Below are 57671 nucleotides of genomic sequence, written 5' to 3'. Positions count from 1 at the left end.
AAAGCATTAAATAGCAAATCAACTTCTTGACCAAGTAAGATGCTATCAATTAGATGAACTGGTACTTTCGCATCGACAATAAGAGTTTGGCCTTTAGGCATTATTTCCATTAATAATTGTGATTGGGATACTACATCACCAAACGCATTAAGGCCTACGACTTGCCCCGCTGCTGGTGCGCGAACTTCACTATTATCCAGGCTAAATTGAGACGTAATGATCTGCTGTTTGAAATGACTAATACTTGCTTGATTGGTAGCCATCTGTTGACTGAGATCTTGTTTGTAAGCTTTTATTGTCTGTAGTAATTGAGTGTCTTGCTCTAATAACCTGGCCTGTTGTGCTTTTAGTTCTGCTTGTGAATTTGCTGAATCAGCGCTGATCTCCGCAGCTTGTGCTTGTAATTGATAAAGTTTTTCTTGTGATTGATAGCCTTTATCAACTAAAGCTTGTGTGTCTCTAAGCCAGTTTTTATATACCGCCAATTGCTGTTGCTGACTGGCAACCACATTTTGTAGGCCTGAAATTCTCGATTGCGTAGTGTGTTTGTTATTTTCTAACAGTAAGAGTTTAGCATCCTGCGTTGCTTTTCTTTGTACAAACAATTGCTGATGCAAGCGCATAGCCTCTTCGGCTTGTGGTAATGCTATTTCGGTTAGCGCTGATGAATAGTGCAACTTCGGCGTTTGTGTAAACTCAGCAAATAAACGTTCTTTTTCTGCCAGTGCCATATAGTATTGAGTTGTTGCGGCCTCAAGCTGACTTTTAGCGACTCGGTTATCGAGGATCACTAAAGGCTGATTTTTCTCAACCCACTGACCATTTTGCACTAACAACTGGGCAAGCACCCCACTTTGTGGAGCTTGTATTTGTTTTTTTCTTCCAGATACAATAACTTGACCTTCAATCACAGCACCTTTATCCAGTGGTGCAAAGGCTCCCCAAAGTAAAAAAACACCCAAACTTAGTGCCGTCATAATCCAGCCCCAAAGAATGTATTTACGACCTGCTATGCCGTGTTGAGCATTCATGCTATTGCCACTCCCTGTTGACTTTGTTTGGCTCTTTGCATGGCGTTTAATACGTTTTCTTTAGCGCCAAATGCCTGAACATGGCCTTTGTTTAGTAACAAAATTTTATCGCTCATAGCTAAAATATTCGCTCTGTGAGTTATGAATATCACACTACTGCCAGCTTGCTTTAACGTTTTGATTGTTGCTGCTAATGCAGCCTCACCGCTATCATCTAAATTCGCATTTGCTTCATCTAAAATAACCACCTTAGGATCAGCATACACAGCTCTTGCAAGGCCTATGCGCTGTTTTTCGCCGCCCGATAAACCGGTTCCTGCTTCACCTAGTTGCGTTTCATAACCATTACTTAACTTGAGTATCATGTCATGGACCCCAGCCAACTTCGCGGCTTTAATCACCAAGTGATCTTCCACCTCGCCAAATCGCGCAATATTTTGCGCGATACTGCCTGCAAAAAGGCTCACATTCTGTGGTAAATAACCAATAAAAGGGCCTAAGCTTTGTTTATTCCACTGAAATACATCTGCGCCATCTAAACGCACTTTACCTATACGCGGCTCCCAAATACCGCATAGCATTCTCGCAATTGATGATTTACCAGCACCTGAGGGGCCTATAATGGCCAAAATTTCTGCGGGTTCAAGCTCAAAACTAATATTTTTAAGAACAGGATGCTGAGCCATTGGTGGGATTAAAGTGGCGTTCTCAATGGTTAATTTACCGCTTGGTTTAGGTAAACAAACCCCTTCCTTTACTGATGGATATTGACATAACAAGCCATTTAAACGTTGTTGTGATTGCTTAACTGATTGCCATTGTTTAAAAGCACCAACCAATTGCTCAACTGGCGAGAGCATGCGTCCTGCCAAAATAGAGCCCGCAATCATCATTCCAGCTGTTATTTCTCCCTCAACAGCTAACCATGCGCCTGCACCTAGCATCATTGACTGTAATGCGAGTCGTAAAACTTTACTGGTTGCAGTAAGAACAGAACTTAAATTACTCGCTTCACTTTGATGGCAAATTCCAGCCCAGTGCTCTGACTGCCATCGTTCTTGTAAATTTTGCTGCATACCCATGGCTTGAGCAACTTCGGCATTATTAATGATATCGCTGGCGAGTCTGTTAGCATTTGTAGTTGCTTGTGAGGCTAAAAGTAGAGACTGTTTAGCCCATAATTCATTTGCTAAAGCCAAAGCAAATAACACTAAACTACCAACCAATGCGAGCGTGCCCAATAAAGGGTGAAAAAAGAACAGAATGACTAAGAAAATAGGCGCCCAAGGCGCATCAAAAAAGGCAAACACGCTACTCCCTGTCATAAACTGACGAACTTGATTAAGATCGTTAATCAGTAGTCCTGAGTTAGCGTTACCAGTTTTAAGTTGATGCTGATATAACGCATTAAATACACGGTTGTGTAAAGTTTTATCAAATTGTTGACTAATGCTTATTAATACTCGGCTTCGGATCCACTCCAGCCCCCCCATTAATAAGAAAAATACCGCAACCATCGAAGAGATTAGCCATAAGGTGTCTAAATTTGCTGAGCTCAAAACGCGATCATAAACCTGCAACATGTAGATTGCAGGCAACAGCATTAATACATTAATGACCGCACTAAACCCTGCAACATGATAAAAACTGCGCATTTGCAGCTTTAAAGCATCTTTAAGTGGTTTACTAAGCGCTTGCGAAGCGTTCATTTAAACCTCGTTGTACGAACTGGTTTAAACAATGCTGCCGCAGTAAACAAAAACAGCCAACGCCAGTCTAAACTGCCGCCATTACCATAGCTAAGTGATTCACTGTCTTTTGCTTTGGCTTCTGCATCCACATACAAGGTTGCTAGGGCAGCAAAACGACTATTCACATCGCTATCCTTACAATTAACTGTCAATGTATAAACCCCTGTCTGTGGCGAAATAACCATACTGCCTTGCGGCTCTAGTGGCGAATCAGGTTGCCAGTCGCCAATCACTGTTTCCCCCGTTGCTTTACAGTCTGTTGCATTGAAACTAGACCAAGTCACTTCGGCTTGCTCTCCTTGCTTTATAGACCCTGGAGTTATGCTAATTGACACTGAGCCTGTCGGCTGTTGAGCACTTAAATCTACTTCAAATACAGTACCGAATTTATCATTGAGGTATTTATTACCAGAATTATCGGTGTACCCTCGGCCACCATATAAGGTGGTGCCGTATAAGTTACCGTTTGCAGCTAACATAATACCGGTTGGCACTTTGCCGTCGGCATCAACATCTATCCCCGCTTTAAAAGAGTGTACATGTTCAAAACCACTTTCAACGACCACGCCATTTTCAACTTTAATATCTGCGAGGCGAATGCGATAAATGGTGCCATTCCCTGTTACTTCCCCAAATTGTGAAGGATATGGGTTACCTTGCTTTACGTTTATAACTTCATCTTTATGGACACCGCCCCCCATCGTTGTACCATAAAGGTAGCCATTGTCCGTAATCGCCATTGGTCCGCGGGGCTGACTGCCATCTAGGTCACTAAATGTATGCACTAACACAAAATCAGAACCATCTTTTTTTACTCTAAATACAGAGCCAAAAGGGTTACTGCCATCATAATGAGGATATTCTGTATGGATGAGGTTTTCTTTATCGGTCACAGAATATAAGTCATAGCTACCACCACAAATGCCATTATCAAATTTTGCCTCTTGCTGATTGTGAACGATTATTCCTTTTGTTTTACACGTACCTACCGACGTGGTGCCGTATAAATAACCTTGTTGGTCTTCAACCAAATAGGTGGCTATACGCGCAGCTTCACCTCTTGTCCACGGAACTTCTCCCTCGGCTAAGGTAAACTCGTGTATAATTTCAGGGCTTTGTACTGGGTCGTTACTTAAGTCCATTGCGTAGAGGGCGCCGACAATAAAATCATCATCAATCGAGAGTGTATCTAAAAATGGTGTGCCTCTGGGGTAGGCCAAATAGCCAAATAATGTATTACCACTCAATAACATACCTCCCGCACCAGTATAATAGCCATGCGGGTTATTGTTAAAACTATGCAGTTCAATCAGGGTGTTATCGGCGTCTAAGCGCATTAACCGCGAGTAAGATTCGCCGTCTGTGTCTATAAACAGTAGCCTCCCCTGCTGATCAAAAATAGGCTGAACGTTAGGTTGACTGCTAAGCTCTTCCTCACTGTTATCAAAAACAATATTTTTATTACTGCCATCTGAGTGGACATAAAAAATGTTACCATCTAAATCAATACTATAAAGCCTATCGAGCTGTGGATGCTCAGCAAAACCCACGTATGATTTAATATCTTTAGCCAATGAAAAATAATGACCTTGCACCGGCGCCAGCCCCCACATATTTGCTGCCCTAGTGTCGTTACCAAAAATATCTACATGTCCTGTGGATGATATTCCCAGCAGTTGGTCTCGCTCAGCATTATAGATAGGGGGTGCATAGGGTTTCCCTGCCGTAGGCCAACCTTCAGGGCCACTATAATGAAGTGAAGTCAGGTAATTTACACTAACATAGTCAACCGCCGTGGTAGCAAAACAAGAAAGCGGCAAAGTGAATAAAAAAATGCAGAGTGTTTTCATAGCTAGCTCAATAAGTTTTAAGTAGCACTGCAGCAAAGCTACAGTGCAGTTAGATTATGCAACGAGTTCGTATTCGACAAAGCTTGAAACACCAATAGTGTCAAGTGATGCAAAGCTAGCAGCACCAGTGTCGTTTAGGGTTAAGTCAATTCCATTGTCAGATAGTAAAGTAGTGAAGTAATCAAACTCCGCATCTTTTAAGCCATCAACAATGTTATGGGTGGTATTGTCACCGGTTGTACGGTCAATCACATTGCCGCTTGCATCAATACCGGCATTTAAGCCTATGGTATCTAGACCATCGAAACTAACTAACTCATCAGTGAAGCTGTATTCACCGTTAGCATCTTGAGTGATGCCGTAACCAAAGGAAATTGAGGCAATTTCACCGTAAATTGTATGAGAGGGGCTAGAGAAGAAGGTGTAATCTAAGTAAGAACCATCAGCAGCCTGAATGATAAAGCCTAGGCTGCCATCGCTTGAAGTGCCTTCTTGCACAAATTGCGTGCCAGAGAATGTGCCAAAGCTCCCCCAAAAACCTAAATCAACAATAGGATCAGGGTTTTCAGTACCAGCGAAACTACCAATGCTTTCATCGTAAGTTGTATCGGTAAAAAACTCACTTGCGTAGGTGAAAAAGTCATTTAAACTGCCGTAGCTATAATTTGCACCATATGAAACTTGTATAGACATAATATTTCCTTTTCTGTTTTTGTAATGACCTAGAGGTCTGAAATAGTCATATCAATTGCGCGCCAGATTGATATGACTGGGTTAATTAGCAAAACTGGTTGCTAATTTAGCTTTTAATTTTGTTACGAAAGCGTCTACCAACTAATAAGCCAAGAGCCAAGATTACACCGCCAAATGCCCCACCACTGCTGCTATTATCTTCTGGTTCTGGTTCTGGTTCTGGTTCTGGTTCTGGTGCAGGATTAACTAAAATATCCAAAGTTTGAACATAGTCAGTTTGGTCGTTATCTTGGCAAGTTAGAATGTATGATTTGTTGCCATCAGTGCTTGGCTCGATAGTTTCGGTACCACTGGTTTCTTTTGCACCTTCCCAGTCACCACTAGCCGTACATTGGCTTAAGTTAGATGTTTGCCAATTTAACTCTACGCTTTCTCCTAAGGTGATTTCGGTAACTGAAGAAGTAAAGTTCAGCTCTGGTTTTGGATTTACAACCACATTAACTAACTGAACATGTGTTTTTTGGTCAGTGTCTTGGCAACTTAATAAATAAGATTTTTCACCCTCAGAGCTTGGCTCAATTGATTCAGTACCACTGGCTTCTTTTGCACCTTGCCAATCGCCACTGGCAGTACATTGGCTTAAGTTGGTTGACTGCCAGTTGACTTCAACACTCTCTCCTAAAGTTATTTCAGTGGTTTGAGTATTAAACTCCAAGGCATGCTCTTTTACAGTGAATTGATATACGCTTCCTGTGTCGTTTACCGCGTCGCCATTGGTGGCACCGTAAATAATTTGTTCGCCATTCACTAGCGCACCAGCAGTTAAACCTACTGGTAAAGGTGAGGCTTGATCTGCAAAGTGGAGTACAAGCTGAAAATTGTCTTGCTCTTTATCAAGGTCACGTGCATCTGTACTTAGGTTAATACGAAATAGCACACCTGAATTATCGTCACTGCCTCCGGCGGTTGTTGTACCGTAAATGTTTCCATCTGCTGCAACTACAAGTGGGCCCGCTGGCGTTTTACCATTTAGGTTTGTTTCTGCTTCATCTTGTTCTGAACCAAATGTATGTAACACGGTAAATGCGTCTAAATTGGTTTTGTGGGCACGCCATACTGTTTTAGCTGACGTTCCGTATAACCAATCACCGCTTTCTACTAACGAGTTGGTTGCTAAGGTATGGTCATCGATAAGACCATGTAGGTTATTAGAAAAGGTTTTTAAAATTTGTACTTCTGAGCTGCCATCCGTTTTAACATTGGTTAAATCTAGCTTAAACAGGGTGCCGCTTGGGAAGTCGCCATCTTCTAAGCCTTCGGTACTGCCTGCTCCATCAGACTTTGAAGATTTATGTGCAAGGCCATAAATCGCATTATCTTGTTCACTGTATATCAGTGAGGCAGGCGCTTCACCTTTAGTAAAAATATTGCCTTGTTTATATTCATCACGGCTAAAGTCAATCAGTACAGCGATTTCACCTTCACTATTAAGGCGCAGTAATGCACTATAATCACTACCTCGTTCATAAGCGGCAAAATAGATGTTGTCTTGTGCATCTATCGTCATCAAGCCTTGTACTCGGAAGTCTCCGCCATTAATACTAGAGAGATCCAAATGCGATAGTGCATCCTCTATTACTTCGCCTTCACTCCATTTGAATAATGCTCTGTTTGCGCCACCGTAAACAACTCCCTGACTATCAACCACGATATTCGTTACAAAGGCTAGCGTGTCGTTATTTACTTCGTTTATATATGTGGTGTAGTCGGTTAACTCGCCTTCAGTTAATTGGGGAGTGAAGCTATAAATACCCGACTGCGTTAGCGTGGCAAAGTCACTACCACCACCAGAAAGAAAAGTACCTATTAATTTACCATTATGGGTATTTAATGTCGGTGGTTTTGCAGGCATCATGCCTTTATCGCCGCCCATCATAATGGTCGGCGGTGTACCAAATGCATGTAATTGTTGTAGGTTAATTTCAGCTGCACTTGCAAGATTTGCGCTAAATAATGCACTGGTAATAAGGGCTAGCTTAAAGGTATGTCGCATTTTTATTCCTTTATTATTTAAAATGTTGCGGTTAATTGAGCAGTGGCGGTGCGCCCAGGCGCAATCCAATATGAAGTACCATTTGCTTCGGCATAATTGAGATCGGTCAGGTTGTCGACCGACATACGTAATTTAAACTGTGATGTAAATTGATATTCCAACCAAAAGTCATAAACTTGCCAGTCAACAACGTCTTCATAAGCGCTGCCACCACGACCGTCGTTATCTTCGTAACGCATTCGAGCGCCTAACTTTAAAGTGTCTTCAAATAACTTTAAGCCTAGGGTCAATGCACCACTGTGTTTTGGTGGAGGGATATAGTTCAAGCTTCCCGATCCAGCTTGACCCATACTTGTTTCTGGATAACCTACTTGGCTGCCTAGAGGAAATGGATCATAGCCTCCCTTGCCAAGGTCAACATTCATTTTGGTGTAATTAAGCTCAGCAAATAGCCTTTTTGATTCATAATCAGCTTGCAGTTCAAGGCCATCAAAACGGATTTCATCTTGTAAATTGACATAACTCAATGTCATTCCACTGTCATCAATAGAAGTAGGTCTCATCACGCGACCTTGGACAATAAAGTTATCGATGGTATTTTCGAACCATGCTGTTTTAATGAATAAATCGTGGCCTTTGGCTATATCAAGCAACTCAAAATTAAGACCAATTTCATTATTCCAAGCTTCTTCAGCTTCAAGTCCAGGGTTTGGGTAAAAAGGGAAAGAGTTACCAACATGAGCACCAAATAATAAGGTTTCTGTGATTTCAGGCGGCCTGACTGCCTGAGCTGAACTTAAGTAGCCTTGTATTTTATCGTTAAAGCGATAGGCTAAACGCATATTTGGTGAAAGGTAATTTTCATGCCGGTCAACGTCAAAGTCGGTATAGATCAAAGTGCGACTAGGCGAAACTCCGGGAGGGTTAAGAATGTAACCAGAGTATATTTCTCCACCTCCTTGCAGTGAAAATTGCTCATAGCGCAAACCTGATTCAAAAGAAAAATGCTCGCCGTATTGCCACTCAGTTTGAATATAAGCACTGCCTAGAGAGCGATCACCTTCAGGGGTTGCACCTGTAAACCAAGATGGGTCGCCAGTTCCTGGCGTTTGCTGTATTGCTTGAGGCTCTGTCCAGTCTTTAAAATACTCGCCGCCTAAAGTAACTAATAACAATGACTCATGTTGAGTTAACCAATCATGCTTGAGACTAAAAAAGGCAAGATTATCAACAACCATACCTAGGGTGTTGGTTTCATATTGCAATTTAAACTCGCCGTAGGGGTTGCTGCTTTCTCCCATTTCATAAACATGCTGACGCATTTGAGTGCGGTTGTAATAAACACTGGCATTAAGATTGAGGTAATTTGAGTTTGCAGCCCATGTGTAATCTAATTTAATCGTATCGTTATTAAGTGAACTGCTACTTTCGGGCTCTGCATCTACTGATGTCGTTGAGCCTTCTTCAAAGTTGCCATAAAAGCCGATATAGCTAAGTTTTACTGACTGCTCTTTATTTATTGTGTAATCAGCTTTGAGTAATGATGACCAGTTATCTTGCTCGGTAAAGTTACTCATTGCGCTAAAGTAATTACTAGAATCAGCATTACCACCATGTTGGCCTGGCTTAAAACGGCCAACATTCTTATGCCCTACTGCAGCAACAAGTTCTAGATCTTTTCCCACACGCACAGTAGACGCTAATAAGCCTTGCATGTGATAGGCATTGTTGCCAGATGAAATGGCTAGCTTAGTACCATGATCTTTACCGGGAGCCGCCAAATCATCAAATTCAAGCGTTTTAAAATTTACAACACCAGCAATCGCGCCAGCACCACCACTTTCGCCTACTGGTCCCTTTGCAATTTCGACACTCGACAGTAATTGAGGATCTAAATAAACCATCCCATTGGCACCATGACCACTTCGTTTGAAGTTCTGCCTAGCTCCGTCAATCATCACATTAACTCGACCAAAATCTTGTAAGCCACGAACATTTACTGCAACCCCAGGCTCCTGCCGAGTTTGGGAAGTGGTAACACCTGAAACGTTATAGAAAATATCTGATGTATCACGTGGGGCAATACGTTGAAGCTGAGCTTGATCAAGTTGAGTATTTGAAGAGGCTGATTGATAAATTTCTATACGTTTATTAGATGTAGCCTGAACTTCTAAGGTATCGAGTAAAATATCACCATTTGATTGGGCTAAGAGTACACGTATAACATAACTTCCATTAGCCGTTTTCTCGGCATACAAGCCAGTCCCTAAGAGAAGCTGTTGGAATCCTGTATCAAGTTCGAATTCCCCTTTTAGACCAGTTGATTGCAGATCGCCAACTTGCTTAGGATCAAACTGCAGCAAGATGCCTGTTTGGAGGGCAAATGTATTAAGTGCCTCAGCCAAACTACCTTGAGGTATATCAAGTTGGTGGGCTTGATCCGCTAACACCTTTGCAGAAAATGTAAATTGCAGGCATAGCAAGACTGTAAAAATTAAACGCGATAAGCGGCCTTTTAACATAAATAGTTCTCATTATTTTTTAGAGCTATTAATAGGACGCAGCAAAATCAAAAAGCAGTAATAAAATTTATTAATTAATGAAAATAATTTTATAACTTATTTTATTTCAATGAGATATATTCAAAATACTTAGCGACAGAGGTATGGGTCACCGCGGGTTCTGACGCTATCATCTGTAGCGCCATAGCAATATTGTCTGTTGGGTAAACACCTGAAACTCGGATATGTTCAAGTGCGGATTGGTTGTAAATAAACACGCCTTGATAATGAGGCTCAAGCAAACTTAATAACCTAGCTAAACTCATATTATTAGCAACTAACCTATTATTTAACCATGCTAATTCTATATCGGGGTTTGCAGCTGTTGGCCCAATGAGGTGACTATTAGCCACTGACATTGCTTGACCTTCCTTACCTACGACACATTTTTGAGCAGGTAAATAGCACAGCTCTACTTTTGATTCACTCACAACGACAAAGGTATCTTGTTCGTGGCGTTTAACAGTAAATTGTGTCCCCAAGGCTGTTGCCGTTGCTTTATCTGTCTCCACCACTAATGGCCAACTTGAATTAGTTTTTGCCACTAAATGTATCTCTCCCTGATTCAACTTAATCAATCGTTGCTTAGAACTAAATTCTATATCCACTTGGGTTTGCGCGTTGAGAGTCAGTATGGAGCCATCTTTAAGCTCAACAGTTTTTTGCTCCCCTTTTAGAGTGTAATAATCAGAACTGATTCCTGTTAGACCTACATGACTGGCTATGAGACCAAACCCGACAAAAAGTGCCGATAAAACGACCGATTTAGCAAAATGATTAGACTTAGGCTTATCTTTATCTAGTACCCTATTGAGGATTTTCGAATCAAAATGGCTGTTATCAGTGCTGTCAAATTCGCGCCACAGTGCTTGCAATTCTGAGTAAGCTTTTTGATTTTCAGGATCGGCTTTGAGCCACTGACTATGGGCTTGAATATCGGCATCGGTGAAGTTGTCAGAATTGAGTAAGACACACCAATTTGCGGCTTGTTCAAGCTTAGATTTGTAGTCTGGGTACTGTACGGACATTATGGCTTAATCGAGTAATTGACTGTGACAATGAAGCAATGTTTGAGCGATATATTTTTGCACCATACTCACCGATATATTCAGTTCCTGAGCAATTTCTTGATACTTCAGACCATCTAACCTTGCCATTAAGAATGCGCGCCTTGGTTTATCTGCTAACCCTTCAAGCAAGCGCGATAACGCCTCTAGTTTTTGAATCATTTCATGCACTTCTTCACACGAAGGGGCATATTCTTGTGAAGACTCTAACTGAGCTTCAAGGTAGGCTTGCTCAATGCGTTTACGTCTTGCTTTATCGATAATTAAACGATTTGCAATTGTAGCAAGGTAAGCACGGGGTTCTTTCACTTCAAATAAATCAATTGACGAAGTCAGAGCACGAATAAATGTGTCTTGTGAAAGGTCTTGTGCATCATGATGGCAATGAAGGTTAAGTTTCTTCTGTAAAAACCTTAATAACCAAAATTGATTGTCGCGAACAAATAGATCCATACCGGTGTAATTAAGCACTGCGGTTCCCTACCAACAACGGCAAATGATAACAATTATCATTACCGTATCATTGTTATTTATTCAAGGCAAGTTTGTTGTTTAAAATATGATAATTACTACTTTTGGCTAATCTCTTTTCAAAACATTCCATTCAATCAGAGAATTACAACGAATCGCTTAAGGCAAATGCCCGCCGTCGACAAAAAATTTTAATTTTTATTACGGGAAAATGATTTTGGTGCGTCTTATTAAATATGACGTTTATTTTTTTCGCCATTTTTGTCAGTTGGCTGGAGTAGGTTTAATGAAATTTGGAGTAGTGCTTTTTGTGGCTCTTGTTGGCTTTTTTTCCGGGCATAGTTATTCATCTGAGCAAGACCCAGTAAATGAAATAGTAAGCCAAGTAACTAAATTAGATAACCCACAATTAGCCGATAGCGCAGCTTTTGTTAGTCATGATCTGTCGCCTTGGGGTATGTATTTAGCGGCCGATGTGATTGTTAAAACCGTTATGATTGGCCTACTACTAGCTTCAATTGTGTGTTGGGGTATTTTTATCGCGAAGCTTATTTATCTTAATAAAAGTAAACGTGAAGGCAGGGCTTTATTAGTCAAACTATTAAATAGTCATAACTTAAAAATGGCAGAACAAGGTTTAACTCAAGAGCCAAGTACGGCAAAACTATTAATTCAAGCTTGCCTACATGAGCTTAACTTAAGTAGTAATAACGCAACGACAAGTGATGCATTAAAAGAGCGTGTTGCAGCTCGATTAGATAGGGTAAAAGCCGAGCTATCTGCAGATATGAACAAAGGAACGGGGGTTTTAGCAACCATTGGTTCTGTTGCTCCATTTGTTGGTTTGTTTGGTACTGTTTGGGGGATTATGAATAGCTTTATTAGCATCGCCAAAACACAAACAACCAACCTTGCTGTTGTCGCGCCAGGCATAGCTGAAGCATTACTTGCAACAGCTCTTGGTTTAGTTGCAGCAATACCCGCAGTTGTAATGTACAACTATTTTTCACGCTCTATAACAGCCTATAAATCGCAATTGTTAGACACGGTGACTGTCATAATGACAATCCTTAGCCGAGATTTATCAGCAAAAGATTCTCAAGCAAAACCACTAGAGCAGTTAATTGACTATCAGCAAATCAAAGCTGCAGGGAAATAAAGCCGTGTCTTTTAACTTACAACAAGATGATGAAGAACTAGTTGAACAACATGACATTAATGTCACGCCGTTTATTGATGTTATGTTGGTTTTACTGATTATTTTTATGGTTGCTGCACCATTAGCAACAGTTAGCGTGCCTGTTGAACTACCCAGTATTGATTCTGAAACGAAAGCCTCTGAACAAAAACCAACTTACCTTACATTACAAAAAGATTTGTCTTTGGTTATTGGTGAAAAGCAGTCTGTCGCGAAAACCGAACTAGTTGAAGCGTTATTGCAGCAAAAAATCACTCATGAGCACGCAATTTTGATCCGCGCAGATCGCAGTGTGGATTACGGGGACTTTGTTGATTTGCTGAATATTCTTTCTAAAGCAGGCTATAAGAACATTGCGTTAGTTGGGCTAGAAAAAACACAAGCGAGTCAGCAGTAATGAGCATGATAGCTGGCCAGCCAACGCTTAGAACAGGCTATCGTAAATTACAGTTACTCTGTATTTCAACAGTATTAGTTGTTCATCTATTGGTTGCAGCTTACTTTATTATGAGCCCAGCAGTTGCAATAACACAAACGGCAAATGCCGCAATGCCTGATGCCGTCGTCATTAGTATGGTAGCCGCACCTAAAGTACCCAAAAATGCACTACCTGAGGGGCCTGAACAACAGATGGCAAGTCAATCCTCAGCTGAGAGTAAGCCTAAACCCAAACCAAAAGAACAACCAAAAGTCGAGCAACCAGAGCTTATCGCCAAGCAGTCTGAAATTAAAATTACAAAGCCTAAAGTAACTAAAAAACCCAAAGTAGCTAAAGTTGAAAAAGTGCAAGAAACAGCTGTTGATGACGCTAAGCCTGTTAAAGAGAAAGTTGAACAGACAAAACAAAATTCCCAGAACGACAGCGCTGTTGCACAGACAACTGCACCAAAATCAATTGATGCAGCCCCAGCAGAACAGCGTACAGGCCCAGTAAGTAATGTATTTAGCAAGCAACAAGCTGAGGCTAAGCAGCGCTGGCAAATGCAATTATCAGCTCACCTTGAAAGACGTAAACGCTATCCTCGAATGGCAAAACTGAAACGTCAGCAAGGCGTACCTTGGGTCAAATTTACAATGGATCGAGAAGGCCAAGTAATTGCAGTCTCTTTATTTAGAGCAAGCGGTGTGTCATCCCTTGATGAAGAGGTACTTGCTCTGGTCAAACGCGCAGAACCATTACCCTTACCCCCAGACGAAATAACAGGTACTACATTAACGCTCACCTTACCTGTTGAATTTTTTATAAATTAAATATTAGCTACACGGAGTTAATCATGTCTTCATTGGATATGGAAACAATTAAAGAGAACACTTTAACAGCCCAGTTTAAAGCAGAAACAACTTCTATTCATGATGGTTTAGATAAAGCGATTATGACTAAAAGGCCTTTTTCAAACATTGAACGCTATGCATTGTTTTTACAAGTACAGCTAGCATTTCATATTACGGTCGCCCCTTTATATCATGATAAAAGGTTTCAAGATTGCATTGCAGGGCTTGCAGGTATGCAGCGCTTAGATGCTGTGTACGATGATTTATGCGATTTATCATTTAAGCAGCAGGCCGATGAAATTCGTAAGCAATACGCTGATAAGCACACATTCTCATTTGAACAAGGCTTAGCGTGGCTGTATGTAGTTGAAGGCTCAAACCTCGGTGCAGAATATTTATTAAAAGCCGCCAAACGTATTGATTTATCAGAGACATTTGGCGCTAGACATTTAGCACCAGCCGAGCAAGGCCGCGGTGCTGCATGGCAACAGTTTTCTAATTCAATCAATAAAATAGAGCTTGATGATTTACAAAGAAAAAATGCGCTTATTGCTGCTCAACAAGCATTTTCGTTTGTTCGTGAGCTAGTCGATAAAACATTTGCATAAGCCAAAAATAAAAATGAGCAGCAACAAAATAAAAAATACACACGGAATGACTGAAGGTTCCAAAGTACTCAAGGCACTATTCTTTCTCACAGGTTTAATTTTTACAGGGCTTGGAATTATAGGTGCGATTCTCCCCGTGATGCCTACGACTGTTTTTTTAATTGTTGCTGTTTATTGCTTTGGGCGCTCTTCATCGCGGTTCGAAGCCTGGCTTTTAAATCATCGCCATTACGGGCCAACATTAAGAAACTGGCAACAATATGGCGCGATTTCGCGTAAAGTTAAATGCATTGCCTGTGTGGGAATGGCAGTAGGCTTCATATTATTTTATCTTGGTGCGTCACCATCATGGCCGCTTACAACAGCAGTCGCTTTGTTCATGCTATTGTCAGCTTGGTATGTCTTATCAAGGCCGGTTGCAGCTGAGTAAGAAACTCACGTTAGCTGTTTAAAGTTACAGCTAATACTAATCTGCAATAATACTTAATCATTTTCAGGGATTAAACCCACGATCTGCGTTAAAAATTTCTGCTTTACGAGCGCATGGATGCAGAAGGTAGAGCAATCAAGAGGCAATTGCCGAGCACAACTGAATAAAGAAATTTTTGCCTTGTTATCAACGAGGTTTTATTGCCTCAAAATAGACCACTTTATTAAGCGAATTGGTATAATTCGATATCGTAAAATTGTGTTTATTTTTAAATTGCTCTTTGAATGAAATATAAACTAATTTTCTTCTAACCATTGAGTGATATCAGTAATAAGCTGGGTAAGTATTTGCTCTATTTCTATAATAGTTTTCTCAAGGTTTAAATTGCCTTCGCTCGCTTTTTTTTCAACGTCAGCGAATAAACTTCTCAAGTGACTGGCACTTATTTCTCCGCACATCCCCTTTAAGGCATGTGCAACCTGACGAACTTGCTCACTATCTTTAGCATTAATTTGGCTTTGCAATTCTTTAAGCCTTAGCGGCGCTTTAGTAATGAACATCTCGCATATTTTGATTAATAAGGCTTCTTTATTTAAAAGTCTAACCAATGCTTGCTCACGATCCCAAAGAGGCTCTAAATTACTTTGTTCAGTACTAAGCGAATCTCCCTCGTAATTCGATAAAGACCACTTAACAACTTTTGACTGAACTTCGTGAGCTTGGATAGGTTTACTAACATAATCACTCATACCAACTGCAATACACTTTTCCTTCTCACCAGCCATAGCACTTGCCGTCATTGCTATGATGGGAATTTGTGCATAGTACTGACCAGCCTCTGCGGCTCGGATTTTTTCACACACTTCATAACCATTGAGAACCGGCATTTGGCAGTCCATTAAAATACAATGAATAACTTCGTTACTCGCTTTAGAATTTAATAAAATTTCCAGCGCTTCTTGACCATTTTGAGCAGTAATAACCTCTATAGGCAATCCATCTAAGGCGCCAAGTGCAACTTCAATATTTATATCATTGTCATCCACAATTAATATTCGGCAGCCTTTAAGTTGGGTTAAAACATCTGCTGTTATGTCATTTTCTGTCGTTCTGTTTTCACTCAGCAAATAAAGTGGCTCATTTTCTGATACTTCAAAACCTGCAACTCTCAATAAATTAGTTTGTGTAATTGGTTTATTAAGGGATGTAACTTTTGTATCGAGCGCCTTTGGAAGGGGGTTAGTTGGTAGATGCAGTAAAATTATACGGCCTTGTTCGAATGTATTCGCGAGGCTATTTACCAGTGATTGAGGGTTTATCGCTTGAATACTTTCATAATCAATAAAAACATAATCAACATTGCTTGTATGTTCATCAGCAAGTGTGTTTATGTCGCTAACTTTAACATCAGCCCCATATACTTTTAGTAACTTTTGCATCACATCATGGCATTGCGAGTTGTTACTAATCAATAAAATACGTTTATGATTATAATAGTCTGAAACATCTGGTTTAGGGGCTTGGCTACTCCCAACCTTAATGTAAAAGCTAAATGCGCTCCCTTCATTAATTGCAGAATTAACTGCAATATCACCATTCATTATATTACACAGCTGTTTGCATATTGATAAACCAAGCCCTGTTCCGCCATAGTTGTCGGCTATAGAACTATTAGCTTGTTGAAATGCATCAAATAAATGACGTTGAGTATTTAACTCTATTCCTATCCCCGTATCTTGCACGGTAATTTTTAAGGTATGCTCCGTATTAGAAACCTGCTCAGATGATGCCGTTACTTTGATAAAGCCTTGCTCTGTAAACTTAATCGCATTACTAATCAAATTATTAATGATCTGAGTAAGCCTAAGTGGATCAGTCTTAACTTCGTAACAAGCCAGCCCGCTCGTATCTAAATAAACATCAAGACCTTTATCAAAAGCCCTCACAGAGCATGACTCGACTAAACTTTCGATCAGTAATTGAGGTTTGATTTTTTGAATGTTTAAATCGAGTTTACCCGACTCAATTTTAGATAAATCTAAAATATCATTTATTAATAGCCTTAAATTTGAAGCACTTAACTCCATCATATCTACAAGCTTACGGGCATTATCGGGCAATGTTTGACGTTTTAAAATATTCAACGTGCCAATCACTCCATTTAATGGCGTGCGTAGTTCATGACTGATATTAGATATAAATGCGCTTTTGATATCGCTGTGCTTTATTGCTTCATCTTTAGCTTCAGCAAGTGCTTGAGTTCTTTGCCTTACTTTTGCCTCAAGCTCCGAATTTAAACGTTTAACTTTATTCGCAGCTTCTTGTTCTTTGCTAATATCTCTAATAATCAATGCAACCCCGATTAAAACGCGCTGATCCGAAAAAACAGGGCTGACCGAAATGGCGAAATAATTCACCACACCGTTTTCAGAAATACTGCATTCATCTTTGATTTGTGTTTTTGAGTTTTGAATATCCGCAATGTAATCAGGAATAGGTAATCGGGCCAAAAAATCAATATCTTTACTCGCTTTTCCTATCGACATCGAACTTGCCAACATTAATAGGTTTTCAGCTGTTTTATTTAAACTTGTCAATTTACCTTCTAGATTTAAACCAACAATGGCATCTATCGACCCTTCAACGATAGCAGACGCTTCTCTTCTAGCCTCTGCTAGTAACTGGCTCCGGTTTGCGTTTCGGTAAAACGTTAACAGTAATACCCCCGTAAAAAGAATTATCAAAATTAATAAGCTATAGGTCATGACCCGCTTTTCATTTATTACTTTATCAACGTATTGCTTAGCCACTAAAAGATTAAAATTGATAAAGCCATAACTTTTACCTGGTCTTGTTTGTACTTTTTCTGAATGAACATAAAACTGCCGAGTTGTTGGTGAAGTTGCAGTGACTAAATATAACTTTTGGTGCTGAACAGGCTGATCGTACACTGACTGCCATGTAATAGACGGATCTAAGTCTCTCGTAAATTGATACCCTTCATAAGGGTGATAAATAAAATCTCCCTCTGAACTGCTGATCACTAACTGAGAATAATCAAAAATAGTTTCTTTTAGCTTCTGTATTAATGGGGTGGCATTTACATTCATGATTAAAAAAGCAAAACGCTTTCCTTTATCACTGTATATGGGTATAGAAAAACGCAACATGGGTTTGTAAGGAAACACTACCTCGCCAAACTCTTTGTTTAGCGACATAGGCGACATGTATATTTGGTTCACTTCTAATAATGAACTTGGCAAAAAATAAGGTTCTGCGCTTTTCGCTTGTAAAGAATAGTCAGGTACAGCTTCTACTGAAGCGCCAACACGTTGCACACGAATTAACTCTTTTCCTTCTGCGCTCACAGCTATTATGCGCAGCTGTTCAACCGCAAGGTTGTTCTCCATAAAGCCTATAAAAATGGTTTCAAGCCGCTCCTTCCATTGCTGATAGGTTGTACCATCGTAGGGGTCAATTCCATCATTAAAATGAGCCCGAGGTAGGCCAGCTATAGGGGGCGTTGAATATAAAAATCGTAAATCAGATTTCGACTGCAATATTGAAGATGTGAGTATTTTCTTTAAACGCTGGTTTGTTTCTGTAAACTCTTGATCAATTGAGTTTAACGCATCCCGTTTAACATGCCCCTCGAAAAAGTAGACAGCGATGGCAGCAAAAACGCTAAAAATTAATGAAACAAATAACAAAAACGTTTTAGATGACATTGTGCTTTTATTATCTATATTAAGACTGTTCACATTGCTTCCTTGTTAGTTTATTGGTGATGCTGAGAACACCACTTAACCAAAACACGTTTTAAGTTTTCGAACTTAATTGGCTTGCCAATAAAGTCGTTCATACCCGCTTCAAAGCATCGCTGTTTGTCTGCTGCAAGCACATTTGCGGTTAATGCCACTATGGGTGTGTGCTTATAGGCAGGTAGTTTTCTAATTTTCAATGTTGCCTCAGGGCCACCCAATACCGGCATTTGCATATCCATAAAAATAATATCAAACGCCCCTATTTCACACTGTGCTATGGCCTGTTCCCCATCATCAGCTAAACTGATCGACTTTATATTAAACTCAGCCAACATAGACTCGATTACCACTTGGTTAATATCATTGTCTTCAACCACCAGTGCAGTTACATGGGAAAAATCAACGGACTTTTCACTACTCTCTTCAAGAAGGCTTTCACTAATAGCAGGGGTTATGAATGTTCGGGTAACATTAAGCTCAAAATAAAACATAGAGCCTTTATCTGGTTCACTTTCTACTTTTAATGACGAATTCATCAAATGTAACAACTTGCTTGAGATAGTCAGGCCAAGCCCAGTGCCACCGAAGCGACGAGTAATAGAAGCATCTGCTTGAGAGAAAGCGTCAAACAAAGAATCTAGCTGTTCATTGGCAATACCAATACCCGTGTCAGATACACTAAAAGTTACTTTAAACTCATCATTCACTACTTCTTCAATAATGACGTTGAGTAACACGCTACCACGATGAGTGAACTTAATTGCATTGCCTAATAAATTAATGAGTACTTGTTTGAGCCGAGTTTCATCACCTAAAAATATAAAGTCGGTGAGCTCTGGCGTTGTCGTAATAAATAACTCAATACCTTTATTTTCAGCTTGTTGCGAAAATAAATGCGTTAACTCGTTCAACAAGGAGCTTAATTCAATTGGACCTGACTCAAGCTCTACTTTAGCAGCCTCAATTTTACTCAAATCTAAAATATCGTTAATAATAACCAGTAAACTTGCACCTGATGATTTAATGATATTGAGCATCTTTGCTTGCTCTGCCGATAATGGTGTGCGACTTAGCTGCCGAGCCATACCTAAAACACCATTCATAGGAGTTCTGATCTCATGACTCATATTTGCTAAGAATTCAGATTTTACTTTCGCTGTACGCTCAGCTGATTGCTTTGCATCTGCAAGGTCTTTACTTAAAACCCTGAATCGTTCTGCTGCATTCGCTAAAACACCAATTTCATCTTTGCGATTTAAATCATAAATTTTGGCCGAAAGGTCACCACTCAAAAAGTATTTAAAACTAACGGTAAGGCGCTTAATTGCATGCGAAATTTGCAAATGAAACGCAATTGCAAAAGCCACAATATAAATAACAACACCGATCGCAAGGAGCTTTAAAATACGCTCAGAATTTGAAACTGTTTTTTCAGCCTCCGATTTAATTTGTTTTAATCTCGATAAAGAAAGCTCTCTTAGCTGGTTTGATAAGGTACTAAATTCGATAGCATCACCTGCCATAACCACATTGACTAAACTTAAGTAATGACGGTTAGCTTGAATACTTTTAGAGAATTGCTGCTGATAATTAGCTGTAAACTGGGACATTTTATCGAGTGTTATCGCAGGACCTTGAAGCACTTGTAGTTTTTGATTAAGCAAGCGCAGTGTAGTATTCACTTTAGCCCTTTTTGAATAGTCTTTCTTCGATAAAAATTGATACGCATCGTGATGCATTGAATGCCATAGATTAGTGAGCTCTGCGATACTTAATTTATCTTCTGTATTGATGCTATTTGATTTCAAAGTTTCAAGTTCTGCTATCGCATTAGTGTAGATACTTGGTAACACCTGATAGGTTAAATGTGCCCTGGCCTCATAGCGTTTTGTAAGTACAGCTAGGTTCTCATCGTATCGACTCAAAAGCTCAGACATCGAATCTAAGTAAACCTGACTGTTTGCTTCATTTTGATTAAAATTTATATTACCTAAACGTTTTTTTATACTTTGAAAGTTATCTTCTATTTTATTAAAAACAGACTTACTCCCTGAGTTGCCGTACACAGAAATATCACGCTGCATCTCTACAATGTCTTTATTTATTCTTAAGATACTCACCGCATAATTACTGATACGGCTAATCTCTACAAATGCCGTTTCTATGGTTTTTAATCGCTTATCCATTACAAAAAAACTAGCACTCAATGCTAAAAGTAATAGCAGCAGCGCCAGCGACATCTTTGCAGCAATTGATTTAGAAAAGATGTTAAGCAATCTAAGCCCTTATGAATTTAACAATTCAAACCATTTATCTAAGCTGTAATCGTAATTAGGCATCACAGTATTCCATACTGCGATATTTGAAAATCGCTGAATATAGCTACCACCATCACGCTTTTGACCCGCTTTTACAGATACCTTTTCATCGGTACCGCGTAAATCTACAACGGCTTCTTTACCCTCATACCAATAACTCCACTCCGGCTTTGACATTAAGGGCTGGCTTCGCTCTGGGTTTGAAATGTAGTACCCTTGCCTTGCGATAAAAGCTCCAGGATAACCAGATAACCACCAATTCATATAATCGTATGCTGCATCTTTTACATGCCCTTGTGTATTGGCTGATAAGCACATAACACCATGCCAAGCTCGGTAGCCTTCTTTTGGAGATGCATAAACCACGGGAATGCCTGCTCCACGACACGCACTCACCCCTGGCGAGAACATACTTTGGATGTTTACTCGTTTTGTTTTCATAAAGTCCACCGATTGTGGAACCGATGTCCAAAAGCCAGAAAAATGCCCTTGTCGTTTTTTTTCTAATAAAATAGCAAAAAGTTGATCAATTTCGGCAATACTCATATCGCCCATGTCATTAAAAGTCATTAGTCCCTGACCCTGCGCAGCAAGGGCCGCATCAAAGATACCTATTGTAGGGGCGTTTACTAACGCAACTTTTCCTTTGTGTTTTTCATCAAGTAACCAAGCCCATGATTCAGTTTGATAAGGGATCCCTTGCTCTATCACTTGGGTGTTGTATCCGAATGAGTCAACATTATGAACATAAGGCATAAAGCTAATTGCTTTGCTCGGAGTTTGCGATAGCGTACCGTCGTCTTGAACATAAAGCAGTTTATTAGGAGAGTCGCCCGCGCCAAGCTTAGCTTCAGGGACTATTTTTCCGGTTTTTGTTAATGGGTTTATTTCATCCCAATAAACAAGCCTATCTATATCGATAGGCTGAATTGCCCCCGCTTGCCATAAAATATTAATTGAGTCTGACCATTGTTCGTACAAATCAAATGAACTTGGATTTGCTGCTGCTTTTTGTAAAACGGCGGCGCTTCCCATTGGCGTAAACTCTAGGTTAATGCCTAATTCACGCATTGCCCTGCTTCTGAGTTCTTCTTGCAATGTAACATGTGTGCCAAGCACCCTTAATGTGACTTTATTTTTAGCAAAAACATAAGGTGCTTTAAATGCAAGAGTAGAGACGGCCGCGCCAGCTCCTAAACCTTTAAGAAAACGCCGACGATCAACTGAGTTAGTCATTTGAAGTTCCAACGAATTTATAGTTTTTAAAGTGTAGAATAAATTTCAAAAATTGATTCAAAAGACATACAAAAGATAATCTTAAGCTCAAACATACTGGTCGTTATTGTGCAATGAAGGTAAAAGCAATTGCGTTAGGCTTTCATAATTCATTGGCTTACCAAGCAAGTAGCCTTGCCCTGTGGCACAGCCCAGCTCATCTAGTTTGTTTTTTTGCTCAGCCGTTTCTATTCCTTCAGCAACAATTTGAAGATGAAGAGAGTGCGCAAGTTCAATAATCGTTGAAACAATATCAAGCGCTTGCGAATCAGTTAGCATATCACGTACAAATGACTGATCTATCTTCAATACATTTAAAGGAAACAGCCTTAGATACGACAAGCTAGAATACCCTGTACCAAAATCATCAAGGGCAATACTTACTTTCATTTTGGCAATTAATTTAAGTTGGTTGACCGCATACTCATAGTTTTCAATTAGCGCTGACTCTGTCACTTCTAACTCTAAATATTTACTCGGTAGCTGAGTTTTCTCTAAAATCATCGCGACTGTGTCTACAAGCTTTGAGTCGGTAAACTGTTTAGCGGAAATATTTACGGCCACTTTTGTCGGCACACCTGCATCTAACCAGCGTTTTGCACTAATACAGCTTTTTTCTAAAACTTGCTCGCCTAACCTAAAAATTAAGCCCGTTTCTTCAGCATACTCAATAAAATTCAGTGGTGATATAAACCCGCCCTCATCATCACTTAAACGAACTAAACTTTCTACGCCAACCATTTCGCCACTACGTAAATCGTATTTAGGTTGATAGTGCACATCAAGGGCGTTATTTTCGAGGGCTTTTCTTAACTTATTACCTACATCAAGGCGTTTATTCATTTCAACCTGTAAGTCTGTGCTGAAATAGCAATAACTATTTGCCGCTTCGTTCTTTGCCTTATACATAGCGGAGTCTGCATGGCGAAGCATTTCTTCAACACAATTAGCATCATCAGGGTAAACACTTATGCCTAAGCTTGCAGAAAGAATATGTTGTTCGCCACCAGAGCGAAATGGCTTACTAATTACATTAAGCACTTGATTTATCAAAGGCTCTAGACTCAAAGAATGTGACTCATGAGGGACAACAAGCGCAAATTCATCCCCCCCGACACGTGCAACTGTAATATCGTTACAAGCAAAGCAATCTAAAGAGTGGCCAATATGAGCAATAATTTCGTCTCCAATATGATGGCCTAACGCATCATTTATAAACTTAAATTTGTCCAAATCGAGCAGTAATAAACTTAGCTTAGTGTCATTAAAAGAGGCTCTGGCAATACCTTGAGTTAATCTATCATGCAGTAATACGCGGTTTGGTAGTGAGGTTAGTTGATCATGATGTGACAAGTATGTCATTTGAACCGACATAGCGAGCGTTTCACTAACATCTTGAAAAACCATAACAGCACCGCATTGTTGTTTTTTTTCATTTAAAATTGGTGCTGCGCTATCTTCAACTCGGTGTTCAACCCCTTGTTTACTCGTTAGTTGCGTGTTTATTGCCATCGCCACAGGGCGGTTTTCCTTTAGAGCAACAGTAAGTGGGTTTATTGAAGGTGTTTTTGTTGTGGAGTCAGCTAATTTCATCACCTCTTCAATATGACGACCCTTTGCAGCAGTTTGAGACCAGCCCGTAAGCCTTTGCGCTACAGGGTTCATATAAGTAATTTGGGCATGTTGATCCGTTGAAATAACGCCGTCTGCTATCGAATCAATCGTGATACGTAAATGCTCTTTTTCAGCAAATAAAGCAGCTTGGGTATTTTGTAAAATGTTCTCTTGCGCTTTAACTTTAACGTGATTTTCTATTCGCAATCGACATAACTTTAAGTTCAGAGGTTTAGAAATAAAATCAATTGCGCCTAAAGATAATGCTGATTCTTCAATTTGTGGATCACCATGTGAAGTAATAACAATAATTCGTAGCTGTTCAAACTCTGGGTTGAATTGAAGTTCTTGTAAAATATCAAAGCCACTAATTTTTGGCATTTCTAAATCAAGTAGCAAAACATCAGGCTTTGCTTTATGGATTAACTCTAGTGCTTGGGTACTGTCGTTTAAGGTGATTATGTTACCAACATCTTCTAGTGCGTGTTCAAGTTGTAAAGTGTTAATCTCTTCATCATCAATGATAAGAATAGTGCAATTATCGACCATTTCTTTCCCTCTACTACGTATTTGTACCTGATTAAACATAGTTCGAAAATCAAAAAAGCGGCAACACTTTTTCATTAGAAAAATTAAAATTAAATTCATTTTCATTAACTGCTTTAACTTTCTAAGCCAAAGCCAATTCCTTTTAACTAGCTAAAGGAGCGCTTTGCTTGGCCTTACTCTAAATAGTCTTGCTTCGATGCCGCTTTTAAAAGCCTTGGTCAACTGCTTTTTAGAATAATTACTCAAATTAGACTTGCAATTATCACATTTCAGCTTACACTTGTGCGCAAAGTGAGCGTACACTTGTAAGCCAAAGGCGAAAAATGAGAGCGTTATTAAATTCATTATCAAAACATTTATTGCATCATCAGTCATGGGCAGGATACTGGGAGCCGGTGGTTCAGTGCTTTAAACCAGGCTGGCGCGAAGGCTACTTTCGTGCACAAGTAAAACATGTACAGGTGTTTGCTGAACAAAGCGTTGAGTTGATTATTGAGCCAGAAAAAGCATGGCCAGTTCATCAAGCAGGCCAGCACATTGCGTTAACAATTCAAACAAATGGACGATTGCTTACGCGCGTGTTTACCATCGCAAGCGAACCACAATTGGCAAGGCAGCAGCGACAAATTCGTTTATTGATCCGCAGCCAAGAAATCGGCGCATTTACGTCTAAGCTTACAAACTTGAGAACAGGGCAATGGCTTAATATTTCTGAGGCTAAAGGCCAGTTTGTTATGCCAAATACCGCGCGATCTTTAATCATGCTTGCCGGTGGCTCAGGCATTACGCCATTCATAGCCATGCTTAAATCTTTACCTGCAGATAGCAAACACACTATAACCCTGCTTTACTATGCAAAGCCGAACAGCCACTGGCTTAAAGATGAGCTTGAGCAATTAAAGCAATCACTGAGCAATTTTGATTATCACTTACTTGAGCGCGGCAAAGACGGTGATGCGACGACATGGCTGACAACAAATGCGCATAAACACTGGTTAGTGTGCGGCCCTGCTGCTTTGTATAAGCAAGCAGCCGCTTTAGCTAAGCAATTAAATACGCCGATAGACAGTGAGCATTTCAGTGCAGTCCCTGCTGTTTTAGCAACCTCTGATAAGCACGAATTAACACTCACTCATCAGGGCAAAACATTCACGATTGATAACCAACAAACCTTACTGACCCACTTACAAGCGAATAAGCAACCTGTAACAGTTGGCTGTGGTATGGGAATTTGCCATCAATGCCAATGCGTTAAAAAGCAAGGCGTCGTACGTGATATTCGCACCGGTGAGCTCTCTGATAGCTCAGAGCAGTTAATTCAACTTTGTATATCGCAACCAGTCAGTGACGTGGAGTTATCAGCATGAACACAACAAAAACAGTCAATTATGAAAAATTAGCAGCTCAACTCGATAGCGTTAAAGCAGATGTAAAATCAAAACTCGGTGAGCAAGACGCGAAATACATTCGCCGCGTTATTGTTTGCCAGCGAGTGTTTGAATGGAGTGGCCGAATTCTATTAATGCTAGGCTTTATTCAGCCTGTTTTATGGCTCGTGGGTGTGCTTAGTTTAGCCACTGCAAAAATCCTCGATAACATGGAAATTGGCCACAATGTGATGCATGGCCAATACGATTGGATGAATGATAAATACATAAATTCAAGGTCTTACGAGTGGGATATAGCGTGCGATGGGGCTAGCTGGAACCGCGTTCACAACTACGAGCACCACACCTATACCAATATTATTGGTAAAGATCGCGACTTCGGTTATGGATTACTGCGCTTATCGAATGACTTTCGTTGGCGGATAAAAAACCTGTGGCAATTTGTCACTTACCTATTACTCAGTGTGCTGTTCCAATGGGGTGTGTCGTACCATGAAATGGCAGCCGAGCGCGTATTTTTTGGCAAGAAAAAAGATGACCGTGATTACAAAGTATCGCACAGCGAACTGAAAAAGCGCTTTTTTAGTAAGGGTGCACGCCAGCTAGTGAAAGACTATCTGCTCTTTCCAATGCTTGCTGGGCCTTTATTTTTGTGGGTTTTAACGGGCAACCTTGCCGCTAATTTATTACGTAACCTGTGGACCTCAACCATTATCTTTTGTGGGCACTTTACCGGTGAAGTAGAAACATTTAACCAACAAGACTGCGAAAATGAATCACAAGGCCAGTGGTATTACCGCCAAGCGTTAGGCTCATCAAATATCAAAGGGGGTAACCTGTTTCATGTAATGACTGGGCACTTGAGCTATCAAATAGAGCATCACTTATTCCCAGATTTACCCGCAAAACGCTACCGCGAAATTGCCCCTAAGGTGCAAGCTATCTTTAAAGAGCACGGCATCCACTACAATACCGGCGGCTTCTTTCGCCAGTACTTTTCTGTCGTAAAACGAATTGTGCGCTATTCTTTTCCGTAATTGATAAACGCCAGTGCATAACGCTGGCGTTAAATCTCATTTGATTCAGACCAAACTCTTAACTCATCGAGTATATGCAGTGCTGAGCGGCCAAAGTCAGTAAGCTCATAGGTCACCGCTATCGGGCGCGTGCTAATAACATGACGGGTGATCATCGCTCTACTTTCAAGCTCTTTTAGACGTTGGTCTATCATCTTTTTACTTGCGCCACCGAGCATGCGCGTTAAATCATTAAAACGCACAGGGCCATCTTTTAAATGATAGATAATAGATCCCGTCCATTTACCGCCAATCAAACGCATGCCTTTTTCAATTGCACAGGGTTCCATGCAAGCATTTAAAACTTTTTTTCTACCCTTACTATCTGTTTCTACTGAACTTTCCAAAACATCCTCGCATTTTTCAGCCTAGTTACAAAAAGGTGACTGGTTGATTAAATAATCTAGGTTACTATTATATACCACAGAATGTATTTTGAACACGATAAAGTAACTAGCAAACGGATACTCAACTATGAAAAACGTATTAATTCTTAACGCACATCACTATTACCCTTTTTCTGAAGGTAAGTTAAATGCTGCTTTAATCGAAAAAGCCGACGCTTTCTTTCAAGCAAAAGGCTATCAAACACGTGTGGTTAACACACAAGACGAATTTGATGTAGAAACTGAACTTGAGAACCATCAATGGGCAGATATCGTCTTTTTGCAATCACCTATTAACTGGATGGGCATGACTTGGTCATTCAAAAAATACATGGATGAAGTGTACACAGCGGGCATGGGGGGAGCGCTTTGCCATGGTGATGGTCGTCATCAAGACAATCCAAAAGCCAATTACGGTAAAGGCGGCACCTTGACTAACACTCAATATATGATGTCGCTGACTTTAAATGCGCCTGCAGAATCATTTGCAGATGCCGCTGACTTTTTTGAAGGTAAAAGTGTTGATGACCTTGTTTTCCCAATGCATATGAACTTTAAGTTTTTCGGTATGCAAGCGATGCCAACTTTCGCCTGTTATGACGTGATGAAAAATGCAGACATCGACAGCGACTTTGCGCGCTTTGAAAAACACTTAAACGAGAACTTTTAAGGAACACTCATGAGTAACGAATCTGTTTATAGCAATAAACTCCATCCGGGCAGTGCATTTCCTAGTATTAGTGCTGCACTTTTGAATGGTGAAGAGGCTGTTCTTGGTCAACCTCAACACGGTGCAAGCTGGCAGCTTGTTGTTGTTTATCGTGGTAAGCATTGCCCTTTATGTACCCGCTATTTAAATAGCCTCGAGCAGTACAAAGCGGCGCTATTAGAAACGGGTGTTGATGTAATTGCTGTTTCAGGTGATAGCAAAGAACAGTTAGAAGCGCATTTAGAGCAGCTATCTGTGTCATTTCCACTTGCTTACGGTTTGACTACAGAGCAAATGCAAGCATTAGGTACTTACATTTCTGATCCCCGTTCACCACAAGAAACGGATCACCCTTTCGCAGAGCCCGCACTGTTTGTGGTTAACGAGCAAGGTAAAGTACATGTAGTTGATTATTCTAATAATCCATTTGTAAGACCTGATTTAGCAACTTTGGTAAGCGGGCTTAATTGGATACGCGACCCAAAAAATAATTACCCAATTCGCGGTATGCATAAGTAGAGTGTAGCCATGAGCAAAATGACAGCTTTGCTGATTGGCTTGGTGAGCACAATTATGTGCTCACAACATGCTTTTTCAGCACAACTTCCCCATGCACATATTGCTTCACCCAATCACTATGAAGTATTGCTAGATAACAGTGAAGTACTTGTTTTACGTATGACTTTAGCACCAGGTGAGCAAGATAATTGGCATAAGCATAATGCTGAAACAGTCTATTTTGAGACAGGTGGTAAAGCGACCATCAGTACTAAAGAGTCACAAACAACAATTGAGATCCCTAATGGCTATGTGATGTGGCATGACGCATGGACTCATCAAGTCAAAAATGAGGGTGAAACCACCATCACTGCAATTATTGTCGAAAGGAAATAGGTAGGATCAATTATGGCATTAGAAAACCACCCAATGTGGCGCTTACCTAAGCATCACCTAGATTTAAAAAGTTCACATGACCATGTTCATTGGGTTGAATTATTTTATGACCTTATCCATGTGGTAATCATTTTTTTGCTAGGTAATTTTTTGAGCGACCACTTACATTTAAGTGGTTTTCTTACATTTGCAGGTTTGTTCATCACCGTATGGTTTGCGTGGGCTGACTCCAGTGTTTTTAATTCACTCTATGTCAGTACTGATGTAAAACACCGGCTGATCATGGCCTGCCAAATTGTTACCGCCATGGTTATGGCTGCCTCGCTCCCTCATGTACTTGATAAAGGTTGGACATATTTTGCATTAGCCTATGCTGCTAATCGCCTTATTACAGCTTATTTATTTCATCGCACCAATCAATTGGGGGTCGAATCAACAAAATTAGCACGCAGTGTGAGCCGTAACTACTTTGCTCTTGCCATCATTTTTGCTACCACAGCATTTATGCCTGCCCCCTATCGTTATTGGGTGTTTGGCGCTGCGATTGCCGCTATCCAAGTTTTATATATGGCTCCAAAAATTGGTGTACTTGAAAATAAACGCTTTTTACCACGCCTTGGGCATATGTCTGAGCGCTTCGCCCTTTTACTGCTTATTGTCGTAGGCGAAGGTTTCTTTAAATTGGTGATTACTTTATCTGAAAAAGGAGTTTATAAAGTCGACCCCACTGTACTGGCTAACTTTATGTTTGGTGGTATTGCGGTATTTGTGCAATGCTGGATTTACTTTGATTTTGTTGGCAATGGTAAACCTAAAAATCAACACAAATGGACACTCGTAAGTTGGTGGTTAGCTCACCTATTTTTAATGCTATGTGCAGTTATGGTTGGCGTTGCACTCGCCGGCGAAGTGAAAGCCGGGTTTTGGCAGCCGTACCCCCTAAAATATGGTGTCATTGGTTGTGTAGGGTTAGCAGGCTACTTATTAAGCTTATTGTGGATCCAGCTAATGATCGAACATCGCGTAGCCCATCGTTTTGCTACAGCCAAAGTAAGAATGTTTGGCGTTATACTTGCTTTAGTTACCATTCCCATTTTACCCCATGTGCCTTCGCTCATTGGCAACTTACTTTGGGGCACAGCACTGATTTCACAAATTGCCTACCCAGTCACTCGCGCATACTTTACCCTTTCAAAAGAAGAAGCTAATTCATAACAATTAAAACACCTTTGCAAAAACGACAAAGGTGTTTTGTTATCCTTGCTGTTTTTCGCAAATAAATTTAGCGCCACAATACCCACATTACTTAATCATAAATCACTTTCAGGGCCGCATTAAATTGTTAAGTATTGCTTAGCTATGTCCCTTAAAGTTTGGAGTCATAATGAGTTTTGATAAATTAGCGCAAAAACCATTCTCAATTGGGGTTGAACTTCCACTTGATAATGATTGGGCACATTTCAATCAACAATCAAATCAATCATTTGGGATCCCTAATTTAGCTAACCATGAATCACGTGTTCAACTTGCTGATGAGCTTGGCTATGCAGCAGCATGGGTTCGCGACGTACCGATTTATGACCCGCAATTTGGTGATGCCGCCCAAGTTTATGAAACCTTCAGTTACCTTGGCTACTTAGCAGCTAAAACCAAAAATATATTACTTGGCACCGCAGCGGTGGTATTGCCATTGCGCCAACCTTGGCTTGTTAAAAAGGCAGCAAATACTGTGCAAGCGCTTAGTAATGATCGGCTAATTTTAGGTGTTGCCAGTGGTGATAGACCTATTGAATACCCTTTATTCGATATTGATTTTGCAAGCCGTGGTGAGCAACTACGTGAATCTGTTTCGCTACTTAAAGGCGCCCCTAAGCGACCTTTAGAAGCGGGTCAAAAGCTACTACCAGAAGTGAAAGATTTCCCACTTTATGTAGCAGGTCTTGCTCAGCAAAGCCCTCAATGGGTTGGCGAAAACATGGACGGATGGCTTGCTTACCCGGGCACACCAGATGATCAGCAAAAGCGTGTCGCTTTGTGGCGAGAGGTCGCAGGAAATAAGCCGTACGTTAGTTTTATTCATTTAAATTTATTAGATGATCCTGATGCACCTATAAAACGTCACCGTTTTGGGGTTGAAACAGGCGTCAACGGACTCATCTCAGAACTAAAGGCAATGAGAAATGCCGGTGTGAATCACATTGGCCTGCACTTTAGACGTAACGAATTACCCATTGAATGGGCATTAAAGCACATTGGCGAACATGTTTTGCCTACGTTCCATAATTAAGGAGTTATGATGTCACAATCAATTATGCCAAAACTGGGTTTTGGTACATTTAGATTACAAGACGAAGTTGCATATCAAAGTGTGCTAACAGCTATTGAAGAGGGCTTTAGACACATCGACACTGCGCAAATTTACGGTAACGAAGAAGCTGTTGGCCGAGCGATTAAAGACAGTGGTGTTGCACGTGGTGAGTTATTTATTACCACCAAAGTATGGAATGATAAGTTAAATAAAACGGACTTTATTAACAGCGTAAAAGAGAGCCTGACTAAACTACAACTAGATTACGTCGACTTACTGCTTATTCATTGGCCAAGCCCAGCCAATGGCGAAAGCATGCATGAGTATTTGAGTGAATTACAATCAGCAAAAGAGCTTGGTTTAACGAAAGAAATTGGTGTTTCAAACTTTACCATTGCACAAATGGAAGAAGCCTTAAGTATTTTGCCAAAAGGCGCATTATTTACCAATCAAGTTGAAGTTCACCCCTACCTAACCAATCAAAAGGTACGTGATTTTTGTGCCCAAAACGACATTCTCGTTACCGGCTATATGCCATTTGCGGTAGGTAAAGTACTTAAAGATCCAACCATCAAAGCGATTGCAGACAAACACCAAGTGAGCACCGCTGAAGTAGTCATTGCTTGGGAGTTAACGCATGACATGGTGACGATACCGTCATCTACCAAACGCGAAAATATGGCTACCAACTTAAAAGCCCTTTCGCTTAGCTTAAGCCAAGACGAGATCAATCAAATTGATGCCCTTAGTTGCGGCGACAGGCAAGCAAACCCGGATTTTGCTCCTGACTGGGATCATGATGAAGTAAAGACAACTCATGCTTGGCAGTTTCAAGGTGCTGATAAAGCACTCGCTTTGGGATTGAAAGCTGTACCAGCACTTAAAGCAGGGCAAATTTTGGTCCGAAACCTAGCGGTTGGTATTAATCCAGTTGATTGGAAGTTTATTCAAGCTGACCCTATAAATTGGGCAGATACACATACACCTGGCGTAGACGGTGCTGGGGTTGTTGAGCAGGTAGGCGATGGCGTCGATACCAAACTAATAGGTAAAACAGTCGCTTATCATCATAGCTTGAGTGAAAACGGCAGCTTTGCTAAACACACAGTACTTTATGCAGACCGTGTTATGCAGGTGCCAAAAGGGTTAGCTGTCAATGTTGCTGCTGCATTACCTTGCCCACTGCTTACTGCATGGCAAGCTTTTAGCAAAATACCATTACGCAAAGACGAAAAAGTATTAGTAACCGGCATGGGAGCTGTTAATAAACTGCTGACACAAATGCTGAATCACAGTGGCTTTGAAGTACATGCTTTATCAAAAAGCCTAACGACTGAGCAAGCCGAAAAGCTTGGCGTTAAGTTAGTATTACGCGACGCACCATCTGAAGGTGGCTACTTTGCACTCTTTGATGCTAATGGCCCTGAAGAAGCTAAAAAGTTAGTGCAACTTCTACAGGCAAATGGTCATGTGATCAGTATTTTAGGACGCATTGAAACCCCAGTCGATGAACCATTCACGCGCACTATTTCTTATCATGAAATTGCCCTTGGTGCATTACACGATTATGGTGATTCACAGCAATGGCAACGTCTTGTAAGTGATGGCGAAAAGCTCCTTAATGACATTGCGTCGGGTACTTTAAATGTTGAAGAACCCACTGACTTTGAATTTAACAATCTCAATGATGCCCTTGAGTTTTCTAAAGTTCAAAAGCAAAAAGCCGTTGTAGTTGTTTAGTTATCATTTAAAAGGCCTCTTCTGAGGCCTTTTTATTTTATTCTGCTGTTTCTTTAGGTGTATTGTTGAATACAGCTAAATGATAAATAATCACTAAATTCGCTATAAACCACAGATCTTTAATTACAAACTGACCTAATCGCTCAAACACTGTAACGCTGCTAAGCGCATTAGGTGCGGTAATTAAAAATGTTTGTGTCATGATAAATACCGAGCAACAGGCTAGTCCAGCAAGTAAAATAAGTTTCGCATTTCTGATATACAAGCCAACACCTAACAGCGCCACACTCAAAATATCAAATATGCCAATCGCATTTGATGCCCCTTGCACGCTAAAAACAATATACAACCAAGACATAAACGGTGAAGACTCAACAAGGCTAACAATCGCATTTGCTTCAAAAGCAAAAAACTTCATTGCGCCAATCCAAACCAACACTAATGCCACCGATGCATAATTCAAAGCGACATGCGCTTTATCACTCAAAACGTCTTTGTAAAACACAAATAAAAATAAAGGAATAACAGCAAAATACTTAATAATACCCTGCCCCGAACCAATTACTGGAAAACCCCCTTCACTTGCAAGCCAACGATTTGCACTGAACAATGTAAGTAAACAGGTAAGTGCAATAATAAGAGCTGTCAAGGTGGGAAGCGCCCTATTAATAAATCCTAAATGAGAATGAAGGCTGGTAATACCTACAAAACAAAGTGCAAAGCCTGCAATCATACTCATGAGATGATCAGGTACCTGAGTCTCTAAACCATAAAACGAAAATATACTGCCAATAGCATTGGGGTTTGCCCCCAAAATAAAAGACAAACCCAATAACAAAAAACTGATAGTAATAAGTGCAATCACTAAATTATTTGATGTACGTAAATTCATTTAAACCCCTCTATAAAACTCAATTAGAAGACCTAAGTTAGGGATAAAAACATTCACCATTTTATAATTTACTATCACCTTTTCCTGTTAAATACATATAACCTTTTGAATAATAACAATTATAAAGTTAGTCTTGTGAAACTTTCACAAAGAGTGAAAAGATAGTCGCCAAAGCAATTAACATCGCTATTACGACCAATGCAGACGCAAGTGAAGAAAAATGTGCAATTTGACCGACACTTGCAGGCCCCATTAATACACCTAAATAACCAAATGTTGTTACAGCAGGAATTGCCGTAGCTTGCGACATGTAGGTTTGCTTCCCTGCCGCAGAAAACATAATTGGTACAACGTTGGCACAACCTATTCCCATTAACACATAACCAAATAGCGCAACATAAAAGCTCATTGATACAATAGCGATTATCAAGCCAAGGCTTGCTACTAAACCACTTATAGTCAGAACAGCCCTTTGCCCATGCTTTGCAATAATGCGATCGCCAAATAAGCGCCCTAAAGTCATTGTGACTGAAAAGCTAAAAATCCCTAATGCCGCCATTCCTGTTGATGCATTTTGATAATCAATTAAATATATTCCGCTCCAATCTAAAACGGTTCCCTCTGCGAGAAACATTGCAAAGCAAATAATGCCAATTAAAATCACCGGGCCTTTTGGGAGCGCAAATGCAGGACCTTCATTGGGGCTTGCAAAAGGAAGTAAGTCTCTCTTTGCGAAGATCAAACACAGTAATACTATCGCCGCCATTAGCATACAGATTTCGAATGCCGAAAAACCAGCAATTAGCAGCATTGCTACAGCACCCGCCCCTAAAATACCGCCTAAACTGTAAAAGCCATGAAAACCAGACATAAGTGAAAGCTTAGAACGTTCTTCAACCAACACAGCCTGAATGTTCATAACACAATCAGTTGCTCCGATAGAAAGGCCAAAAATCACCAGTAAAGTTGCCAAGCTAGCCACACTATTTACTAAAGCAAAAAATGGTAGGCAAAAAATAATCATCATCGTTGAGAGCTGTAATACACGTTTACAACCATACTTAGTTGCGAGCGCACCTGATACAGGCATAGCAAATATTGCACCTGCACCAAGACACAAAAGCAACAACCCTAAAGTACTCTCATCAATGCCAATATGCGCTTTAATTACTGGTATGAGCGATGCCCACGTAGCCGTGGCTAAACCTGCACACAAAAATAGTAACCTTGTAACGAGTACTTCGCGCTTTTTAAACGGATACCTTTCTAACAACATCAAGCAAAACCTTCCATAAAACATCACAATCGAGCAGGGTAAGTGACTAGGTTAAAACCCGTCACCCTCCCTCATTCCAGTTTATAACTAAACTAAGGCTTAGTTATTGAGCTATTTAACTCTAAATAATCACAAAATTGCTAAAACGAGCATGCAATGCTACATTAGACTCATTTTAAACTGCTCAATTATGATTATTTATGCTCGATTATGCTTCATTCCCAGATCAGAGGCAAGCACTGATCAAAGATCATTTACAACAAACCGGCCGAGTTGTGTGTGTTCAATTAGCCAAAGAACTTAATGTCTCAGAACATACGATCCGCCGAGATCTGCAAGAATTAGCAAATCAAGGGGTGTGTAAAAAAGTGTATGGCGGCGCTGTCATTAATGCACAAAATGATGGCAGTTTAGTGCAACGAATGGTTTTAAATAGTGACCGTAAGCAGCTTTTAGCTAAAGCGTGTATTCCTTACTTTAAAGAGCATGCATTTATTTTTATTGATTCTGGCAGTACCAATTTAGCCATTGCAAGTATGATCCCACACGATCTTACCTTAACGGTGGTTACCCACACGCCTGCAATTGCTATTGCACTACAATCACATCAACAATGTGATGTAATTCTATTAGGTGGAAAAATAAGTAAGCAACAAGGCGCTGCAATTGGTAGTTGCTCGTTAAAGCAATTACAAACAATGCATTTTGACCTAGCAGTTTTAGGCGCTTGCGCAATCGATGTCGAGGTGGGTGTTTCAGCGTTTGACGTTGAAGATGCACAGTTTAAACACGCTATAGTAAAACAAAGCAATAATGTATTAATCGCCGTTACTGAAGAAAAACTGTCTTCAGTCGCAAGGCATAAAGTGACAGCGTTAGACGCTATTTCTGTTTTAATTACTGATGCCAAGAAAAACGATATAAAACTCGCTGAATTTAAAGACACTGAATTAGAACTTGTCTGTACCTCTGAATAAATTAAAACAGCAATTTTGTTCAAGTTTTTAGGTTGCCAGCTTCGCTATATTGGCGTAGGAATAATAACGAAGCGCACACCCTTCAGGAGCACCTGTGAGCAAAGACAATCACTTTAAGTACATTAACAACGAACAGCATCAGAGCATCTCGATGTTGACGGCGACTATGAGTGATTTTACCTATGCAAAAGATGCTCACGAAGAGTATTCAATTGGTATTACTCTACAAGGGCGGCAAGATTTCTTTTGTCGTAATGCGTTTTATAAAAGCGTACCTGGCAATGTCATTTTGTTTAACCCAGAAGATATTCACGATGGTCACTCTGGCACTGAGCAAAACCTAGAGTATCTAATGCTGTACATTCATCCCGATGAATTTAAGCCTTTGTTCAAAGCGCTTGGGTATAAGCAAGATTGCACGTTACGTATGGCAAACACCTTGTATGCTGATCCATTACTGCGTAATCAGGTGATTAACTTATCAAGGCTTTTACAAACCAATAGCACCAGCAAAATAGAGCGAGAAGCTGCAGTATTGCAAATGGCACAGTCTTTAGTCAGGCTCAACGGCAGTCTTGATTTGCCAACTTTAAGCACCCGTGTTGATAGCTTGCTTCTGCGTGCAAAAGACTACATTTTGGCAAATATCGACAATGACATTTCTATTGATGACATTGCCCATGCTGCCACCATGTCGAAATTTCATTTTATCCGCCGCTTTCGCGAGCACTTCGGTATTACTCCACATCAATATGTTTTGAACTGTCGTATTAATTATGCCCGTAAAGCGTTACAAGTTGGCCGCGATGCCACCAGCGTGGCGGTTGAATCTGGCTTCGCTGATGCCAGCCACCTCAATCGTAACTTCAAACGAGCATTCGGTATGACACCAAAACAATTTCAACTGCAATGGGCTCGTAGATAGAGCTGAATTACTGATTTGGAGCTGTTATGGCAGATATTTTTGCATATGCTATTGGCATTATGTACACCCCTGGGCCAATCAATTTACTCGGTTTAAGCAGCGGCTTAAATAAACAAACTCGTTCACACCTTGGTTTTTTTATCGGCGTGGGTAGCGCGATGTTTATCTTATTTGTGCTGCTTGGCTACCTTGGCTTGCAAGTGATCAATCCGCAGTTTTTGCCTTATGTGAGCTTAATTGGTTGCGGCTATATTTTGTATATTGCTTGGAAAGTCGCAAAAGCAAATGTACAGGTGAGTGATACCTCAGCAGATGCCTCACTTAGCTTTTTCGATGGCCTGTTTATGCAGCTATTAAATCCAAAAGCCTTGGTGGCCACTTTGCCAATTGCTACGATTCAATTCCCAAGCGCCGATATTACTGGCGCTGCAATCGTATTTTGGTCTTTTATTTTAGCCATCCTTGCCTTCGGTGCGCCTACAAGTTACTCGTTAGCGGGCTTAGTGCTTGGCAAGCAAGTATCACGGCCGGGTGTTTTTAACATGTTTAATAAATTAATGGCTGTTTTGTTGGTTTATGTTGCGCTAATGATTGCCTACGAGCATGTGCTAACCCCGTTAATGGCCTAAAATTGATCATCCCTCGCAAACAGGCATAATAGCCTTATTCAGCAAACGGCTATCACAAAATGATGCAAGGCAATCTATCTATCCGCTCATACAGTACTAAGCCTGTTAGTCATAGCCATGACTATCATCAACTTGTACTGCCCTTAAAAGGTGTGATTGCCATTAGTGTCGGTGATTTTCAAGGTAAAGTCGCCCCCGGTGAATGCGTGGTTGTCAAAGCCTCGCAAACGCATCTTTTTACCGCAATGCCAGAGGCGCGATTTGTGGTGGCCGATATGCCAAAGTTACCAGATAACCTGGCCACTGCTGAGCGCTGCGTGTTTGCTATTAATCAATCACTTTGGGCATTTTTGCAGTTTGTGGCAAAGCAGCTTGAGCAAGCGGTTAATCGTGAATTAGAACTTGCCATGTTTAACACCTTCAATTTGCTGTTAGCTGAGCAAATTATGCAGCCTAAGGTCGACAGCCGTATTAGCGAGGCACTGCTTTATATTGACAGTCACTTAAGCGCTCCTCTTCATATCAAACACCTTGCCAGCATTGCCTGTTTAAGCCCAACGCAATTTAAGCTGCTGTTTAAGCAACAAACCGGATTAACTGTCATGAACTATGTAACCAAACAGCGAATGGAAAAAGCCCAAGCTTTACTCAGTCATACCGATTACCCGCTACAGCGTATTAGTGAGCTAGTTGGTTACAATGAGCTTTCATCTTTTAGCCGTAGTTTTTCAAAGTACTTTGGCTTATCACCAAGCAAGTTCAAAAAATAACTTTAGTTTTAAACACCAACAAAACCGTCCTTTTTGTCAAAAACCTTGCATCAATTTTGATTATGCTTTTGATATCTTAAATTTAAAGCGAATCATCAATGAACCATACCATCGCGACCATGGCCGTTTTAGTTGCCAGTGTGTTTTGGGGCACAACAGGCACAGCCGCAAGCTTTGCACCAAACATTAGCCCTTTTGCAATAGGTGCGTTTGCGATGGGGTTTGGCGGCGTATTACTTTGCTTAACCTCACTAACTCAGCTAATAAACAATGCCAGTACACTGCGTAAGCACTACCCCCTAACCCTACTTGGCTCAGCCTGTGTGGCTGTTTATCCGCTGGCATTTTATACCTCGATGAATAGCGCTGGTGTGGCTATTGGCACTGTTGTTTCGATTGCCAGCGCCCCTTTATTTACCGTCTTATTGGAATACTTAAATGAGAAAAAGCCCATTACAACTCGCTGGCTAGTCAGCTTTTGCTTTGGTGCGATTGGCATTGGCTTAATTGCGTTAGGTAAAGAGCATAACCTTGCCGCTACGGGACTGTTTAGCCAAAACATCGGCATTTTAATTGGCTTAATTGCAGGGCTTACCTATGCGGGTTATTCATGGACAGCCAAACGTTTAATTAGCAACGGCGTTCATTCAAGAGCGACCATGGCAAGCTTATTTGGCGGCGCTGCATGTGTACTCTTGCCATCGTTATTGATCACTGGAGATACGCTTTTTGCCACCGTTACCAATACCAGCGTGGCGCTTTACATGGCCATAGTACCGATGTTTTTAGGTTATTGGCTATTTAGTATTGGCTTAAAAACCATCGCGGCTAGCCAAGCCGTGCTCATTACTTTACTTGAGCCGATTATCGCCACCGTACTGGCTATTGTGATTTTAAATGAGCAATTTCAGCAAATTGGCTGGTTTGGAATTGGTTTAGTGAGCGTTAGTTTGGTAATTCAAACGGTCAATATTAAGCAGTTCGTGATACACTGCAAAAAACGCATATTGACGATTTAAGATGAGAAAAGACAGCCGATTATCACGGGTTTTGCATGTGCTGATCCATTTAGACAGCTACAACCACCCTGTCACATCAGAGACATTAGCAAACATGTTAATGACCAACCCTGTGGTTGTGCGTCGTACAATGGCACTACTTCGTCAAGCAGGTTATGTATCGGCAATTAAAGGTCACAATGGCGGCTGGCTACTGGCCACTCCCTTAACAGACATCACCTTATTTGATATTCACCAAGCGCTTGGCGAAAAGAACCTGTTTGTAATTGGTCTAACCGATGAGCACAGCAACTGCCCTATCGAACATGCAGTTAACAGCGCCCTGCAAAACGCAATGGACGATGCAGAAGCCCTATTATTAAAACGTTTTGCTGAAGTGTCGCTTGCAGAGCTTGCCAGTCAATTTAAAAAATAAGCGTCGTTACACTGCCTATTAATTGGCTTACGGCAATAAAAATAGGCAATCACAGCCTAATTAAGAGCCTTATACTTATAAAGCAAGCGGTATTTCGATTTTAGAAATAAAATCCCATCACTGCCATCATGTAGAGCAAGCACTCTAAACACCCTACAAACCCGACCATTCAAGCAATTAAGTAAATTCCCAATCTATCCTGGTCATTTTCCGATTGCCTGCCATAGTGCTTTTTCGGCATTTTAGACAAACACCCTGTCATTTTAGGCAAACATTCGCAACTGCCCACTTCTATACTTAATCTCAATCAAGGACGCAAAGCAAACAGCTCTGCAATCGAGAATAGTCTCTGTCCTTACTTATTAACCCAAAGAGGATTTACGCTCATGAACAAAGTTACTTTTCCAAACACGAACGGTTTAGATATTAGTATTGCGGGCTTATTAAATTTACCTGCTGATTTTGATGAAACAAAAACATACCCAGCCATTGTCGTATCGCACCCAGGTGGTGGTGTTAAAGAGCAAACAGCAGGGACTTACGCACGTAAACTAGCTGAGCAAGGTTTTGTCGCTATTGCATACGATGCATCTTACCAAGGTGAAAGCACAGGCGAGCCACGCCAACTTGAAAACCCACATGTTCGTACCGAGGATGTGAGTGCAGTAATCGATTACTTAACGACCTTACCTTATGTAGACAATGATCGCATTGGCGCAATGGGGATCTGTGCGGGTGCAGGTTACACCGCAAATGCTGCAATTAACGACCGCCGTATTAAAGCCGTTGGCACAGTCAGCATGGTAAATATTGGCCAAATGTTCCGTAATGGCTGGGATAACAATGTAAAAGACAGCGACGCTATCCCATATATCCAAGCTGGCTCTGATTCTCGCACATCGGATGCAAGTGGTAACGAGATTGCGACCATCCCAATGGCACCACTTAAAGAAGAAGATGCACCAAACGAAGAACTTCGCCAAGCGTGGGAATACTACCACACAGACCGCGCAGCTTATTGCACTGCACCGGGTTTTGCGACTGCACGCAGCTTAAATCAAATCATCACTTATGATGCATTCTTTAAAGCTGAAGCATTTTTAACGCAACCATTACTGACCGTCGTCGGCAGCAATGCAGGCAGCAAGTGGATGAGCGATGACCTAATGGCGCGTGCAGCATCAAGCAGCAAAAACATGTACATCGTTGAAGGTGCGAACCACATGGACCTATACGATGGCGAAAGTGAAATCACTGAAGCAATCAGCGTATTAGCCCCTTTCTTTACAAGCAATCTGTAATTATTAATCCGTATGAGCCCAAACAGGGCTCATACCTAAACGGCATTTAGGAGCAAACATGAACATTCAAACAGTTAGTATTCAAAACCACGATATGGCTTGGGCTATCTCAGCACTTGTTTTAACACCTGCTAATTTTGATGAGTCAAAAACCTACCCAACCATGATCAGTGTTCACCCATTTGGTAGCTGTAAAGAACAAACCTCAAGTAGTGTATATGGTAAAGCACTTGCTGAAGCGGGTTATGTGGTTATTGCCTTCGATGCCAGCTATCAAGGTCAATCTGGCGGTACACCTCGCTTTATTGAAAATCCATCACAACGTGTTGAAGATATTAGCCATGTTATTGATTATGCCGTGACACTGCCTTATGTCGATAACGAGCGCATTGGTAGCATTGGGGTATGTGGTGGGGGTGCTTATGTATTTAACTCTGCACTGACTGAAAAACGCGTAAAAGCCGTGGTCGGCATCACACCAGTTAATTTAGGTCGTTTATTTAGAGAAGCATTCACCGATTTTAACCCGCTTGGCGCACTTGAAGCGATGGCAGCACAACGTACTACTGAAGCACTTGGTGGTGATTTACAAGTTAACGAATTACTCCCACCAAGCATTGAGTTTGCCCGCGACAATGGCCTGACTGAACGTGATGTTTTCGAAGCGACTGATTACTACAAAACACCGCGTGGTCAAAGCGAAGGCGGCGCAACACGTATGTTATTTTCTCATGCACAAAAAACCCTCACTTGGGATGCTTTCGCGTTTGCCGAAACATTAATGACTCAACCTATGATGGCTGTAATTGGTCAAAAAGTAGGAGCATTTGGCGCGTACCGTGACGGTAAAGAAATTTACGGAAAGTCATTTGCATCAAAAGACCGACAACTCGTTGAACTAGAAGATTGGTCGCACTATGACCTGTACGACAACCCAGAGCCAGTTGCATTAGCGATGCAGCAAATACTGCCTTTTTTAACCAAGCATTTATAAAAAGGCACTTGTAAGCTGAGCATGCATAAAGCAAATAAGTTAGGCCTCATGCTTGGCCTAACTTACTTTTGTTGTTGATTTGAATTTGCGATTTTAGGAGTTAACGAATGATTAAATGGCTATTTATAATACTCGCAGTTGTAATATTAGGGCTTTTATCTGTTGCCATTTGGGTCACACAAACCGAAAAATCACAGCATGCTAAAAACAGCTTACGTCTACAAAATGCGGAGCCGAAAATCACGCTTGATGCCAAAACAGCCGTCGTGGTTTTTTCTCGCTCTGGTAATACTGGGGTTTTAGCAGATCACATAGCACAAAAGCATAACGCAGAGCTGTTTGAGATAACGGCTACCGATTACGAACTAGGTATTCCTGGTTGGATAGCCGCTCTTAATGATGCCAGAAGCAAGGTAGCAACAATAACCCCGAGCAATATAAACCTTGAGAAGTATCAAACCATTTATTTAGGCTCGCCTATTTGGCTATACAGCCCTGCCCCACCGATATGGCAGTTTGCAAAAAATAATGACTTTTCAGGTAAAAATGTGATTTTATTTAATACCTTTAACAGTAAGTTCGAACAGCATTTTATTGATGATTTTGAAAAGCTGGTTCGGGCAAATGGCGCAAAAACGTTTTCTCACAGGTATGTGAATCGTGGCCGTATGGGCTCTCAAATTAGTAGCCAAGATATGCTCAATAAATTTGACAGCCAAGATAACTAACCGTGAGTTTAAAACATGATAGACACCAACCATCAAGAGATTGCTAAACCACTCGCGCAAAAGATTATGTTATTCGCTAATAAAGCGGGTGATATTACCTCTCATACGCCAGAGCTCACATTGCACATTCGTAACGCACCAACCGACCCCTTGCATTGTATTTACACATTAAGCCTTGCAGTGGTGCTACAAGGTGCAAAAATGCTTTCAGTCGAAAACAGTGTACTGCCCTGCTCTGGTGGGCAAACCATGTTAACAACTTTCGACTTACCTGTGGTATCCCATGTGACCGAAGCAACACGCCACCAGCCATTTGTTGCCATGGTGCTAAAGCTTGATTACAACTTAATTTTGCAAACAGCCGCAGAACTTAAACTGCCAAAACAATCACGCAACGAAACGTTTGCGCCGATTTCTATTCATAATATCGATGCAGGACTCACTGATGCACTCACTCGGTTATTTGAGCTTGAATATAATCCCGCACTTCGCGACGGCTTACAGCCATTACTCGCAAAAGAAATTGTTATTCGCCTTTTACAGGGACCTCACGGGCCTCACCTTAGAAAACTGGCATCAGAGGGGTCACCAAGTAGTCATATCGTTAGAGTTGTGAGCTGGCTTAAAACCAACTTTATGCGCCCAGTACAAATTGACGAGTTAGCAAAACAAGCGCATATGAGCTCATCAACATTTCGCCAGCACTTTAAAACCATTACTGGCACCAGCCCATTGCAGTATTTAAAAACCTTACGCCTGCAAGAGGCCCGCGATCAAATGCTGATCAATGGTCTTGATGCTGGTCAAGCAAGTGGTGTGGTTGGTTACGAAAGCCCTTCGCAATTTAGTCGCGAGTACAGCCGTTTATTTGGCCTGCCTCCGCAAAAAGATATGCAAAGGTTAAGGCAACAACAGTTATAAGAGATAAATGCGCTAAGTATGACTTAGCGCACCTTCTATTAAGCTTTATTAAATGGGTTACGGGTATCTTGGTCGGCATCGAGATTCCGCATCAAGATTGCGTGCCCTAAATCGATATCTTCTGGCAGAGGGATTTTAACAATATGGCCCGAACCTTTTGCATCGCTAATGGCTTCGCCTTTTTTGTTTTCCATAAAATCTAGCTTGAAGTTAATATTCCCTTTTGGCGTCATAAGCTCAAGTGAATGACCAGTACAGAACTTATTCTTCACATCAATTTCAACTAAGCCATTATCGTTGCGGCCTAATACTTCACCCACAAACTGCTGTTTATCTGACACCGAATGACCATACTCATAGTTTTGATAGTCTTGATGTGCATGGCGTTTTAAAAACCCTTCGGTATAGCCTCGGTGCGCTAAGTTTTCGAGCGTTTTAAATAAGTTTGCGTCAAATGGACGACCAGCAACGGCATCATCAATGGCTTTACGATACACTTGCGCAGTACGAGCAACATAGTAGAAAGACTTAGTGCGGCCTTCAATTTTTAAACTATGCACGCCCATTTTCGTTAGTTGATCAACATATTGAACTGCACGTAAATCTTTTGAGTTCATTATGTAAGTGCCATGCTCGTCTTCAAAAGCAGGCATATACTCACCAGGACGGCCCTGCTCTTCAAGCATAAATACTTCGTTACTTGGGGCACCATCACCGAGCGTTGGGATCACCGCTTTAGGGTCGATTTTATGTACCATTTCGCCGGTTTCATTTTCGGTGCCTGGTTTCACATCGTAGTTCCAACGACATGCATTAGTGCACGTTCCTTGGTTTGGATCGCGTTTATTAATATAACCCGATAACAAACAACGGCCAGAATATGCCATGCAAAGTGCACCGTGAACAAACACTTCAAGCTCTGTATTTGGACATAGTTCACGAATTTCAGCGATTTCTTCAAGGGATAATTCGCGCGATAAAATGACTCGTTCAATACCCTGCTGAGCCCAAAAGTTCACTGTGGCATAGTTTACCGCATTGGCCTGCACAGATAAGTGAATAGGCATATCTGGCCATTTTTCACGCACTAGCATAATTAGGCCTGGATCAGACATGATCAGCGCATCTGGCTGCATCTCAATAACTGGCTCAATGTCGCGTAAGTACGATTTTACCTTGGCATTATGAGGAGCAATGTTCGAGACCACATACAACTTTTTATTTTGCGCATGGGCTTCGTTAATACCGATTTGCAGGTTATCTAAGTCAAACTCATTGTTACGAACACGAAGGCTGTAACGAGGTTGGCCAGCGTAAACAGCATCAGCACCATAAGCAAAGGCATAACGCATATTCTTTAAACTACCCGCAGGTGATAACAACTCAGGCGTAAAAGGACGAGGGGTCAAAATAGGTGACGACATGAAAGCTCCACACATCGAACCGAGTACAAGTCGGTTGCATGAATTAATACGATAATGAAGCGCGGCAGTATAATAACCTGCCCAGTAATTTTATTGATCTAGATCATGCTTGATAGAAACTCAGCAAACCAGCTGTGAGCCTATAAAAAGAAAAAAGGTGACCAATCCAATGGCCACCTTTTTTGATCAAACTCAATTAACTATCCAGGGTAATTGGTTTGGATTTGTTAATGTTAACAGCCCAAAAAGCTACAACATATATTCTTTAATAATTATGTAGTTATATTATATGCTAAATGTGATTTTTTGATTACAAAAACTACAACAACAGCACTTCTTCAGTTTCAAGCGCAAAGGTTTTGCCGTTTGCAAAACGAATAGCGATATAAAAAATATGACTACTTCCAACTTCAGGAGCTTGGTTTGGTCTAGTTCAATAAATATAGGGGCTGTAATGGGTAATACGCTTTTGAAGTCCTCTACACAGGCATAGTTGCCATCACTGTAATAATCAAAATCATTAACAAACACTTCTGTGATATCACACACGCTATGTATACTCGTAACCACTCTGAGTTCATTGTGGAAACAAGTGCTTAACTGTAAAAGGTGTTCGCATTTTATACTCATTTTGCTGAACATTTTTAGATTCATGAAAATGCCATCAAATGACTATTTAATTAAATTAGGAATTTTCACGTAAAGCGCGTATAATTCGCGCCCGTTAATATTTAACCTTTTAAATTTAAAATTATTGGAGCATAAAGATGGCTTTAGAGCGTACTTTTTCAATCGTAAAACCTGATGCAGTTGCTAAAAACCACATCGGTGCTATCTACAACCGTTTCGAAACTGCGGGTCTTAAAATCGTTGCAGCTAAAATGGTTCACCTTTCAAAAGAAAAAGCTGAAGGTTTCTACGCTGAGCACAGCGAGCGTCCTTTCTTCGGTGCTTTAGTTGAGTTCATGACATCTGGTCCAGTAATGGTTACTGTTCTTGAAGGTGAGAACGCAGTACTTAAAAACCGTGAAATCATGGGTGCTACTAACCCTGCTGAAGCACTAGCGGGTACTTTACGTGCTGACTACGCAGACAGCATCGACGAAAATGCTGTTCACGGTTCTGACGCTGTTGAATCAGCTGCACGTGAAATCGCATACTTCTTCGCTGACGAAGAAATCTGCCCACGTACTCGTTAATTTCGAGTTCACAGCTAAGTCTGTGATGCAGAAGAAAAAGGGCTTTCGGGCCCTTTTTTAGTCATTAGCTAAGCCTATTGTTAATCTGTTTAGCTAATGACTAAGTCGATTAAATAATGTACAATCGCGCACCCAAACTACTTACCACCGTCACTGATTGAGGTTGTTTCATGACCACTGAAAAAAAGATTAATTTATTAGATTTAAACCGAGATGCAATGCGTGAGCTTTTTGTATCATTCGGTGAAAAGCCATTCCGTGGCGATCAGGTGATGAAATGGATTTATCATTTTGGCGTAGACAATTTTGACGACATGACAAACGTCAACAAAAAGCTTAAAGAAAAGCTAAAAGCTGAATGTGAAATTGTTGCTCCTGAGATCTCAGTTAAACAAGTAGCGACTGATGGCACTATTAAATACGCCCTGATGCTACAAGGTGGCCAAGAAGTAGAAGCTGTTTGGATCCCAGAAAAAGACCGTGCAACTTTATGTGTATCTTCACAGGTAGGTTGTGCCCTTGAATGTACCTTCTGCTCTACGGCTCAACAAGGCTTTAACCGTAACTTAGCGGTGTCTGAGATCATCGGCCAAGTTTGGCGTGTCGCGAAAGATATTGGTTTAGACGGCGACAGCACTAAGCGCCCTGTAACTAACGTTGTAATGATGGGTATGGGTGAGCCATTACTTAACCTTAAAAACGTCGTACCAGCAATGGAACTTATGATGGACGATTGGGGTTTTGGTTTATCAAAACGTCGCGTTACATTAAGTACCTCAGGTGTGGTTCCTGCGCTTGATCTATTAAAAGAGAAGATTGACGTAGCATTGGCTATTTCACTGCATGCGCCAAACAATGAGCTGCGAGATGTACTAGTACCAATTAATAAAAAGTACCCAATTGAAGAGTTTTTAGCCGCATGTCGTCGATATATCGATGGTTCTAAAGCAAACAAAGATGTGACTATCGAATACGTTATGCTACAAGGTGTGAACGACAGTACCGATCAAGCCCACGAATTGGTTAAAACACTTAAAGGTACACCTTCAAAAGTGAACCTGATCCCGTTTAATCCATTCCCGGGTAATGAATATGGCCGTTCGAGTAACAGCCGTATCGACCGCTTCTCTAAAGTATTACAAGCAGCAGGTATTACCTGTATCGTTCGCCGTACTCGTGGTGATGATATTGATGCAGCTTGTGGTCAATTAGTGGGTGATGTCGTTGACCGTACTAAACGTTTAGCGAAAAAGAAAATGCGCGAAGATAACGCAATTGCGGTAAACATTCACCAAGCATAAGCGTAACTTTTGAAGTTAAGCCTTTGTGGCAAACTCGTTATTTTTAAAATAATAGATGCAACACAAAGGCTTTTCGGTAAGATAGGCATACGGAATCAAAGAAGAGATTAGGTAATGCGTTCTATACTTGCCATTACTGTTAGTGCATTTGCATTAACAGGGTGTGTTACAGAAAACAGCTACGAAGGTAGCGACAGACCCGTTGTTGAAAAACAAGTTAACAATACCGGTGCTGCCCGTACCCGTATCGCCCTTGCGTTACAGTACTTAAAAACAGGCAATAATTCACAAGCAAAATATAATTTAGAACGCGCCGCAGATTTTGCACCTGACCTCCCTGAAGTTCATTACTCTTTAGCTTATTACTATCAACAGGTTGATGAACCAGAACTTGCCGATAAAGCCTATCAGCGCGCATTAAAAATTGCCCCTAATGATCCAAACACCTTAAACAATTATGGTGTATTTTTGTGTGGCATTGGTGAGTATGACCGCGCTGCAGAAGAGCTTCTTAAAGCGATTTCAATTCCTAGCTATATCCGTGTAGCTGAAAGTTACGAAAACTTAGCTTTATGTGCGATTGAATTTGATGACTTCGAAAATGCGGAAAAATACCTAAAATCAGCACTTAATCACAGCTCGCAGCGCCCCTCTTCAATGATAAGCTTGGCTGGTTTGTATTACGCAAAAAGTGATCTACATAAAGCTGAAGATATTATTGAAAAATACGAATCAACAGGCCGCGTAACACCTCGTGCACTTATGCTCAGCTATCTTATCCAGCAACGTATGGGACACATAGAAAAAGCCGAAGCAACTGCAGGTATCATTTTACAAACTTACCCCGGCTCAAACGAAGCTAAAGCCATTACTTCTGGGCAGGTTAAACGTTCAGAGTTTGAAATATTACGAGAAAAATATCGTCAAGCTCAACTCGAAGAGCTCCAGATTTCAAGCGATAACTCATCGGTTAGCAAAGACCAACCAAAGATCCGAATCGTAAAAAGAAAAGCCCCAACAAAGGCGAATGAAACAGTAATTGTAGATAAGACAGATGTACAAACTTCTAATGCAAAAGAAGTATATGCTACGAATCAGCAAAAGTCAGAAGTGCCTGCAATTAATGAACAAGAAACTGTCGAATCAACCCAATCTGTTGCAAACATGCCAGCCCTAGTTGTAGAGCAAGCAAAGATTCAGCCCGAAGCTTCGGGTTTTAAGACTGAATCGTCAAAAAAAATAGCATCAACTCCAACTAAGCCTGTCGATACTGAAGCTGTTGTTAATGCGCTTGCAATAAAAACACCAGAACAAAAGAAAAGTATATCAACACCTAAAGCTGCTAACGATGAAGTCACTATTGTATCTTTTGGGGCACCCACATCTCCTGAGATTAAGCAACAAACTTCAACTTCTGCAAAAGCTGTCAGCAAAAATGAAAGCACAGTGATATTTTATCAGCCTGAAAAAGATGAAAATGTCTTTGGCGAAGAATCCAACTATGCAGGCCAAACGAGTCAAACCTCGTACTCAGTGACTTCTGAACAAATACAATTACCCATGCTCAACCCACGTGTACCTGCGCTGAATATCCCCTACCATATTATTGAAAATGGTGAAAACCTATTTAGCATTTCAGTGCGATACAATGTTAAACTACAGAAGATTTTGCTGTGGAATGGCTTAAAAGAATCGGATCGCGTACAAAACGGTACTCGCATCTATTTAAATGATCCGAATATTTATCACGACATTAATGCTGGTGATACTTTGTACGACATTGCCACGCAGCATAGCGTATTAATCGATCAATTAATGCGCTGGAACAAATTGAGCCCAGATGTTGCCCTTAAGCCTGGGCATAGACTTTTATTGGTAGATCCAGACTCATACGCATTATGAATGAAGAAAACAATTTAGAACAACCACAAGAAACGCTCGGCCAGGCGCTAAAAAAACGCCGCGAAGATGCAGGAATGAGCCTTGAGCAGCTTGCTGGTGCATTAAAATTATCAGTTTTACAATTACAACGATTAGAAAACGACGAACATGAATTACTAGGCCCTGCAACCTTCGTAAAAGGGTATATCAGAAGCTATTGTCGCGAGCTAAAAATAGATAGCCAAGCCATGCTTGAATTATTACCTGAGCATGTTGAGCCAGCTAAAAAATCTAATATGCAGAGCTTCTCTCGTCGCACCGAAAAAGAAGCAAACGATAGCCGTTTAATGCTATTCAGTTATTTTATTTTAGCTGTCATTATAGGCTCATCGGTCGTTTGGTGGTGGCAAAATAGTAATCAAAGTATCGAAGAGCCGGTAACAACGGCGATGCCAAATCAGCTTGAAAGTAATGAGCTAACCACTAATTTAGCAGACGAAGCGCCAGTTGAAGAAACAGTTCAATTGCCTACAGAAGACAAAGAAGTTATTGAGCCACAAGAAACTGTGCCAATAACTAACAACGAAGCAGCAAATCAGGCTGCGTCACAAAGCCAATTAACTGCTCAGCCGCAAACCAAAAAAGCTGATCCTGAGCACAGCGAAGTGGTGATGCACTTCAATGAAGATAGCTGGGTAGAAATTCACGATGGCAACGGCGATCGTATTGCTTTTGGTGTTAAAAAAGCAGGTTACGTTATGACAGTAACCGGCCCACAGCCGTTTAGTGTGGTGCTCGGCAAACACCAAGTAGTCGATATTACTTTTCAAGGTCAAGCCGTCGATACCTCACATTTTGCCAAAAATCGCTTAGCTAAATTTACTTTACCGTTATCAGAGTAACCGCAATGTTTTCAGAATCTCCTATTAAACGTAGAAAATCGACCCGTATTAACGTAGGTAATGTGCCAATTGGTGATGGTGCACCAATTGCCGTTCAGTCGATGACTAACACCAACACCCTAGATATCGATGCAACGGTTGCACAAATTCAAGCTATTCAAGATGCCGGCGCCGACATTGTGCGTGTGTCTGTACCAACCATGGAAGCAGCTGAAGCATTTAAAAGCATTAAAGAACAGGTCACTATTCCGCTGGTAACAGATATTCACTTTGATTACCGTATAGCATTAAAAGTGGCTCAGTATGGTGCGGATTGTTTGCGTATTAACCCAGGCAACATCGGTAGCGAAGAGCGTATTCGTGCCGTTGTAGACTCAGCCCGTGAGCATAACATCCCTATTCGTATTGGTGTTAATGGCGGTTCATTAGAGCGCGACTTACAAGAAAAATACGGTGAACCAACACCAGAAGCTTTACTTGAATCAGCTATGCGCCATGTTGAGATCTTACAACGTTTAGACTTTGACCAATTTAAAGTATCCGTTAAAGCGTCAGATGTATTTTTAGCGGTCGGTGCATATCGTTTACTTGCCAAAGAAATCGACCAGCCACTGCATTTAGGTATTACCGAAGCTGGCGGTATGCGCTCAGGATCTGTTAAATCAGCTGTTGGCTTAGGTATGCTACTTGCCGAAGGCATTGGTGACACATTACGCGTATCACTTGCTGCCGATCCGGTACAAGAGATCAAAGTGGGTTTTGATATTTTAAAATCATTACGCATTCGCTCACGCGGCATTAACTTTATTGCTTGCCCGAGCTGCTCACGCCAAGAGTTTGATGTGGTAAGCACCATGAACCAACTTGAAGAGCGCCTTGAAGACGTGGTTGAGCCTATGTCAGTGTCGGTGATTGGTTGTGTGGTAAATGGCCCTGGTGAAGCGCTGGTTAGTGATATCGGCCTTGCTGGTGCGAACCGTCGCTCTGGCTTATACATCAATGGTGAGCGTCAAAAAGCACGTATCGATAACGATAATATTGTTGACCAACTTGAAGGCTATGTGCGTGACTTTATCGCTAAAAAAGAGAAAGAAACGCCAATCGACATCAAAATCGTTGAATAATTCGCATATACTCGGCAAACCCTTGGGTTTGCCGTTTACCTTTAGAGCCCAAACGGTATAATAGCGGGTCAATTTTTAGTTTTTCTTGAGGCGCGATTTTTTCAGCGCAATTACAGTATTTAGGATTTATCAGTGGCAAAACAAATTCAGGCAGTTCGTGGTATGAACGATTGTCTGCCAGGCGATACGCAAATTTGGCAGAAAGTAGAAGACATTTTACGTGAAACAGTTTCATCGTTTGGTTATCAAGAAATTCGTTTTCCAATTGTTGAATCAACCGACCTATTCAAACGCTCTATCGGTGAAGTAACCGATATCGTCGAAAAAGAAATGTACACCTTTGCAGACCGTAATGGCGATAACTTAACTCTTCGCCCTGAAGGTACCGCAGTGTGTGTACGTGCAGGTAATCAAAACGGTTTACTGTATAACCAAGAACAACGTTTATGGTACATGGGCCCGATGTTCCGTCACGAGCGTCCACAAAAAGGCCGTTACCGTCAATTCCACCAATTTGGTTTAGAAACATTCGGCATTGCCACTGCTGATATTGATGCAGAAGTTATTTTGCTGACAGCCCAATTATGGAAAGAGTTTGGTATCAATGAACACGTTCGTCTGGAGCTTAATTCATTGGGTTCAAATGAAGCGCGTGCAGACTACCGTGATGCACTTGTTGCTTACTTAGAGCAACACGTCGATGTACTTGATGAAGACTCTAAGCGTCGTATGCACAGCAACCCTTTACGTGTGTTAGATAGCAAAAACCCTGATGTACAAGCCATTTTAACTGATGCGCCTAAACTATCTGAGCACTTAGACGCTGAATCAAAAGAACATTTTGAAAATTTATGTGAACGTTTAGACGCTGCTGGCGTCGAATACACGGTAAATGAAAAGCTTGTACGTGGCCTTGACTATTACAACCGCACCGTTTTTGAGTGGGTAACCGATAGCCTAGGCGCACAAGGAACCGTTTGTGCCGGTGGTCGTTACGATGGCCTAGTTGAACAACTTGGCGGTAAAGCAACACCAGCGGTAGGTTTTGCAATGGGTCTTGAGCGTTTAGTGTTATTACTTCAAGCACTAGAAAGTGTAGGTGACATCCGCCGTAGTGCTGATGTATATTTGGCAGCAATGGGCGATAAAGCCAGCATTCAAGCGCCTATCATTGCCGCTCAGTTACGTAAAGATGTTGCAGGTCTTCGTGTTATGGTGCACGCAGGCGGTGGCAACTTTAAAAAGCAATTAAAACGCGCAGATAAAAGCGATGCGCTAGTCGCAGTTATTATCGGCGAAGATGAATTAGAACAAGGCGTTGTGACAATTAAGTACTTACGTGAGCGTAAAGAACAAGTCACCTTAAAACTAGAAGAAGCGAAAACGCTACTAGCTGAGCTTATTTAAGCCCAGCTAGCAACAGAGGTAAGCATGGAAATTTATTCAACAGAAGAACAACAAGAAGAAGCGATCAAACGCTTTTTCCGTGAAAATGGTTTAGCACTTGCGATTGGTATTGTTGCTGGTTTAGGTGGTTTATATGGTTGGAAAGCTTATAACCAAAACCAAATCACCACGGCTGAGAAAGCATCTGACTCTTTCACACAACTTGTTGAAAGCGGTGCCGTGCTAGAAAAAGCGGATACGTTTATTAAAGAAAATAACGAGTCAAGCTACAGCACGCTAACAGCATTTGTTGCGGCAAAAGAAGCCGTAGAAAAGAATGACCTTGATGCGGCAAGCGAAAAGCTTAACTGGATCATCACCAACGAGCAAAACCCTGAGCTTAAAGCAACGGCAACAACGCGCCTTGCTCGTGTTCACCTTGCGCAAAAGCAATATGAGCAAGCGTTAACAACGCTAAACGCCCAGCTTCCTGCATCATTTACTGCTGCAGTCGCTGAATTAAAAGGCGATGTTTATGCTGCACAAGGCGATAAGGCAGAAGCACGCAGCCAATACCAAGCTGCTGCGGATAATGGCGGCCTTGAAAACAACCCGTTATTACAAATTAAACTTGATGACTTAGCACAAACTAGCCCAGCGGCGTAAGGGGTTAAGATGAAGAAGTTAACAGCGGCAACACTTGCTCTGTGTATCGCAACCCTAACTGGGTGTTCGTCAAGTGATGACGAAGAAGAACTGGTACTGCCTGAAATTGTTAATCAGTTTGAGACAGACGTAGTATGGCAAGAATCAATTGGTGACGGTGTTCAGCATTATTTCTCGCGCTTAACGCCGGCTATTCATAACGATGTTGTGTATGTAGCAAACCGCGAAGGTGAAGTTGAAGCCCTTTCGCTTGAAAATGGCGATACGCTATGGCAAACCGATGTGCGTGAAAACCCTGCCTTTTGGCCTTGGGAAACCACAGAAAGTGCCAAGTTATCGGGTGGTATTTTACAAGCTTACGGCAAAATTTTTGTTGGTTCTGAGCATGGTTACTTAACCGCGCTAGACCGTGAAACAGGTGAAATTGTTTGGCGTAAAACGATGCCTGGCGAAGTACTTGCTAAACCTGCTGCAGGCGACGGCTTAATCTTTGTAAACCTAGGCTCTGGTAAATTATTAGCAGTGCACCCAGATACAGGTGAAGAACGTTGGCGCTTCGAACAAGAAGTACCACCACTGACATTACGTGGTCAAAGTTCACCAACTGTGGCAAACGGCGGTGTATTACTAGGTCTTGAAACAGGTAAACTGAGCGTATTAATTTCAGAAAACGGCTACTCTGCATGGAGTGCTGAAATTGCCTCTCCAAAGGGTGCGTCTGAGTTTGAACGTTTAGTTGATGTAGATACACAAGCATTAATTAGCGGCCCATACGCCTATGCAATCGCTTATAATGGTAACTTAGCAGCCGTTGATATTCGTTCAGGTAATGTTGTTTGGAAACGTGAATATAGCAGCTACCGTGATTTATCGATGGATAGCCAGTCTATCTATGTTGTTGATAGCGATGGTGTTATTTACGGTCTAGATAAAACATCAGGTATTGAGCGCTGGAGCCAACCAGCACTGCGCGGCTGGTACTTAACAGGCCCGACTGTGGCTGGTAAATATTTAGCATTAGGTGACCAAGAAGGTAACCTACACTGGTTAGACAAAGAAACGGGCGAGCTTGTATCGCGCGAAGACTTTGACAGCTCAGGTTTCTTTATTGAGCCTGTTGTTGCCGGTGACAAATTAATTTTATACACCCGAGATGGTGAAGTTAGCGCGGTTAAAATTCCAAACTAACTTACTAATAGTAAACGTTATTTTTCTAAGGCTTCGCTTGGCGAAGCCTTTTGTTGTTTTTTTAAGAGGTAGTTTATGCTTCCCGTGATCGCTCTTGTTGGGCGACCCAATGTGGGCAAATCCACATTATTTAACCGTTTAACACGTACTCGTGACGCCCTCGTAGCCGACTTTCCAGGCTTAACACGAGATAGAAAATATGGCCAAGCTGATTACGATGGCTATGAATTTATCGTGGTAGACACGGGTGGTATTGACGGTTCTGAGCAAGGTATCGAAACTGAAATGGCTGAGCAATCGCTTCTGGCAATTGAAGAAGCCGATATCGTGTTATTTTTAGTTGATGCCCGCGCAGGTATGACCGCCGCTGACCAAGCGATTGCTAACCACCTTCGTAAACAACAGAAGAAATGTTTTGTTGTGGCAAACAAAGTCGATGGTATTGATGCAGACTCATATTGTGCTGAGTTCTACCAGTTAAGCTTAGGTGACGTACATCACATTGCAGCGGCTCACGGCCGTGGTATCACGCAGCTACTTGAAACAACTTTACAGCCAGTCATTGCCGAACTTGCAGGCGAAGCTGAAGAGCTTGAAGAAAGTGATGACGAATTAGTTGATCTTTACAGCGAAGATGAAGAAGGCGAAGACAACCAGCAAGCCTTTGCTGATAAGCCAGTAAAGCTTGCAATTATCGGTCGTCCTAACGTTGGTAAGTCAACACTTACAAACCGTATCTTAGGCGAAGAACGTGTAATCGTTTACGATATGCCGGGTACAACCCGTGATTCTATCTATATTCCGATGACACGTAACGACAAAGAGTACATTCTTATTGATACCGCAGGTGTTCGTAAACGTAAGAAAGTAAGCGATGTTGTAGAAAAATTCTCTGTGATCAAAACCCTTAAAGCGATTGAAGATGCTAACGTGGTATTGCTTGTGGTTGATGCACGAGAAGGTATTTCTGATCAAGATTTGAGCTTACTAGGTTTTGCCTTAAACGCAGGTCGTTCATTGGTTGTGGCTGTTAACAAATGGGACGGCCTAGACGATTACGTTAAAGAACGTATTAAGTCAGAACTTGACCGTCGTTTAGGTTTCATCGATTTCGCACGTTTACACTTTATCTCTGCTTTACATGGCACCGGTGTGGGTCATTTATTTGAATCAGTAGACGAAGCGTACGAATCAGCGACTAAACGTATTAGCACAGCGATGCTGCGTCGTATCATGGATATGGCACAAGTTGATCACCAACCGCCACTTGTTCGTGGTCGTCGTGTAAAACTTAAATATGCTCACGCAGGGGGTTATAACCCACCACGTATCGTGATCCACGGTAATCAAGTTCATGACTTACCAGATAGCTACAAGCGCTACCTAATGAACTACTACCGTAAAGCATTAGGTATTATGGGCACGCCAATCAAAATTGAATTTAGAGAAGGCGATAACCCATACGCTGGCCGCACTAACAAAGTGACCTTATCGCAAAAACGTAAAATTCGTGCATTTGCGAAAGAAAACCGCAACAAGTCGTAATTTCTACAGCTAAGCTTTAAGTATTACAAAAACCTTGTAAGTATGACTTACAAGGTTTTTTTATTGCTGAAACTATGCTTTATTTAATAAACGAATAATAAATAGAGCAGCATAAATGGACTTTTTAAGTCAGGTTATTTACGTCGATAACGTAGAAGAAGTACTCGACTTTTACTATCAAGCATTTGGTTTTAATACCAATCATATCAGTGACGATGCTGAGTACGGTGAACTTGTTACAGGGGCTGTAAAACTTGCCTTTGCGACCCACCCTCATGCGCAAGCATATTTCAAGCAAGGGTATATTCGTGCCCATCCTAAGCAACCTGCACTAGGTTTTGAGCTAAGATTCAGTTGCCATAATTTAGTCGAAAGTTACGATAAAGCTGTACTTGCTGGTGCTGAGCCATTATGCCCGCCAACTAAAAAAGACGCCCAGCATTATGCGTATGTTCGCGCTATTGAAGGCACTTTAGTGTGTTTAGTAGAAGATTAGCTTTTTGTAAGGTCCGTTTTTGTTAGGTCAGTATGCAGCTCAAGGGTTAACTCGCGTAATACCTCGATTCGCTCCAAACTCATATTTGAGCATGCCATTAACTTAGCCGTTAATTCTTCAGCATCAACTTTAAGTTGCACTCAATGTAATGAACGATTACGGCCGTATTCCTGTATGTGGCATGATCTCAGGTTACAATAACGACACTGCACAGCCAGGGCCAAGCAACCTCTTTTATATCAACTCGAAAAAGCTCACCATGCAAGGCTTCATCGTGATTGATTATTTTGATCAGTTCCCTGAGTTTATTGAGCAAATGAGTGCGTGGATCAGCGAAGGTAAAATTAAATCTGAAGAAACGGTTTACCACGGCATCGAAAACGCCGTTGATGCATTTCTTGGTCTGTTCGAAGGTAAAAATAAAGGAAAAATGCTGGTTAAGCTATAACACTTAATAACCAATAAAGCCTGTATCTGAGTTGGTACAGGCTTCTTATTAAGCAAGTTTAAAAAATACGATTGCCGAAACAAGCATCCCTTGCCCTTACAAACCTTCATATTCAGCTTCCCTTGGTTTTAATATTTGCTCCTGACAAGTCATCTTATTCCAACAATCTGTTTCAGGTACGCCGTAATACCACGCTTTAAAAATAGGTTGATACTTTTCAATCACACGTTGTTGCATGCTTTCTGAAAAATGGGGTAA

General features: G+C 41.2%; 50 protein-coding genes and 1 pseudogene (1 of these 51 running past the window's edge). 35 read left to right on the top strand and 16 right to left on the bottom strand.

The window, feature by feature from the left end; all coding sequences use genetic code 11:
* The 8 genes from BIZ38_RS01450 to BIZ38_RS01415 all read right to left on the bottom strand — a co-directional run.
* A protein-coding gene (locus tag BIZ38_RS01450; protein WP_187489370.1) for an HlyD family type I secretion periplasmic adaptor subunit crosses the window boundary here: on the bottom strand, positions 1-1031 show its 5' portion. The gene continues 253 nt to the left of window position 1, outside the view; the window shows 1031 of its 1284 coding nt (coding positions 1-1031); the start codon lies at positions 1029-1031; the stop codon falls past the left edge of the window.
* Positions 1028-2740 carry a type I secretion system permease/ATPase gene (locus tag BIZ38_RS01445; RefSeq protein WP_187489369.1) on the bottom strand — a complete coding sequence of 571 codons (1713 nt, stop codon included), beginning with the start codon at positions 2738-2740 and terminating at the stop codon, positions 1028-1030. Before BIZ38_RS01445 ends, BIZ38_RS01450 begins: the two co-directional genes overlap by 4 nt.
* Positions 2737-4632 (bottom strand): hypothetical protein, encoded by a 1896-nt coding sequence (locus tag BIZ38_RS01440; protein ID WP_187489368.1) that lies wholly within the window; start codon positions 4630-4632, stop codon positions 2737-2739. Before BIZ38_RS01440 ends, BIZ38_RS01445 begins: the two co-directional genes overlap by 4 nt.
* Before the next feature lie 54 nt (positions 4633-4686).
* Positions 4687-5325 carry a heme acquisition protein HasA gene (locus BIZ38_RS01435; protein WP_187489367.1) on the bottom strand — a complete coding sequence of 213 codons (639 nt, stop codon included), beginning with the start codon at positions 5323-5325 and terminating at the stop codon, positions 4687-4689.
* Positions 5326-5431: 106 nt separating this feature from the next.
* Complete coding sequence (locus BIZ38_RS01430; RefSeq protein WP_187489366.1) at positions 5432-7378, bottom strand: choice-of-anchor tandem repeat GloVer-containing protein; 1947 nt, start codon at positions 7376-7378, stop codon at positions 5432-5434.
* A 17-nt stretch (positions 7379-7395) separates the two neighbouring features.
* Positions 7396-9900, bottom strand: a complete 2505-nt coding sequence (locus tag BIZ38_RS01425; protein WP_187489365.1) for a TonB-dependent receptor — start codon at positions 9898-9900, stop codon at positions 7396-7398.
* Between the two features lie 101 nt (positions 9901-10001).
* Positions 10002-10967, bottom strand: coding sequence for a FecR family protein (locus tag BIZ38_RS01420; RefSeq protein ID WP_138599164.1), 966 nt, complete (start codon positions 10965-10967; stop codon positions 10002-10004).
* 6 nt (positions 10968-10973) lie between these two features.
* On the bottom strand, positions 10974-11477 hold the full coding sequence (locus BIZ38_RS01415) for a sigma-70 family RNA polymerase sigma factor (RefSeq protein WP_200909101.1): 504 nt from the start codon (positions 11475-11477) through the stop codon (positions 10974-10976).
* Between the two features lie 286 nt (positions 11478-11763).
* Between BIZ38_RS01415 and exbB the strand changes: the two genes are divergently transcribed.
* From exbB to BIZ38_RS01390, 5 genes are read left to right on the top strand one after another with little or no spacing between them, the layout of a single operon-like run.
* Entirely contained in the window at positions 11764-12636 is an 873-nt protein-coding gene (gene exbB, locus BIZ38_RS01410) for a tonB-system energizer ExbB (RefSeq protein WP_212751476.1), read from the top strand.
* 4 nt (positions 12637-12640) lie between these two features.
* Positions 12641-13072, top strand: a complete 432-nt coding sequence (locus BIZ38_RS01405; protein ID WP_054553556.1) for a biopolymer transporter ExbD — start codon at positions 12641-12643, stop codon at positions 13070-13072.
* Positions 13072-13926 carry an energy transducer TonB gene (locus BIZ38_RS01400; RefSeq protein WP_187489364.1) on the top strand — a complete coding sequence of 285 codons (855 nt, stop codon included), beginning with the start codon at positions 13072-13074 and terminating at the stop codon, positions 13924-13926. Before BIZ38_RS01405 ends, BIZ38_RS01400 begins: the two co-directional genes overlap by 1 nt.
* 23 nt (positions 13927-13949) lie before the next feature.
* Positions 13950-14555 (top strand): biliverdin-producing heme oxygenase, encoded by a 606-nt coding sequence (locus tag BIZ38_RS01395; RefSeq protein ID WP_187489363.1) that lies wholly within the window; start codon positions 13950-13952, stop codon positions 14553-14555.
* Positions 14548-14985, top strand: coding sequence for a YbaN family protein (locus BIZ38_RS01390; protein WP_228482483.1), 438 nt, complete (start codon positions 14548-14550; stop codon positions 14983-14985). The genes BIZ38_RS01395 and BIZ38_RS01390 overlap by 8 nt, the downstream gene beginning before the upstream one ends.
* Positions 14986-15281: 296 nt before the next feature.
* On the opposite strand, the gene BIZ38_RS01385 is transcribed toward BIZ38_RS01390, so the two are convergent.
* From BIZ38_RS01385 to BIZ38_RS01370, 4 genes are all read right to left on the bottom strand, one after another.
* A complete protein-coding gene (locus tag BIZ38_RS01385) occupies positions 15282-18746 on the bottom strand; it encodes an ATP-binding protein (protein WP_187489362.1) in 3465 nt (1154 codons plus the stop codon).
* 17 nt (positions 18747-18763) lie between these two features.
* Complete coding sequence (locus tag BIZ38_RS01380) at positions 18764-21025, bottom strand: ATP-binding protein (RefSeq protein ID WP_138601930.1); 2262 nt, start codon at positions 21023-21025, stop codon at positions 18764-18766.
* A gap of 9 nt (positions 21026-21034) precedes the next feature.
* Positions 21035-22303 (bottom strand): PotD/PotF family extracellular solute-binding protein, encoded by a 1269-nt coding sequence (locus BIZ38_RS01375; protein WP_054553551.1) that lies wholly within the window; start codon positions 22301-22303, stop codon positions 21035-21037.
* 87 nt (positions 22304-22390) lie between these two features.
* On the bottom strand, positions 22391-24505 hold the full coding sequence (locus BIZ38_RS01370; protein ID WP_187489361.1) for an EAL domain-containing protein: 2115 nt from the start codon (positions 24503-24505) through the stop codon (positions 22391-22393).
* Positions 24506-24828: 323 nt separating this feature from the next.
* Here BIZ38_RS01370 and BIZ38_RS01365 point away from each other — a divergent pair, with 323 nt between their 5' ends.
* The gene (locus tag BIZ38_RS01365) at positions 24829-25872 is read left to right on the top strand and encodes a flavin reductase family protein (RefSeq protein ID WP_187489360.1); all 1044 of its coding nucleotides are present in this window, start codon (positions 24829-24831) and stop codon (positions 25870-25872) included.
* Positions 25869-26930, top strand: coding sequence for a fatty acid desaturase family protein (locus BIZ38_RS01360; RefSeq protein ID WP_054553550.1), 1062 nt, complete (start codon positions 25869-25871; stop codon positions 26928-26930). Before BIZ38_RS01365 ends, BIZ38_RS01360 begins: the two co-directional genes overlap by 4 nt.
* Positions 26931-26959: 29 nt before the next feature.
* Here BIZ38_RS01360 and BIZ38_RS01355 read toward each other — a convergent pair whose 3' ends face one another.
* On the bottom strand, positions 26960-27316 hold the full coding sequence (locus BIZ38_RS01355; protein ID WP_054553546.1) for a winged helix-turn-helix transcriptional regulator: 357 nt from the start codon (positions 27314-27316) through the stop codon (positions 26960-26962).
* A 127-nt stretch (positions 27317-27443) separates the two neighbouring features.
* Here BIZ38_RS01355 and BIZ38_RS01350 point away from each other — a divergent pair, with 127 nt between their 5' ends.
* The 7 genes and pseudogenes from BIZ38_RS01350 (at position 27444) to BIZ38_RS01325 (ending at position 33006) form a co-directional block, all read left to right on the top strand.
* On the top strand, positions 27444-28025 hold the full coding sequence (locus BIZ38_RS01350; protein WP_187489359.1) for an NAD(P)H-dependent oxidoreductase: 582 nt from the start codon (positions 27444-27446) through the stop codon (positions 28023-28025).
* A gap of 9 nt (positions 28026-28034) precedes the next feature.
* Complete coding sequence (locus tag BIZ38_RS01345; RefSeq protein ID WP_054553544.1) at positions 28035-28583, top strand: redoxin domain-containing protein; 549 nt, start codon at positions 28035-28037, stop codon at positions 28581-28583.
* Between the two features lie 9 nt (positions 28584-28592).
* Positions 28593-28958 (top strand): hypothetical protein, encoded by a 366-nt coding sequence (locus tag BIZ38_RS01340; RefSeq protein WP_228482482.1) that lies wholly within the window; start codon positions 28593-28595, stop codon positions 28956-28958.
* 12 nt (positions 28959-28970) lie between these two features.
* Positions 28971-30173: a low temperature requirement protein A gene (locus BIZ38_RS01335; protein WP_138617859.1), complete on the top strand. Its 1203-nt coding sequence runs from the start codon at positions 28971-28973 to the stop codon at positions 30171-30173.
* Positions 30174-30342: 169 nt separating this feature from the next.
* Entirely contained in the window at positions 30343-31245 is a 903-nt protein-coding gene (locus BIZ38_RS01330; RefSeq protein WP_054553542.1) for a TIGR03571 family LLM class oxidoreductase, read from the top strand.
* A 9-nt stretch (positions 31246-31254) separates the two neighbouring features.
* Positions 31255-32061 (top strand): annotated as a pseudogene (dkgB, locus tag BIZ38_RS21740) (2,5-didehydrogluconate reductase DkgB); the annotation flags it as partial.
* A 60-nt stretch (positions 32062-32121) separates the two neighbouring features.
* Entirely contained in the window at positions 32122-33006 is an 885-nt protein-coding gene (locus BIZ38_RS01325; RefSeq protein WP_262387543.1) for an alcohol dehydrogenase catalytic domain-containing protein, read from the top strand.
* 37 nt (positions 33007-33043) lie between these two features.
* Here BIZ38_RS01325 and BIZ38_RS01320 read toward each other — a convergent pair whose 3' ends face one another.
* Both BIZ38_RS01320 and BIZ38_RS01315 read right to left on the bottom strand, forming a co-directional pair.
* A complete protein-coding gene (locus BIZ38_RS01320) occupies positions 33044-33898 on the bottom strand; it encodes a DUF417 family protein (RefSeq protein WP_187489358.1) in 855 nt (284 codons plus the stop codon).
* 127 nt (positions 33899-34025) lie between these two features.
* Positions 34026-35174, bottom strand: coding sequence for an MFS transporter (locus tag BIZ38_RS01315; protein ID WP_054553540.1), 1149 nt, complete (start codon positions 35172-35174; stop codon positions 34026-34028).
* 200 nt (positions 35175-35374) lie between these two features.
* Here BIZ38_RS01315 and BIZ38_RS01310 point away from each other — a divergent pair, with 200 nt between their 5' ends.
* The 10 genes from BIZ38_RS01310 to BIZ38_RS01265 all read left to right on the top strand — a co-directional run bounded on the left by BIZ38_RS01310 (position 35375) and on the right by BIZ38_RS01265 (position 43853).
* The gene (locus tag BIZ38_RS01310) at positions 35375-36151 is read left to right on the top strand and encodes a DeoR/GlpR family DNA-binding transcription regulator (RefSeq protein ID WP_187489357.1); all 777 of its coding nucleotides are present in this window, start codon (positions 35375-35377) and stop codon (positions 36149-36151) included.
* Positions 36152-36245: 94 nt separating this feature from the next.
* Entirely contained in the window at positions 36246-37076 is an 831-nt protein-coding gene (locus tag BIZ38_RS01305; RefSeq protein ID WP_187489356.1) for an AraC family transcriptional regulator, read from the top strand.
* A gap of 26 nt (positions 37077-37102) precedes the next feature.
* Positions 37103-37705 carry a LysE family translocator gene (locus BIZ38_RS01300; protein WP_138617869.1) on the top strand — a complete coding sequence of 201 codons (603 nt, stop codon included), beginning with the start codon at positions 37103-37105 and terminating at the stop codon, positions 37703-37705.
* Positions 37706-37764: 59 nt separating this feature from the next.
* The gene (locus tag BIZ38_RS01295; RefSeq protein WP_316247562.1) at positions 37765-38475 is read left to right on the top strand and encodes an AraC family transcriptional regulator; all 711 of its coding nucleotides are present in this window, start codon (positions 37765-37767) and stop codon (positions 38473-38475) included.
* Between the two features lie 98 nt (positions 38476-38573).
* Complete coding sequence (locus BIZ38_RS01290; RefSeq protein WP_262387539.1) at positions 38574-39494, top strand: DMT family transporter; 921 nt, start codon at positions 38574-38576, stop codon at positions 39492-39494.
* Position 39495: 1 nt separating this feature from the next.
* A complete protein-coding gene (locus BIZ38_RS01285; protein WP_063704231.1) occupies positions 39496-39909 on the top strand; it encodes an Rrf2 family transcriptional regulator in 414 nt (137 codons plus the stop codon).
* A 386-nt stretch (positions 39910-40295) separates the two neighbouring features.
* Positions 40296-41210: an alpha/beta hydrolase gene (locus BIZ38_RS01280; protein WP_187489355.1), complete on the top strand. Its 915-nt coding sequence runs from the start codon at positions 40296-40298 to the stop codon at positions 41208-41210.
* Between the two features lie 58 nt (positions 41211-41268).
* Positions 41269-42204 (top strand): alpha/beta hydrolase, encoded by a 936-nt coding sequence (locus BIZ38_RS01275; RefSeq protein WP_187489354.1) that lies wholly within the window; start codon positions 41269-41271, stop codon positions 42202-42204.
* A 107-nt stretch (positions 42205-42311) separates the two neighbouring features.
* Positions 42312-42932, top strand: a complete 621-nt coding sequence (locus tag BIZ38_RS01270; protein ID WP_138617877.1) for a flavodoxin family protein — start codon at positions 42312-42314, stop codon at positions 42930-42932.
* A 15-nt stretch (positions 42933-42947) separates the two neighbouring features.
* Complete coding sequence (locus tag BIZ38_RS01265) at positions 42948-43853, top strand: AraC family transcriptional regulator (RefSeq protein ID WP_138617879.1); 906 nt, start codon at positions 42948-42950, stop codon at positions 43851-43853.
* A gap of 38 nt (positions 43854-43891) precedes the next feature.
* Here BIZ38_RS01265 and yegQ read toward each other — a convergent pair whose 3' ends face one another.
* A complete protein-coding gene (yegQ, locus tag BIZ38_RS01260; protein WP_138601956.1) occupies positions 43892-45277 on the bottom strand; it encodes a tRNA 5-hydroxyuridine modification protein YegQ in 1386 nt (461 codons plus the stop codon).
* A gap of 767 nt (positions 45278-46044) precedes the next feature.
* Between yegQ and ndk the strand changes: the two genes are divergently transcribed.
* The 11 genes from ndk to BIZ38_RS01205 all read left to right on the top strand — a co-directional run bounded on the left by ndk (position 46045) and on the right by BIZ38_RS01205 (position 57413).
* Positions 46045-46476, top strand: coding sequence for a nucleoside-diphosphate kinase (gene ndk, locus BIZ38_RS01255; RefSeq protein WP_036972405.1), 432 nt, complete (start codon positions 46045-46047; stop codon positions 46474-46476).
* Positions 46477-46646: 170 nt separating this feature from the next.
* A complete protein-coding gene (locus tag BIZ38_RS01250) occupies positions 46647-47777 on the top strand; it encodes a bifunctional tRNA (adenosine(37)-C2)-methyltransferase TrmG/ribosomal RNA large subunit methyltransferase RlmN (RefSeq protein ID WP_054553528.1) in 1131 nt (376 codons plus the stop codon).
* Positions 47778-47891: 114 nt separating this feature from the next.
* Positions 47892-49679 (top strand): type IV pilus biogenesis/stability protein PilW, encoded by a 1788-nt coding sequence (gene pilW / locus BIZ38_RS01245; protein ID WP_187489353.1) that lies wholly within the window; start codon positions 47892-47894, stop codon positions 49677-49679.
* On the top strand, positions 49676-50560 hold the full coding sequence (locus BIZ38_RS01240; protein ID WP_054553526.1) for a RodZ domain-containing protein: 885 nt from the start codon (positions 49676-49678) through the stop codon (positions 50558-50560). The genes pilW and BIZ38_RS01240 overlap by 4 nt, the downstream gene beginning before the upstream one ends.
* Before the next feature lie 5 nt (positions 50561-50565).
* Positions 50566-51684: a flavodoxin-dependent (E)-4-hydroxy-3-methylbut-2-enyl-diphosphate synthase gene (ispG, locus tag BIZ38_RS01235; RefSeq protein WP_054553525.1), complete on the top strand. Its 1119-nt coding sequence runs from the start codon at positions 50566-50568 to the stop codon at positions 51682-51684.
* Between the two features lie 132 nt (positions 51685-51816).
* Positions 51817-53091: a histidine--tRNA ligase gene (gene hisS / locus BIZ38_RS01230; RefSeq protein WP_054553524.1), complete on the top strand. Its 1275-nt coding sequence runs from the start codon at positions 51817-51819 to the stop codon at positions 53089-53091.
* A gap of 24 nt (positions 53092-53115) precedes the next feature.
* A complete protein-coding gene (locus BIZ38_RS01225) occupies positions 53116-53736 on the top strand; it encodes a YfgM family protein (protein ID WP_187489352.1) in 621 nt (206 codons plus the stop codon).
* A 9-nt stretch (positions 53737-53745) separates the two neighbouring features.
* Positions 53746-54924: an outer membrane protein assembly factor BamB gene (gene bamB, locus BIZ38_RS01220; protein ID WP_138601964.1), complete on the top strand. Its 1179-nt coding sequence runs from the start codon at positions 53746-53748 to the stop codon at positions 54922-54924.
* Between the two features lie 75 nt (positions 54925-54999).
* Positions 55000-56469 carry a ribosome biogenesis GTPase Der gene (der, locus tag BIZ38_RS01215; protein WP_187489351.1) on the top strand — a complete coding sequence of 490 codons (1470 nt, stop codon included), beginning with the start codon at positions 55000-55002 and terminating at the stop codon, positions 56467-56469.
* Between the two features lie 115 nt (positions 56470-56584).
* The gene (locus BIZ38_RS01210; protein WP_187489350.1) at positions 56585-56965 is read left to right on the top strand and encodes a VOC family protein; all 381 of its coding nucleotides are present in this window, start codon (positions 56585-56587) and stop codon (positions 56963-56965) included.
* Positions 56966-57113: 148 nt separating this feature from the next.
* The gene (locus BIZ38_RS01205; protein WP_240920976.1) at positions 57114-57413 is read left to right on the top strand and encodes a hypothetical protein; all 300 of its coding nucleotides are present in this window, start codon (positions 57114-57116) and stop codon (positions 57411-57413) included.
* Positions 57414-57671 lie beyond the last annotated feature (258 nt).

It is taken from the genome of Pseudoalteromonas sp. BZK2 (assembly GCF_014349195.1).
In the GTDB taxonomy this organism is placed as follows: domain Bacteria; phylum Pseudomonadota; class Gammaproteobacteria; order Enterobacterales; family Alteromonadaceae; genus Pseudoalteromonas; species Pseudoalteromonas simplex.
The sequence above is the reverse complement of the archived record's forward strand: the minus strand, read 5'-3'. Positions and strand labels throughout refer to the sequence as shown.

Coding starts and splice junctions, on each gene's coding strand:
- BIZ38_RS01445 (WP_187489369.1), bottom strand. CDS start 2,740: ATGAACGCTTCGCAAGCGCTTAGTAAACCACTTAAAGATGCTTTAAAG.
- BIZ38_RS01440 (WP_187489368.1), bottom strand. CDS start 4,632: ATGAAAACACTCTGCATTTTTTTATTCACTTTGCCGCTTTCTTGTTTT.
- BIZ38_RS01435 (WP_187489367.1), bottom strand. CDS start 5,325: ATGTCTATACAAGTTTCATATGGTGCAAATTATAGCTACGGCAGTTTA.
- BIZ38_RS01430 (WP_187489366.1), bottom strand. CDS start 7,378: ATGCGACATACCTTTAAGCTAGCCCTTATTACCAGTGCATTATTTAGC.
- BIZ38_RS01425 (WP_187489365.1), bottom strand. CDS start 9,900: ATGTTAAAAGGCCGCTTATCGCGTTTAATTTTTACAGTCTTGCTATGC.
- BIZ38_RS01420 (WP_138599164.1), bottom strand. CDS start 10,967: ATGTCCGTACAGTACCCAGACTACAAATCTAAGCTTGAACAAGCCGCA.
- exbB (WP_212751476.1), top strand. CDS start 11,764: ATGAAATTTGGAGTAGTGCTTTTTGTGGCTCTTGTTGGCTTTTTTTCC.
- BIZ38_RS01400 (WP_187489364.1), top strand. CDS start 13,072: ATGAGCATGATAGCTGGCCAGCCAACGCTTAGAACAGGCTATCGTAAA.
- BIZ38_RS01395 (WP_187489363.1), top strand. CDS start 13,950: ATGTCTTCATTGGATATGGAAACAATTAAAGAGAACACTTTAACAGCC.
- BIZ38_RS01375 (WP_054553551.1), bottom strand. CDS start 22,303: ATGACTAACTCAGTTGATCGTCGGCGTTTTCTTAAAGGTTTAGGAGCT.
- BIZ38_RS01370 (WP_187489361.1), bottom strand. CDS start 24,505: ATGGTCGATAATTGCACTATTCTTATCATTGATGATGAAGAGATTAAC.
- BIZ38_RS01365 (WP_187489360.1), top strand. CDS start 24,829: ATGAGAGCGTTATTAAATTCATTATCAAAACATTTATTGCATCATCAG.
- BIZ38_RS01360 (WP_054553550.1), top strand. CDS start 25,869: ATGAACACAACAAAAACAGTCAATTATGAAAAATTAGCAGCTCAACTC.
- BIZ38_RS01350 (WP_187489359.1), top strand. CDS start 27,444: ATGAAAAACGTATTAATTCTTAACGCACATCACTATTACCCTTTTTCT.
- BIZ38_RS01345 (WP_054553544.1), top strand. CDS start 28,035: ATGAGTAACGAATCTGTTTATAGCAATAAACTCCATCCGGGCAGTGCA.
- BIZ38_RS01340 (WP_228482482.1), top strand. CDS start 28,593: ATGAGCAAAATGACAGCTTTGCTGATTGGCTTGGTGAGCACAATTATG.
- BIZ38_RS01335 (WP_138617859.1), top strand. CDS start 28,971: ATGGCATTAGAAAACCACCCAATGTGGCGCTTACCTAAGCATCACCTA.
- BIZ38_RS01330 (WP_054553542.1), top strand. CDS start 30,343: ATGAGTTTTGATAAATTAGCGCAAAAACCATTCTCAATTGGGGTTGAA.
- BIZ38_RS01320 (WP_187489358.1), bottom strand. CDS start 33,898: ATGAATTTACGTACATCAAATAATTTAGTGATTGCACTTATTACTATC.
- BIZ38_RS01315 (WP_054553540.1), bottom strand. CDS start 35,174: ATGTTGTTAGAAAGGTATCCGTTTAAAAAGCGCGAAGTACTCGTTACA.
- BIZ38_RS01310 (WP_187489357.1), top strand. CDS start 35,375: ATGCTCGATTATGCTTCATTCCCAGATCAGAGGCAAGCACTGATCAAA.
- BIZ38_RS01300 (WP_138617869.1), top strand. CDS start 37,103: ATGGCAGATATTTTTGCATATGCTATTGGCATTATGTACACCCCTGGG.
- BIZ38_RS01295 (WP_316247562.1), top strand. CDS start 37,765: ATGATGCAAGGCAATCTATCTATCCGCTCATACAGTACTAAGCCTGTT.
- BIZ38_RS01290 (WP_262387539.1), top strand. CDS start 38,574: ATGAACCATACCATCGCGACCATGGCCGTTTTAGTTGCCAGTGTGTTT.
- BIZ38_RS01285 (WP_063704231.1), top strand. CDS start 39,496: ATGAGAAAAGACAGCCGATTATCACGGGTTTTGCATGTGCTGATCCAT.
- BIZ38_RS01280 (WP_187489355.1), top strand. CDS start 40,296: ATGAACAAAGTTACTTTTCCAAACACGAACGGTTTAGATATTAGTATT.
- BIZ38_RS01275 (WP_187489354.1), top strand. CDS start 41,269: ATGAACATTCAAACAGTTAGTATTCAAAACCACGATATGGCTTGGGCT.
- BIZ38_RS01270 (WP_138617877.1), top strand. CDS start 42,312: ATGATTAAATGGCTATTTATAATACTCGCAGTTGTAATATTAGGGCTT.
- BIZ38_RS01265 (WP_138617879.1), top strand. CDS start 42,948: ATGATAGACACCAACCATCAAGAGATTGCTAAACCACTCGCGCAAAAG.
- yegQ (WP_138601956.1), bottom strand. CDS start 45,277: ATGTCGTCACCTATTTTGACCCCTCGTCCTTTTACGCCTGAGTTGTTA.
- ndk (WP_036972405.1), top strand. CDS start 46,045: ATGGCTTTAGAGCGTACTTTTTCAATCGTAAAACCTGATGCAGTTGCT.
- BIZ38_RS01250 (WP_054553528.1), top strand. CDS start 46,647: ATGACCACTGAAAAAAAGATTAATTTATTAGATTTAAACCGAGATGCA.
- pilW (WP_187489353.1), top strand. CDS start 47,892: ATGCGTTCTATACTTGCCATTACTGTTAGTGCATTTGCATTAACAGGG.
- BIZ38_RS01240 (WP_054553526.1), top strand. CDS start 49,676: ATGAATGAAGAAAACAATTTAGAACAACCACAAGAAACGCTCGGCCAG.
- ispG (WP_054553525.1), top strand. CDS start 50,566: ATGTTTTCAGAATCTCCTATTAAACGTAGAAAATCGACCCGTATTAAC.
- BIZ38_RS01225 (WP_187489352.1), top strand. CDS start 53,116: ATGGAAATTTATTCAACAGAAGAACAACAAGAAGAAGCGATCAAACGC.
- bamB (WP_138601964.1), top strand. CDS start 53,746: ATGAAGAAGTTAACAGCGGCAACACTTGCTCTGTGTATCGCAACCCTA.
- der (WP_187489351.1), top strand. CDS start 55,000: ATGCTTCCCGTGATCGCTCTTGTTGGGCGACCCAATGTGGGCAAATCC.
- BIZ38_RS01210 (WP_187489350.1), top strand. CDS start 56,585: ATGGACTTTTTAAGTCAGGTTATTTACGTCGATAACGTAGAAGAAGTA.
- BIZ38_RS01205 (WP_240920976.1), top strand. CDS start 57,114: ATGAACGATTACGGCCGTATTCCTGTATGTGGCATGATCTCAGGTTAC.